Annotated in this window: 63 protein-coding genes (2 of these 63 running past the window's edge); 37 read left to right on the top strand and 26 right to left on the bottom strand. The window is 28.3% G+C overall.

The window, feature by feature from the left end; genetic code table 11:
* The 11 genes from atpB to ACJJVY_RS14295 form a co-directional block, all read left to right on the top strand.
* Positions 1–1,122: the 3' portion of a F0F1 ATP synthase subunit A gene (gene atpB, locus ACJJVY_RS14345; RefSeq protein ID WP_405610201.1), read on the top strand. It extends 12 nt beyond the left edge of the window; the window shows 1,122 of its 1,134 coding nt (coding positions 13–1,134); its start codon lies beyond the left edge, outside the window; the stop codon is at positions 1,120–1,122.
* Between the two features lie 79 nt (positions 1,123–1,201).
* Positions 1,202–1,390, top strand: a complete 189-nt coding sequence (gene atpE, locus ACJJVY_RS14340; protein ID WP_004569351.1) for an ATP synthase F0 subunit C — start codon at positions 1,202–1,204, stop codon at positions 1,388–1,390.
* A gap of 93 nt (positions 1,391–1,483) precedes the next feature.
* Positions 1,484–1,984 (top strand): F0F1 ATP synthase subunit B, encoded by a 501-nt coding sequence (locus tag ACJJVY_RS14335; protein WP_405610197.1) that lies wholly within the window; start codon positions 1,484–1,486, stop codon positions 1,982–1,984.
* A 7-nt stretch (positions 1,985–1,991) separates the two neighbouring features.
* Positions 1,992–2,549, top strand: a complete 558-nt coding sequence (gene atpH, locus ACJJVY_RS14330; protein ID WP_405610194.1) for an ATP synthase F1 subunit delta — start codon at positions 1,992–1,994, stop codon at positions 2,547–2,549.
* 21 nt (positions 2,550–2,570) lie between these two features.
* Positions 2,571–4,148 (top strand): F0F1 ATP synthase subunit alpha, encoded by a 1,578-nt coding sequence (gene atpA, locus ACJJVY_RS14325; RefSeq protein WP_405610191.1) that lies wholly within the window; start codon positions 2,571–2,573, stop codon positions 4,146–4,148.
* Positions 4,149–4,197: 49 nt separating this feature from the next.
* A complete protein-coding gene (gene atpG, locus ACJJVY_RS14320) occupies positions 4,198–5,064 on the top strand; it encodes an ATP synthase F1 subunit gamma (protein ID WP_405610188.1) in 867 nt (288 codons plus the stop codon).
* Positions 5,065–5,189: 125 nt separating this feature from the next.
* On the top strand, positions 5,190–5,624 hold the full coding sequence (locus tag ACJJVY_RS14315) for a hypothetical protein (RefSeq protein ID WP_405610185.1): 435 nt from the start codon (positions 5,190–5,192) through the stop codon (positions 5,622–5,624).
* A 91-nt stretch (positions 5,625–5,715) separates the two neighbouring features.
* The gene (locus tag ACJJVY_RS14310) at positions 5,716–6,648 is read left to right on the top strand and encodes a hypothetical protein (protein ID WP_405610182.1); all 933 of its coding nucleotides are present in this window, start codon (positions 5,716–5,718) and stop codon (positions 6,646–6,648) included.
* A 538-nt stretch (positions 6,649–7,186) separates the two neighbouring features.
* Positions 7,187–7,939, top strand: a complete 753-nt coding sequence (locus tag ACJJVY_RS14305) for an SDR family NAD(P)-dependent oxidoreductase (RefSeq protein ID WP_405610179.1) — start codon at positions 7,187–7,189, stop codon at positions 7,937–7,939.
* Position 7,940: 1 nt separating this feature from the next.
* Positions 7,941–8,804 carry an aldo/keto reductase family oxidoreductase gene (locus ACJJVY_RS14300; RefSeq protein ID WP_405610176.1) on the top strand — a complete coding sequence of 288 codons (864 nt, stop codon included), beginning with the start codon at positions 7,941–7,943 and terminating at the stop codon, positions 8,802–8,804.
* 3 nt (positions 8,805–8,807) lie between these two features.
* Positions 8,808–9,947: an ATP-binding protein gene (locus tag ACJJVY_RS14295; RefSeq protein ID WP_405610173.1), complete on the top strand. Its 1,140-nt coding sequence runs from the start codon at positions 8,808–8,810 to the stop codon at positions 9,945–9,947.
* Between the two features lie 145 nt (positions 9,948–10,092).
* Here the strand turns inward: ACJJVY_RS14295 and ACJJVY_RS14290 are convergent, their stop codons facing one another.
* From ACJJVY_RS14290 to ACJJVY_RS14275, 4 genes are all read right to left on the bottom strand, one after another.
* Positions 10,093–11,307, bottom strand: coding sequence for a hypothetical protein (locus tag ACJJVY_RS14290; RefSeq protein WP_405610170.1), 1,215 nt, complete (start codon positions 11,305–11,307; stop codon positions 10,093–10,095).
* Positions 11,308–11,410: 103 nt separating this feature from the next.
* Entirely contained in the window at positions 11,411–12,250 is an 840-nt protein-coding gene (locus ACJJVY_RS14285; RefSeq protein WP_405610167.1) for a LytR/AlgR family response regulator transcription factor, read from the bottom strand.
* A gap of 108 nt (positions 12,251–12,358) precedes the next feature.
* Positions 12,359–13,549, bottom strand: coding sequence for a DUF1501 domain-containing protein (locus ACJJVY_RS14280; protein ID WP_405610164.1), 1,191 nt, complete (start codon positions 13,547–13,549; stop codon positions 12,359–12,361).
* Positions 13,550–13,560: 11 nt separating this feature from the next.
* The gene (locus ACJJVY_RS14275) at positions 13,561–14,934 is read right to left on the bottom strand and encodes a DUF1800 family protein (RefSeq protein WP_405610162.1); all 1,374 of its coding nucleotides are present in this window, start codon (positions 14,932–14,934) and stop codon (positions 13,561–13,563) included.
* 111 nt (positions 14,935–15,045) lie between these two features.
* On the opposite strand from ACJJVY_RS14275, the gene ACJJVY_RS14270 reads away from it, so the two are divergent.
* The 4 genes from ACJJVY_RS14270 to ACJJVY_RS14255 all read left to right on the top strand — a co-directional run bounded on the left by ACJJVY_RS14270 (position 15,046) and on the right by ACJJVY_RS14255 (position 18,358).
* On the top strand, positions 15,046–15,564 hold the full coding sequence (locus tag ACJJVY_RS14270; protein ID WP_405610160.1) for an RNA polymerase sigma factor: 519 nt from the start codon (positions 15,046–15,048) through the stop codon (positions 15,562–15,564).
* 4 nt (positions 15,565–15,568) lie between these two features.
* Entirely contained in the window at positions 15,569–16,093 is a 525-nt protein-coding gene (locus tag ACJJVY_RS14265; protein WP_405610158.1) for a hypothetical protein, read from the top strand.
* Positions 16,074–17,204: a hypothetical protein gene (locus ACJJVY_RS14260; RefSeq protein WP_405610156.1), complete on the top strand. Its 1,131-nt coding sequence runs from the start codon at positions 16,074–16,076 to the stop codon at positions 17,202–17,204. The genes ACJJVY_RS14265 and ACJJVY_RS14260 overlap by 20 nt, the downstream gene beginning before the upstream one ends.
* A gap of 95 nt (positions 17,205–17,299) precedes the next feature.
* Positions 17,300–18,358 (top strand): isoaspartyl peptidase/L-asparaginase family protein, encoded by a 1,059-nt coding sequence (locus ACJJVY_RS14255; protein WP_405610153.1) that lies wholly within the window; start codon positions 17,300–17,302, stop codon positions 18,356–18,358.
* Positions 18,359–18,451: 93 nt separating this feature from the next.
* On the opposite strand, the gene ACJJVY_RS14250 is transcribed toward ACJJVY_RS14255, so the two are convergent.
* Positions 18,452–19,426, bottom strand: a complete 975-nt coding sequence (locus ACJJVY_RS14250) for a YitT family protein (protein WP_405610150.1) — start codon at positions 19,424–19,426, stop codon at positions 18,452–18,454.
* A 563-nt stretch (positions 19,427–19,989) separates the two neighbouring features.
* On the opposite strand from ACJJVY_RS14250, the gene ACJJVY_RS14245 reads away from it, so the two are divergent.
* Entirely contained in the window at positions 19,990–20,136 is a 147-nt protein-coding gene (locus ACJJVY_RS14245) for a hypothetical protein (RefSeq protein WP_405610147.1), read from the top strand.
* A 51-nt stretch (positions 20,137–20,187) separates the two neighbouring features.
* Here ACJJVY_RS14245 and ACJJVY_RS14240 read toward each other — a convergent pair whose 3' ends face one another.
* The 6 genes from ACJJVY_RS14240 to ACJJVY_RS14215 form a co-directional block, all read right to left on the bottom strand.
* Positions 20,188–20,541: a hypothetical protein gene (locus ACJJVY_RS14240; protein ID WP_405610144.1), complete on the bottom strand. Its 354-nt coding sequence runs from the start codon at positions 20,539–20,541 to the stop codon at positions 20,188–20,190.
* Between the two features lie 112 nt (positions 20,542–20,653).
* On the bottom strand, positions 20,654–21,991 hold the full coding sequence (locus tag ACJJVY_RS14235; RefSeq protein ID WP_405610141.1) for a hypothetical protein: 1,338 nt from the start codon (positions 21,989–21,991) through the stop codon (positions 20,654–20,656).
* A gap of 3 nt (positions 21,992–21,994) precedes the next feature.
* Positions 21,995–22,537, bottom strand: coding sequence for an RNA polymerase sigma factor (locus ACJJVY_RS14230; RefSeq protein WP_405611668.1), 543 nt, complete (start codon positions 22,535–22,537; stop codon positions 21,995–21,997).
* A 4-nt stretch (positions 22,538–22,541) separates the two neighbouring features.
* The gene (locus ACJJVY_RS14225; protein WP_405610138.1) at positions 22,542–22,946 is read right to left on the bottom strand and encodes a hypothetical protein; all 405 of its coding nucleotides are present in this window, start codon (positions 22,944–22,946) and stop codon (positions 22,542–22,544) included.
* Positions 22,947–22,965: 19 nt separating this feature from the next.
* Positions 22,966–23,658, bottom strand: a complete 693-nt coding sequence (locus ACJJVY_RS14220; RefSeq protein ID WP_405610135.1) for a hypothetical protein — start codon at positions 23,656–23,658, stop codon at positions 22,966–22,968.
* Positions 23,659–23,799: 141 nt separating this feature from the next.
* A complete protein-coding gene (locus ACJJVY_RS14215) occupies positions 23,800–24,099 on the bottom strand; it encodes a hypothetical protein (RefSeq protein ID WP_405610132.1) in 300 nt (99 codons plus the stop codon).
* Between the two features lie 77 nt (positions 24,100–24,176).
* Here ACJJVY_RS14215 and ACJJVY_RS14210 point away from each other — a divergent pair, with 77 nt between their 5' ends.
* Together ACJJVY_RS14210 and ACJJVY_RS14205 are read left to right on the top strand one after the other, a co-directional pair.
* Positions 24,177–25,151 carry an acyl transferase gene (locus tag ACJJVY_RS14210; protein WP_405610129.1) on the top strand — a complete coding sequence of 325 codons (975 nt, stop codon included), beginning with the start codon at positions 24,177–24,179 and terminating at the stop codon, positions 25,149–25,151.
* 42 nt (positions 25,152–25,193) lie between these two features.
* Positions 25,194–25,640, top strand: coding sequence for a YHS domain-containing (seleno)protein (locus tag ACJJVY_RS14205; RefSeq protein WP_405610126.1), 447 nt, complete (start codon positions 25,194–25,196; stop codon positions 25,638–25,640).
* Positions 25,641–25,736: 96 nt separating this feature from the next.
* On the opposite strand, the gene tyrS is transcribed toward ACJJVY_RS14205, so the two are convergent.
* Positions 25,737–27,029 carry a tyrosine--tRNA ligase gene (gene tyrS / locus ACJJVY_RS14200; RefSeq protein ID WP_405610123.1) on the bottom strand — a complete coding sequence of 431 codons (1,293 nt, stop codon included), beginning with the start codon at positions 27,027–27,029 and terminating at the stop codon, positions 25,737–25,739.
* Positions 27,030–27,196: 167 nt separating this feature from the next.
* On the opposite strand from tyrS, the gene ACJJVY_RS14195 reads away from it, so the two are divergent.
* Complete coding sequence (locus tag ACJJVY_RS14195; protein WP_405610120.1) at positions 27,197–28,198, top strand: NAD-dependent epimerase/dehydratase family protein; 1,002 nt, start codon at positions 27,197–27,199, stop codon at positions 28,196–28,198.
* Here ACJJVY_RS14195 and ACJJVY_RS14190 read toward each other — a convergent pair.
* Genes ACJJVY_RS14190 through ACJJVY_RS14175 form a run of 4 tightly spaced genes read right to left on the bottom strand, consistent with a single transcriptional unit; the run spans position 28,185 to position 31,150 of the window.
* On the bottom strand, positions 28,185–28,613 hold the full coding sequence (locus ACJJVY_RS14190; protein WP_405610117.1) for a DUF4296 domain-containing protein: 429 nt from the start codon (positions 28,611–28,613) through the stop codon (positions 28,185–28,187). The two genes, ACJJVY_RS14195 and ACJJVY_RS14190, sit on opposite strands and share 14 nt — an antisense overlap.
* A 2-nt stretch (positions 28,614–28,615) precedes the next feature.
* Complete coding sequence (locus ACJJVY_RS14185; RefSeq protein ID WP_405610114.1) at positions 28,616–29,956, bottom strand: dihydroorotase; 1,341 nt, start codon at positions 29,954–29,956, stop codon at positions 28,616–28,618.
* 7 nt (positions 29,957–29,963) lie between these two features.
* Positions 29,964–30,425 carry a GNAT family N-acetyltransferase gene (locus ACJJVY_RS14180; protein WP_405610111.1) on the bottom strand — a complete coding sequence of 154 codons (462 nt, stop codon included), beginning with the start codon at positions 30,423–30,425 and terminating at the stop codon, positions 29,964–29,966.
* A 5-nt stretch (positions 30,426–30,430) separates the two neighbouring features.
* Complete coding sequence (locus ACJJVY_RS14175) at positions 30,431–31,150, bottom strand: polyprenol monophosphomannose synthase (protein ID WP_405610108.1); 720 nt, start codon at positions 31,148–31,150, stop codon at positions 30,431–30,433.
* An 81-nt stretch (positions 31,151–31,231) separates the two neighbouring features.
* On the opposite strand from ACJJVY_RS14175, the gene ACJJVY_RS14170 reads away from it, so the two are divergent.
* From ACJJVY_RS14170 to ACJJVY_RS14160, 3 genes are all read left to right on the top strand, one after another.
* Positions 31,232–31,873, top strand: coding sequence for a DUF4271 domain-containing protein (locus ACJJVY_RS14170; protein WP_405610105.1), 642 nt, complete (start codon positions 31,232–31,234; stop codon positions 31,871–31,873).
* Between the two features lie 16 nt (positions 31,874–31,889).
* Positions 31,890–32,636 carry a uroporphyrinogen-III synthase gene (locus ACJJVY_RS14165; RefSeq protein WP_405610102.1) on the top strand — a complete coding sequence of 249 codons (747 nt, stop codon included), beginning with the start codon at positions 31,890–31,892 and terminating at the stop codon, positions 32,634–32,636.
* Positions 32,637–32,819: 183 nt separating this feature from the next.
* Positions 32,820–33,824 (top strand): sugar kinase, encoded by a 1,005-nt coding sequence (locus ACJJVY_RS14160; protein WP_405610099.1) that lies wholly within the window; start codon positions 32,820–32,822, stop codon positions 33,822–33,824.
* A 166-nt stretch (positions 33,825–33,990) separates the two neighbouring features.
* Here ACJJVY_RS14160 and radA read toward each other — a convergent pair whose 3' ends face one another.
* A complete protein-coding gene (radA, locus tag ACJJVY_RS14155; RefSeq protein ID WP_405610096.1) occupies positions 33,991–35,352 on the bottom strand; it encodes a DNA repair protein RadA in 1,362 nt (453 codons plus the stop codon).
* A gap of 54 nt (positions 35,353–35,406) precedes the next feature.
* A complete protein-coding gene (locus tag ACJJVY_RS14150; protein WP_405610093.1) occupies positions 35,407–36,672 on the bottom strand; it encodes a TlpA family protein disulfide reductase in 1,266 nt (421 codons plus the stop codon).
* A 303-nt stretch (positions 36,673–36,975) separates the two neighbouring features.
* Between ACJJVY_RS14150 and ACJJVY_RS14145 the strand changes: the two genes are divergently transcribed.
* Entirely contained in the window at positions 36,976–37,887 is a 912-nt protein-coding gene (locus tag ACJJVY_RS14145; RefSeq protein WP_405610090.1) for an NAD(P)-dependent oxidoreductase, read from the top strand.
* Between the two features lie 29 nt (positions 37,888–37,916).
* Here ACJJVY_RS14145 and ACJJVY_RS14140 read toward each other — a convergent pair whose 3' ends face one another.
* From ACJJVY_RS14140 to panC, 3 genes are read right to left on the bottom strand one after another with little or no spacing between them, the layout of a single operon-like run.
* Positions 37,917–38,861: a YbhN family protein gene (locus ACJJVY_RS14140; protein ID WP_405610087.1), complete on the bottom strand. Its 945-nt coding sequence runs from the start codon at positions 38,859–38,861 to the stop codon at positions 37,917–37,919.
* A gap of 2 nt (positions 38,862–38,863) precedes the next feature.
* Positions 38,864–39,214, bottom strand: coding sequence for an aspartate 1-decarboxylase (panD, locus tag ACJJVY_RS14135; protein WP_405610084.1), 351 nt, complete (start codon positions 39,212–39,214; stop codon positions 38,864–38,866).
* Between the two features lie 27 nt (positions 39,215–39,241).
* Positions 39,242–40,090, bottom strand: coding sequence for a pantoate--beta-alanine ligase (gene panC, locus ACJJVY_RS14130; protein ID WP_405610081.1), 849 nt, complete (start codon positions 40,088–40,090; stop codon positions 39,242–39,244).
* 97 nt (positions 40,091–40,187) lie between these two features.
* Between panC and ACJJVY_RS14125 the strand changes: the two genes are divergently transcribed.
* Both ACJJVY_RS14125 and glmS read left to right on the top strand, forming a co-directional pair.
* Positions 40,188–40,997: a glycogen/starch synthase gene (locus ACJJVY_RS14125; protein ID WP_405610078.1), complete on the top strand. Its 810-nt coding sequence runs from the start codon at positions 40,188–40,190 to the stop codon at positions 40,995–40,997.
* Positions 40,998–41,238: 241 nt separating this feature from the next.
* The gene (glmS, locus tag ACJJVY_RS14120; RefSeq protein ID WP_405610075.1) at positions 41,239–43,095 is read left to right on the top strand and encodes a glutamine--fructose-6-phosphate transaminase (isomerizing); all 1,857 of its coding nucleotides are present in this window, start codon (positions 41,239–41,241) and stop codon (positions 43,093–43,095) included.
* 53 nt (positions 43,096–43,148) lie between these two features.
* Here the strand turns inward: glmS and ACJJVY_RS14115 are convergent, their stop codons facing one another.
* From ACJJVY_RS14115 to ACJJVY_RS14105, 3 genes are all read right to left on the bottom strand, one after another.
* Positions 43,149–43,883: an energy transducer TonB gene (locus ACJJVY_RS14115; RefSeq protein WP_405610072.1), complete on the bottom strand. Its 735-nt coding sequence runs from the start codon at positions 43,881–43,883 to the stop codon at positions 43,149–43,151.
* Between the two features lie 133 nt (positions 43,884–44,016).
* Complete coding sequence (locus ACJJVY_RS14110; RefSeq protein ID WP_405610069.1) at positions 44,017–44,622, bottom strand: FAD-dependent oxidoreductase; 606 nt, start codon at positions 44,620–44,622, stop codon at positions 44,017–44,019.
* A gap of 1 nt (position 44,623) precedes the next feature.
* Positions 44,624–45,211, bottom strand: a complete 588-nt coding sequence (locus ACJJVY_RS14105) for a MarC family protein (RefSeq protein WP_405610066.1) — start codon at positions 45,209–45,211, stop codon at positions 44,624–44,626.
* A gap of 87 nt (positions 45,212–45,298) precedes the next feature.
* Between ACJJVY_RS14105 and ACJJVY_RS14100 the strand changes: the two genes are divergently transcribed.
* On the top strand, positions 45,299–45,868 hold the full coding sequence (locus ACJJVY_RS14100) for a DUF3109 family protein (protein ID WP_405610063.1): 570 nt from the start codon (positions 45,299–45,301) through the stop codon (positions 45,866–45,868).
* On the opposite strand, the gene ACJJVY_RS14095 is transcribed toward ACJJVY_RS14100, so the two are convergent.
* Positions 45,860–47,764, bottom strand: a complete 1,905-nt coding sequence (locus tag ACJJVY_RS14095; protein WP_405610060.1) for a tetratricopeptide repeat protein — start codon at positions 47,762–47,764, stop codon at positions 45,860–45,862. The genes ACJJVY_RS14100 and ACJJVY_RS14095 overlap by 9 nt on opposite strands.
* Positions 47,765–47,767: 3 nt before the next feature.
* Positions 47,768–48,502 carry a LytR/AlgR family response regulator transcription factor gene (locus tag ACJJVY_RS14090; protein WP_405610057.1) on the bottom strand — a complete coding sequence of 245 codons (735 nt, stop codon included), beginning with the start codon at positions 48,500–48,502 and terminating at the stop codon, positions 47,768–47,770.
* A gap of 292 nt (positions 48,503–48,794) precedes the next feature.
* Here ACJJVY_RS14090 and deoC point away from each other — a divergent pair, with 292 nt between their 5' ends.
* The 11 genes from deoC to ACJJVY_RS14035 form a co-directional block, all read left to right on the top strand.
* On the top strand, positions 48,795–49,541 hold the full coding sequence (gene deoC, locus ACJJVY_RS14085; RefSeq protein WP_405610054.1) for a deoxyribose-phosphate aldolase: 747 nt from the start codon (positions 48,795–48,797) through the stop codon (positions 49,539–49,541).
* Positions 49,542–49,546: 5 nt separating this feature from the next.
* Positions 49,547–50,116, top strand: coding sequence for an acyltransferase (locus ACJJVY_RS14080; RefSeq protein WP_405610051.1), 570 nt, complete (start codon positions 49,547–49,549; stop codon positions 50,114–50,116).
* A 1-nt stretch (position 50,117) separates the two neighbouring features.
* The gene (locus tag ACJJVY_RS14075) at positions 50,118–52,196 is read left to right on the top strand and encodes a gliding motility protein RemB (RefSeq protein WP_405610048.1); all 2,079 of its coding nucleotides are present in this window, start codon (positions 50,118–50,120) and stop codon (positions 52,194–52,196) included.
* A 199-nt stretch (positions 52,197–52,395) separates the two neighbouring features.
* On the top strand, positions 52,396–53,298 hold the full coding sequence (cyoE, locus tag ACJJVY_RS14070) for a heme o synthase (protein WP_405610045.1): 903 nt from the start codon (positions 52,396–52,398) through the stop codon (positions 53,296–53,298).
* Between the two features lie 2 nt (positions 53,299–53,300).
* Positions 53,301–53,888 carry a heme-copper oxidase subunit III gene (locus ACJJVY_RS14065; protein ID WP_405610042.1) on the top strand — a complete coding sequence of 196 codons (588 nt, stop codon included), beginning with the start codon at positions 53,301–53,303 and terminating at the stop codon, positions 53,886–53,888.
* A gap of 56 nt (positions 53,889–53,944) precedes the next feature.
* Complete coding sequence (locus tag ACJJVY_RS14060) at positions 53,945–54,928, top strand: cytochrome c oxidase subunit 3 (protein ID WP_405610039.1); 984 nt, start codon at positions 53,945–53,947, stop codon at positions 54,926–54,928.
* A gap of 21 nt (positions 54,929–54,949) precedes the next feature.
* On the top strand, positions 54,950–55,288 hold the full coding sequence (locus ACJJVY_RS14055; RefSeq protein ID WP_405610036.1) for a cytochrome C oxidase subunit IV family protein: 339 nt from the start codon (positions 54,950–54,952) through the stop codon (positions 55,286–55,288).
* 74 nt (positions 55,289–55,362) lie between these two features.
* On the top strand, positions 55,363–56,028 hold the full coding sequence (locus tag ACJJVY_RS14050) for a hypothetical protein (RefSeq protein WP_405610033.1): 666 nt from the start codon (positions 55,363–55,365) through the stop codon (positions 56,026–56,028).
* Positions 56,025–56,726, top strand: a complete 702-nt coding sequence (locus ACJJVY_RS14045) for an SCO family protein (RefSeq protein ID WP_405610030.1) — start codon at positions 56,025–56,027, stop codon at positions 56,724–56,726. The genes ACJJVY_RS14050 and ACJJVY_RS14045 overlap by 4 nt, the downstream gene beginning before the upstream one ends.
* The gene (locus tag ACJJVY_RS14040; RefSeq protein WP_405610027.1) at positions 56,719–57,258 is read left to right on the top strand and encodes a DUF420 domain-containing protein; all 540 of its coding nucleotides are present in this window, start codon (positions 56,719–56,721) and stop codon (positions 57,256–57,258) included. The genes ACJJVY_RS14045 and ACJJVY_RS14040 overlap by 8 nt, the downstream gene beginning before the upstream one ends.
* Positions 57,251–57,311, top strand: partial view of a hypothetical protein gene (locus tag ACJJVY_RS14035; protein WP_405610024.1) — the 5' end (the start) only. 161 nt of this gene lie beyond the right edge of the window; only the first 61 of its 222 coding nucleotides appear in the window; it begins with the start codon at positions 57,251–57,253; the stop codon falls past the right edge of the window. The genes ACJJVY_RS14040 and ACJJVY_RS14035 overlap by 8 nt, the downstream gene beginning before the upstream one ends.

Below are 57,311 nucleotides of genomic sequence, written 5' to 3'. Positions count from 1 at the left end.
CAAAAAACAATCAAATTTCTTACATTAGTAGTAATAGCCTTTATTACCACTACAAGTTTCGCATTTGAGTCAGAAAAAAAACACCATAATCAAGAAGATGGTGGCGAGGTAAATACTCAAGAAGAGGTAACTGCTTACATTCAGCATCACCTTAAAGACTCTCACGATTTTACATTTTTTTCTTACACATCAGAAGAAGGAGAAAGAAAACATTTTGGTTTTTCTTTGCCAGTGATTTTTTGGTCTAGTGAAGGTTTGGTAACTTTTATGTCTTCAGAATTTCATCACAATGATGATGGGCACGTAATTGTAGAGAAAAATGGACTAAAATTCGCTAAGATTCACAGTAAAATCTATGAATTAGATAGCGGTGCAACAACCGTTTCTTTTGATGAAACTCATCATGCAACAAATGCACACAAAGTTTTAGATTTTTCTATTACAAAATCTGTTGTAGGTATTTTGTTAGCAGCTATTCTAATGTTTTTAGGTTTTTCTGCATTAGCAAAACAATATAAAACAAGAGAAATTCCTAAAGGTTTAGGTAGAGCTTTAGAGCCTTTAGTAATTTATGTTAGAGATGAAATAGCTAGACCAAATATTGGAGAGAAGAAGTATAAAAAGTTTATGGGCTTTTTGTTAACAGTGTTTTTCTTTATATGGATTTTAAACTTATTAGGATTAACTCCGTTAGGTTTTAATGTAACAGGGCAAATTGCAGTTACTGTAGCATTAGCTTTATTTACATTAGTAATCTACATTTTTAACGGAAGTAAAGATTTTTGGGCACATACATTATGGATGCCAGGTGTGCCTTATATTTTAAGACCAGTATTAGCAGTTATAGAATTAGCTGGTTTTATTTTAATTAAACCATTTTCATTATTAGTGCGTTTGTTTGCAAACATAACAGCAGGTCACTTTGTGGTAATGAGTTTAATAGCTTTAATGGTAACAATGAAAGAGGCTTTTGGTCCTGTAGCATCTACAGGGATGTCTTTAGTATTAGCGTTGTTTATTATGGTTATTGAAATTTTAGTAGCCTTTTTACAAGCATTTATTTTTACAATGTTATCATCATTGTTTATTGGGATGGCTGTTGAAGAACACGAGCATCACTAGTAAGAAAATCTTGATTTAAAAAATCAAGTACAAAAGAGAATTAGAATTTGTTTAATTAATATATTTAAAATCAATTAGTATGTACAATTTAATTGGAGCAGGATTAATCGTTATCGGAGGTGGTATTGGATTAGGTCAAATCGGTGGAAAAGCAATGGAAGGAATTGCTCGTCAACCTGAAGCAGCTGGTAAAATTCAAACTGCAATGATCATCATTGGTGCCTTATTAGAAGGTTTAGCATTTGGTGCATTAATCTTAGGGAAATAATTTTCTCAAAAAAAACAAGAACACAGTTCTGTAACGGTTGGTTACAGAATGTGTTTTTAAATTAAACAAAAAACAATATAATTAGTTAATAGAATGGAAACTTTATTAAACGATTTTTCACCAGGGTTATTTGTAATGCAAATTGTTATCTTAATAATTTTATTATTATTGATGAAGAAATTTGCTTGGAAACCAATTCTAAACTCTTTAGAAGAAAGAGAAACTGGTATCGAAGACGCATTAGCATCAGCAGAAAATGCTCGTAAAGAAATGCAAAACTTACAAGCAGATAATGAAAGACTTGTAAAAGAAGCAAGAGCAGAAAGAGAAGCAATGATGAAAGAAGCAAGAGATATTAGAGATAATATGCTTGCAGAAGCAAAAGAAGATGCAAAAGAAGTAACAGCTTCTTTAATAGAAAAAGCACAAGCTTCTATTATTCAAGAAAAGCAAGCAGCTTTGGCAGAACTAAAAAAGAATGTTGCAGAATTATCAATAGGTATTGCAGAATCTGTAATTAAAAAAGAATTATCTAATAAAGGAGATCAACTTAAGTTAGTTGAAGGAATCTTAAAAGATGTTACTTTAAACTAACGTAAGTATGAAAGACGCAAGAGCAGCAATACGTTATGCAAAAGCAATCTTAAACCTTGCTAAAGACTCTAATGAAGAGTCTGTAGTAAATGATGATATGTTATTTATTGCGAACACTATTTCTGAAAATGATGAATTCGCAGTAATGTTAACAAGTCCTATTGTTAAAGCTTCGGATAAAATAAAAGTTTTAAACGCTTTATTTCAAGGAAAAGTAAATAACATTACACTTGGCTTATTTCATTTATTACAAGATAATAAAAGAATAGCAATGCTATATTCTATTGCACAGCAATATGCAATTATTTATGATTTTGATAAGCATATGCAAGTTGCTAAAGTTACAACAGCTGTTCCTTTAACTGCTGATATTGAAAAACAAATTTTAGCAAAAATTGTAGCTTTAACAGGAGAAGAAGCAAATTTAGAAAACGTAGTAAATCCAGACATTTTAGGAGGATTTATTTTACGTGTGGGAGATGTGCAATACGATGCAAGTATCTCTAATTATTTAAACGAATTAAAAAAGGAATTTGACAACAGTCATTTTATTCCAAAAATTTAATAATACATCAAATTATATAAGATGGCAAGTATTAAACCAGCTGAAGTATCAGCAATTTTAAAGCAACAGTTAACAAATTTTGAAGCAAAAGCAACTTTAAACGAAGTAGGAACTGTTTTGCAAGTAGGAGATGGAATTGCTCGTGTTTACGGTCTTTCTAATGTTCAATATGGTGAATTAGTAGAATTCGATAACGGATTAGAAGGTATCGTATTAAACTTAGAAGAAGATAATGCAGGTGTTGTATTATTAGGTGCTTCTACTTCTATTAGAGAAGGTTCTACTGTAAAACGTACAGAACGTATTGCTTCTTTAAGAGCAGGTGAAGGCGTTGTAGGACGTGTGTTAGATACTTTAGGAAATCCAATCGATGGTAAAGGTCCTATTGAAGGAACAACCTATGAAATGCCTTTAGAGCGTAGAGCTCCTGGGGTTATTTTTAGAGAGCCTGTAACAGAACCATTACAAACTGGTATTAAATCTATTGATGCAATGATTCCTGTTGGTAGAGGTCAACGTGAGTTAATTATTGGAGATAGACAAACTGGTAAATCTACCGTTGCTTTAGATACCATCTTAAACCAAAAAGAATTTTACGATGCTGGTGAACCAGTATTTTGTATATACGTAGCTATTGGTCAAAAAGCTTCTACTGTTGCAGCAATTGCAAACATGTTAGAAGAAAAAGGAGCAATGGCTTATACTACTATTGTCGCTGCAAATGCATCAGATCCTGCAGCAATGCAAGTTTATGCACCATTTGCTGGAGCTGCAATTGGAGAATACTTTAGAGATTCTGGGAGACCAGCTTTAATTATTTATGATGATTTATCTAAACAAGCTGTTGCTTACCGTGAAATTTCTTTATTATTAAGAAGACCTCCAGGACGTGAGGCATATCCTGGTGATGTATTTTACTTACACTCAAGATTATTAGAACGTGCTGCAAAAGTTATTAATGATGATAAAATTGCAAGTGAAATGAACGATTTACCAGATTCTTTAAAAGGAATCGTAAAAGGTGGAGGTTCTTTAACTGCATTACCAATTATTGAAACTCAAGCAGGAGACGTTTCTGCATATATTCCAACAAACGTAATTTCGATTACAGATGGACAAATTTTCTTAGATGGAGATTTATTTAACTCTGGAGTTCGTCCAGCAATTAACGTAGGTATTTCTGTATCTCGTGTTGGTGGTAATGCTCAGATTAAATCTATGAAAAAAGTATCTGGTACTTTAAAATTAGATCAAGCACAATTTAGAGAGTTAGAAGCTTTTGCTAAGTTTGGTTCAGATTTAGATGCTGCTACTTTAAGTGTAATTTCTAAAGGACAACGTAATGTTGAAATTTTAAAACAAGCACAAAACGATCCTTTTTCTGTAGAAGACCAGGTTGCAATTATTTATGCAGGTTCTAAGAACTTGTTAAAAGATGTACCTGTAAATCAAGTAAAGAAATTTGAGAAGGATTATATCGATTACTTAAATGCAAAACATAGAGATACTTTAGATACTTTAAAGTCTGGCAAATTAACACCAGAAACAATTGCTGTTTTAGAAGCGGCGGCTAAAGAGATTTCTACTCATTTTGAATAAAAAATAGTTGTCATTCCCGCGAAAGCGGGAATTTCAAAATTCCAATAGAATGGCAAACTTAAAAGAAATACGTAATAGAATTACCTCTATTAAATCTACAATGCAGATTACATCTGCCATGAAAATGGTATCTGCTGCAAAGTTGAAAAAAGCACAAGATGCAATTACGGCTATGCGCCCTTATTCATCTAAACTAACAGAACTGTTGCAAAATTTAAGTGCAACTTTAGATAGTGATGCTGGTGGAGCATATTCAACTCAAAGAGAAGTTTCTAAAGTTTTATTAGTTGTAGTAACTTCAAATAGAGGTTTATGTGGTGGTTTTAATTCATCGATTACAAAAGAAGTGGTTAAAACTGTAAAAGAAAAATACAGTAATATTGATGTAGACTTATTTGCTATCGGTAAAAAAGGAGCAGATGTGTTAGTTAAGCAGTTTAATATTATTGAAACTAACAATGAAATTTACGATGATTTAACTTTTGACAATGTTGCAATAATTGCAGAAAAGTTAATGAGTTTATATGTTGATGGAACTTACGATAAAATTGAAATTTTATATAATCAATTTAAAAATGCAGCAACTCAAATTCCTCAAGTAGAGCAATTTTTACCAATTAAACCTATTGAAGGAGTAAATACTGCAGAAGTAAATTCTGATTATATTTTTGAACCATCTAAAGAAGAAATTATTGAGGCTTTAATACCTAAATCTTTAAAAACTCAATTATACAAAGCTATTAGAGATAGTTTTGCTTCTGAACATGGTGCTCGTATGACTGCAATGCATAAAGCAACAGATAACGCAACAGAATTAAGAGACGAATTATTGTTAACTTATAATAAAGCACGTCAAGCAGCAATTACTAATGAAATTTTAGAAATTGTAGGTGGAGCAGAAGCTTTAAATAATTAGATTGGCATTAGCAAAGTATAATTATTAAGTAACAATATTTTTATAAAGTATAAAGCGAACCAATTTGGTTCGCTTTTTTTATGTATTGGCACAAAATTTGAAAATTTTATTTTAAATTTATGAAAATGAAAATAATTATACTATTTTTTGCTCTTTTTTTATTAAAATGTGCTAGTGTTAAAACAGAAAAGGAAGCTCCTTTTATTGTTGAATCTACGACTTATTATAAAGGTGAAGTTAAAGAGGAAAGTAGTATTCATATTAGATTTACTCCTTTAGAAGAAATAAAATTTGATAGTCTGTATCTTAGAAATAAAAAGGCTAAAATTAAGATTAAAAGAAAAGGAGGTTTAGAATATATTTTTGCTGAATTTGATAAAAAGCCAATTAAACAAGATCTTGTTTTAGATGTTAATCCTAAAAAAGAACTTAAAAACAAAATTCCTAAATCACAAAATATTCTTTTTAAACTAAAAGAAAATGAAGCTGTCATTAGTTACTTTATTAATGAGGAAATAGCATATTTTAAAATCAAAGAAATAAACATTTATCAAGACTAAATCAAAAAATAAAAACCACTACTACTTAAGTGGTTTTTATTTTTGGCACACATTTTGAAATTATATAAGCGTAACACTAAAATTAAAGCTTATGAAATCAGTAAAACTACTTATAACACTTATTATTACAGGAGCATTATTTAGTTCTTGTAACAACGTTTATTATGATTCTTATGAAGAATACCAACAAACCTTAGAAGAGGTTGTGTCCGAATACGATTTATGGTACGTAGATTATCATAGAACTTCTGGTAACGGAGATATACCTTATGTTTCTAGAGCGTTTACATTATCTTTTGTAAACGGAATATTATATGCAAACAACAATATTGTAGATATTGGTAGAACCGGCAACGGTTTTGGTATTGATGTGGGTACTTACAATACATATAATGGTTTGTTAGAAACATATCACGACATAGATGGAGCAAATGATTTTGAAGTGACTATAATTTCTAATAACGAAATTAGATTATACAATTACCTAGAAAACGTAAGTTATTATTTAATCGGTTACCAAGTAAATACTTTTGATTATGATAAATTATTTTATGAAAACATAGAATATTTTTTACAAGAATATATTGCATGGGAGAAGGTTAGCACAACTGGTGGTGAACCTAATACATTTGATTATGAAAATTATTTAGCTTTTACTCCGGAAAATATAACAACTTTTTATAGTTCACAAGATAATTTTGGCACAGATATTGAATCTATTAATTGGAACTACGTTGGTGATTACGAAGTTTATGATGTAGCAGGATATGAAGATTTAAAGATTTTAACACTAAATTATGATGGTGGAGATATAGAAGAGTTTGAGTTAAGCGTTGTTAATGATGGAAGGATAAGTTTATATCATACAAGTTCGCAAACTACTTACGATTTTAAAGGAAGAGGTTTTGTACAATATTTAAAAACTGAGAGTACAAAAAAAGAAGCAAAAGAAACTGTAAGGAATAGCAATAGAAAACGTACTAAAGTAGAAAGAAAAGTAAAGAATAGAAGAAATTTAAAATAAAGTTTGGTTAGTTGATTTTTGATTGATTATTTTTAATAGTCAATTAAAAAAAAACCGCTCTGCAAAGGGCGGTTTTTTGTTTGTTAATAATTTTAAAGAAAATTTTAATAATATTAAATAAACAAGACAACTTGTTTTAATACATTTATGATGAATTTACCAACATTTTCAAATAGAAATTAATTAATAGAATTCGAAAAAAAAGTTTAAAACTAAAATAGGATTTTGCCATATTTTAACTGATAAAATTATTATTTCTAGTTTATGGGATTTTTAGAAGTTTAAATAACTCAGGAACTTCTATCATCGAAAAAAATAAAACTAAAAGAATAAAGTTTAGAAAAGCAATAGTTGGTATAACACGTTCTCGGTTTAAGGTTTATTTTGAAGATGAAAAAGGTAGTATAAGAAAAAGATTAATTATGCTTCCGGGTACTTTAAAAGAAGGACAAAAAGAAACTGAAAAGCAAAGACAATAATGCAGGAAGAATTTATTATTGAATAAAAAATTTACCCGATTATTATAAATATAAAAAAAATGATAAAAACAGCATTTATTACAGGCGCAACATCAGGAATAGGAAAAGCAACAGCAGAAATTTTTGCAAAAAATAATATCAGATTAATTCTTTGTGGAAGAAGAGCAGAAAGGTTAGCTGAAATTAAAGTAGAATTAAGTAAACTTACAGAAGTAACTACTTTACAATTTGATGTTTCTAAAAAAGAAGAAGTTGCAAATGCAATTAATTCTTTACCAGAAAATTTTAAAGAAATAGATGTTTTAATAAATAATGCTGGTAACGCGCATGGTTTATCTGCCATACAAGATGGTAATTTAGAAGATTGGGATGCAATGCTAGATATTAATGTAAAAGGTTTGTTGTATGTTTCTAAAGCAATCATTCCAAAAATGACAGAAAGAAATAGCGGTTTTATTGTAAATATAGGCTCTATTGCAGGTAAAGATGTTTATCCTAATGGAAATGTGTATTGCGCAACTAAACACGCTGTAAACGCTTTAAATAAAGCAATGAGGATAGATTTAAATAAATATAATATTCGTGTTTCTGCAATTCATCCAGGAGCCGTAGAAACAGAATTTTCAAATGTTCGTTTTAAAGGAGATACAGCAAAAGCAAAATCTGTTTATGCAGGTTATAAAGCCTTACAAGCAAAAGATATTGCAGATATTATTCATTTTGTAATTACAAGACCTTACCACGTAAATATAGAAGATTTGGTAGTTTACCCAACTGCACAAGCAACCCCAACTATTTTAAATAAAGAATAATATGCCAAAATCAAAAATAATAATTGGTTGTATGTCTTGGGGAAAGTGGGGTAAACAGTTTTCTATTAAAGAACAGATTGATATGATTCAGTTTTGTATAGAAAACGGTAATACAACTTTTGATCATGCAGATATTTACGGAGATTATTCTACTGAAGCAGAATTTGGAAATTCGTTTATAAGAAGTGGAATTTCTCGTGATAAGATTCAGTTAATTTCTAAATGCGGTATCCAACTTGTTGGTGACAAAAGAATCAATAAAGTAAAGCACTATAATTACTCTAAAGAATACATTATTTCTAGTGTAGAAGCTTCTTTAAAAAACTTAAAAACAGATTATTTAGATACTTTTTTATTACACAGACCAAGTCCGTTAATGCAACCCAATGAAATTGCAGAAGCAATATCAGTATTAAAAGAAAGTGGTAAAATTAATAATTTTGGAGTTTCAAATTTCACACCATTTCAAGTAGATTTAATTACTGATAAAATTTCTGTTGATGTAAACCAAATAGAGTTTTCTTTAACACAACATTTGGCAATGCAAGATGGAACATTAGATCAAATGTTGCAGAAAGAAATACAACCAATGTGTTGGAGTCCCCTAGGAGCTGTTTTTAGAGAAGACACTAAGCAAACGATAGCTATAAAAAACGTTCTTTATAGTTTAGCAGAAAAATATGCGGTTACACAAGACGTTATTTTATTGAGTTGGATTTTAAAACATCCTGCAAAAATAGCTCCAGTAATAGGAACTACAAATAAAGAAAGAATTTTAAACGCTAATAAAGCATTAACAATAGAGCTAGATTTAGAAGATTGGTTTGAACTGTTAGAGGTAAGCAAAGGAAAAGAAATGCCATAAAAAATGATTAACAAAAGGCTTCTTATTAAAAACCTACTTTCTCATAACGATGAGAATAGTTTTTATGATAAAAAGCAAAAGTTGTCCTTAAATTCTAAAGATGGAAAAGCAAAATTTCTAAAACATATTTGTGCGCTTTCAAACACAAATCCAGAAAACAATTCTTACATAGTTATTGGTGTAGAAGATGAAGAAAATAAAATTATTGGTGTCGATTTTTTTGATGATAGTAAGATTCAGAATTTGGTAAATGCATACTTAAATAATCCTCCAAAAATTGAATATGTAAATGTTCCTTTTCCTAGTTTACAAAGGCATAAAGTAATTGGTTTGGTTACAATTTATCCAAATAATAAAATTACATCACTTATTAAAAATGTTTGGAAATATGATAAAGGAACTATTTTTTACAGAAGGGGAAGCAATTCTATACCTGTAAATGTAAAATTTGAATTAAGGAATACAAACAAAGTTATTGTTGAAGCAATAGAAAAAAATGCTAGCAATAATATTGAAATGACTTTAGATGGTGTTTTCGATTTTATAAACAATCATAAACAAGAATATAACCCAAAATATAAAGTTTTTAACGAACAGTTTGTGTTGTGTTGGGCAGGAGAAAAGAAGGTTTTAAATAATGAAGAGTTTTTTTCTAGAGTAGATATAGAGTTGATTAACGAGCAAGTAAAAATATTTTTTTCTGCCTTAGATGATGTTCAGATTAGTTATAATAAGAATTCTTTTATAGTAACAGAATACATTTTTTTAGGTTTAGAAAAACAGGAGGAATTATATCCTTTAGAAAAAACGATTATCAATTTTAAAGAAAATGGTAAGCATGATATTGTAAAAGAGTTTTTATTTATTCCGCCAAAATTTGACATAAATATTATAACAATTATTTATAATACATGTAATGATATAGTAACAAAAATTGAAAATAAAGAACCCCTTTCTGATGTAGAATTAGAGGATGTTTTACGTTTACCAACCAATTATTTAATTTGTTATTTGCATGGTTTTGTAGAAGTTTCTAAACAACTTAGAAAAGTTAAAAATTACATTAGAAATTTAGAAGATAAAACTACTTACATTAAATATAAAGAAGCAATGCGTGTGATTAGAAAGGTGAAGTATCATTAGAAGGATTTTTTAACTATTTTTGATATGTTATTGGTAAGTGTTTAATTACTAAATTTAGTAATTAAACACTTACCTAGAAAACCTGATAGAGTTTTCTTAAGTAGGCTGGGGTTGAACAATAAAACACACAAGTTGTAAGTTCTCGCTAATTTTCATCAGGCTTAATCCAATCTGCATTTCTAACAAACAAAATATATTGTGCATATTCTGTTGTATATGTGCCATCAATAATATCGTAAGCATCCCAAATAGTTATAAGTTTTTTAACTTTAGTACCTCTAGACGAGTTTAGATAAGGAGAATCTGTCGCATCTAATTTAAGTAAGCTAATCGAGTTTGGTTCTGTAACTTTTTTATAATCCGCTATACCTTCAATATACATAAATAACCTATTATCTTGAGAATACTTAAATCGAGTAAATGCTTTGCCTTTATCTTGCATAAACTTTGGTAACGCTTTACTATCAACAGTTAATCTAGAATCTACATACAACGTATTTAAGCTAACCATTTTATTAGAATAAGGTAATTGCATATCTTTTTTAATTCGACCAGCAAAAGTATATCTATAAGCTTGTAATGTGTGTGAAAAACCCAATCCACTATAAAGATTTTTGTTTTCCCAGTTCTTTTGTGTGTATAACCTTTTAAAGTTATGAAACATGAATTTGTCTCTACTTCTTGTAACCTTATAATTATTTAAATTGTACGCTATATTTTTTAATAAATTGATCGTATTCATACTCAAATAAGGTTTTTCTTTTTCTATAATCATATCTAGTTTATTCTTAGACCAAGAAATTAAATACTCATTTTTACTATCAATATCTTTATGATATGCTACAGGTAGTTTTTCTTTTAATAGTTTTCTAATCAAATCGAAATCTGCAATTCTATCAATTCCAACGAGATTAAACTTTTTGTCTTGAGAAAGTTGAGCATAATAGGCTCTCATTTTTACCCATTTATTTCTATGTTGTTCAGATATTCTACCTATGTAAACGGGCCATTTTTTTAATATCTCTTTCAATGTAATTTCATTTGATCCTTTTATATATTCTTGAAGATAATAACCTTGAGCAATATCCATTTCGGCTAAATAAGTATCAATATGTATTTTCTGGTTAAGTTGTGTAAACATTGCGAAATCTATTCTTGGGGATGTTTCAACTTCATGAACTTCGCCTACTAAAAATAGTTTGTTATTATAGAAGCTATCATCAAGTGAATTAAATTGAAGAGAATCTGTCATTTTAACAACTTCTGTATGATCATCTAAATAGTTAACATATTTACTAGAAGAACAACTTGTTAGAAGTAGTAATAAACTTACTGTGATAAAAAAATTAAGAGTTTTCATTTGTTAGTTTTTTAAGTTCACAGCAAATAGAACACATTAAAACAAATGAAAAAAAAGAGTGTGATTAACCTGAGGTTTTTGGGTTAAAATTGAAATACACGGGCTATTTTTGAAGCTCTTGGGACGAATTTGAAAGTCTTTTATTAAGCGCCTTATAGTAAACCTGAGAAATTGGTATAGCCTCTTCGGTTGTTGTAATTCTTATAAAACGTTTTCTAGCATTGCCTTCTACAGTTTTAAGATAATCTAAATTTACCAAGTAAGATCGATGCACTTGCCAAGCTTTAGGTAGTTGTTTTATAATATTAGATAGCGTGCTTCTTAAAGTTTTTTGTTGCATGCCTTTATTTGTATTAAAATAAATATCTACATAATTCTGTTGCGCTTTTGCAAAAATAAAATCCGATTCAAAAATGGTTAAGGTTTCAGATTTATTGGTACCATTAATAGTAATTTTTTTAACCTTTTTATTGCTCGATTTATCATAATCAGGAACTTCTATTTGACCATATTTTGAACGCAAATAAAGCCACAAAGGAACTACAATAGGTGTAAAAGGTACTCCAAAAGATTTTATAAAATCCCATATTAATTCATAGGTAAAAGAAGTTAAACCACTAATTACAAGGAAGTGATAAAAGAAAGAAAAAATAAATATAACAAAGAGTGTGCTAATAATATAAATGCACTCGTTTATTATAAACCATCGTTTTGTTTGAATTTTGTAAACGTAATTTTCTATAGGGTGAAATATTAAAATCGGTATTATTATACAAACGGCATAACCAGAAAGAATTAAATATTTATAAGAAAAACTATTACTATTATCAAAAGGCTCTAAGGTAATTAACAAAACCGGAATTACTGTACCTAACAATAATGCAATCAAAAAAGTAGGTTTCCAATTTTGGGTGTATGCTATCGTCTTATTAAGTGAGATCATTGTTCTTTACAATAATATTTATGCCTTAAAAATATATTTTATAGTAACTTGTTAATTATACAATTACAAGACGAACGAATTTAGCAGATTATTTTTAGAATATCAAGTTTAAATAAAGCCTAATTTAGAAAACGATTTGTTTAAAATAGCAGTATCATCAACTTCTAACCATTTGTCTAAAATAGTAGCATAAATTTCTCTAAAATCTACTTCATATTTTAGATTCCCGTTTTTATCTAAGTTTGCTAAATTTGGTAAGCTATTATACAAACCTTGTTTTTTTAAATTTTTTCCCATCACAAAAACGTTATTTGCAGTTCCATGATCTGTTCCTTTAGATTCATTTTGTTTTACACGTCTTCCAAATTCTGAAAACGTAAGAATTAACACATCATCAAACGTGTTGTTTTTTTGTAAATCATCGATAAAAACTTCCATACTTTCTGCATATAACTTTAATAATCTTGCTTGTGTATTTGTTTGGTTAGCATGCGTATCAAAACCACTTAAACCTGCATAATAAACTTGAGTTTCTAATCCTGAATTTATAAACTGAGATATGGTTTTTAGTTGTTTCCCAAACAAATTTTTGGGATATTCAGCAGAAGAACTTTTTGTTTTCGTTTTTTCGTAAATATGTTTTGCAGACGATTTTGCATCTATCATAGTGTTATACAAATAGCCCAAATTATGTTCACTTAAATGAGCATCATTATAATTAGAAACAACGTTATTAAAAAACGGTGCTTTCATAGAATTGTAAAACATCTTAGAGTCTGTAATTGCCAATCCATTTTGTGTTTTCCCTTTCATCATTAAAGACAAACTTTCATCTACTTCTATTGCAGAAAATGGGGTTCCTTTAGTGTAATCTAAATAACGACCAACCCAACCATTTTGCAAATATTCGTTACTATCGCTAGCCGTTTGCCAAATATCTGTAGATCTAAAATGTGATAAATTTGGATTAGGATATCCAACATTATTTATGATACTTAGAAAACCTTCATCATATAATTTTTGTAATGGTTCTAAGCTTTTATGAAGCCCAACCTCATCAGAAATCTTAAATAAATCGTTTTGTTTTAAAGCGATATTATTTCTTTGTTGATAGTAAATATCGTTGTTAAAAGGTACAACTGTGTTTAAACCATCATTACCTCCTTTTAACTGAATAATTACTACTTTTTTATTGCTAAATATTGATCTAGGGTTGTTCTCAAAAGCCTTTAAAAACTGAGGCACAAAAAACATTCCAGAAGCAAAAGTTGATTGTTTTAAAAAATCTCTACGTTTCATATGTTTTTAATTTAGCAAAGTTGATATTCTGGTAAACTCATTAATTGTACAACAAAATCATGTTTAGAAAGCTTTTCATTTCTCTCTAACATTTCTACTGTTCCTTTATTTACTTTTGATGTAATTATTTGGTGTACCAAATCTTTATTAGAATCCTTTTTAAAATTTTCTTCAAAAGAATTCCAATCTGCATTGACTTTTATAAAAGCTTTTTTTCTTAACTTTCTTGCCTTAAAATTAGTAATCATTGTTTCTTCATCACCTTTTTCGGAATAAGCAATTTCTGCATTGTTTAATAAAACAGAAGGCAAACGTAAACGTGTAACAATGGTATTACTGTCTATCCAATTTCGTCCAGTTTTCCAACCTGCAACATTTGGCGGACTCAATAATATTTGACCTAACAACTTTTGAACCAATAATATTTGGTTCATTTTTTCAATTTTATAAGGTACAATTGTATTCATACCTACTAAAAATTCTATGGGCGATTTTATTTTTATTCCAATATTTTCATCATCATAAAACCACTTAGAAAGCAACACAAAACGCATTAAATTTTCGATGTTATAGTCTTTATAAAATACGGCAACCATCTCATCAATATGTTTTGTTTTGATGTTATCATTAACAAAATAAGTATAGATTTTTTCTGAAATGAATCTGGCGCATTGTTTTTGTTCCAAAATAATATCTATAATATCATCACCATTAAAATTGCCTGTTTTACCAAAAAAGGTTTTTTCTTTTTCATCATGGTGTTTTTCTCTAAAGATAAATTCTCCTTTAAAGTTATGATTATATCCTGTAAAAGAGCGTGCAGATTCTTTAATATCTTGTTCTGTATAATGATCTTGTCCTAAAGTAAAAAGCTCCATTAATTCGCGAGCAAAATTCTCATTCGGACTTTTTTTCTTGTTCTGTTTGTTATTCAAATAACCAAGCATTGCAGCTTCTTTAGAAACCAGTTTTGTAAAATCTCTAAAATTTCCCAAAGCATTTTTACGTAACACATTATTATAACTCTCCACAAATAAGATGTTTTTACTTTCGCAAACAAAATGATTTGCCCAAAACAAGGTCATTTTCTCTCGTAAAATTTCAGTAGGATTATTTAATCTTGTAAACCAAGCAGTAGAAAATTCTTTTACTTTTATTCTACTTATTTTCTGTAGTTCTCTCCTCTTCTCTTTGTCTTTAAAATCTTGATAATTTTTACCATTAAGAAAAGAAACATCAACAGATAATAAAGTTGTTTTTTTTGAATCTTCAAAAAGCTCATTAATCACATTTTTTTTACTTTTTTTTGATAAACGCGCCAATTCTTTTGGTGTAATACCAAAACCAACTCTGTTATATAAATGTTGTATATGTACTGATTTCATGAACTTTAGACTAAAAATATTAAAGATAGTTTAATTTTTAGAAATAAAAATTAAGAAAACTGAAACCTTTAACTATCTTTTTCGTTTTTAATATTAGAACTAATTAACTTAATGTCTAAAGAACTTCATCTTTTAATTTTAAAAAGCAAGAAAGGGAATCAGAAAGCTCAAATAAAGCTTTATGACTTGTTTTGTGAAGCGATGTTTTTTATTTCTTGTAGATATCTTAAAAATGAAGAAGAAGCAAAAGACGCTATGCAAGATGCTTTTTTAAATTTAGAATCTTATAAAATAGAAACAAGTTTTGGTGCTTGGTTAAAGAAAATAGTTATTAATACTTGTATAGATACATTAAAAAAGAAAAAGATAGAAACCGTTTCTTTAGATAATTATCCTTTTGAAGTTTTAGATTATGATAATGATTGGAATTTTGATGTAAAAATTGATAAAAAAGAAATTGTTGATGCCATTGAAAATCTAAAAATTAAATATCAATTGGTTGTTAAATTGTATTTATTGGAAGGTTACGATCATTCAGAAATATCAGATATTTTAAAAATTCCGATTAAAACATCAAGAACACAATTAAGAAGAGGAAAATTGGAACTCAGAAACCTTCTAAAAACTTAAAATTATGGAACATGATATTAGAGATTTATTCAGTAAAAGTGAATCTCCAAAAAAGGAGTTACCAAAATTTCATCGCAAAGATTTTATAACAAAATTAGATGGAATGAAAAACAGTAAGGATAAGAAGAAGACTTATTATTTCTTAAAAATTGCAGCATCAATTTTAGTATTACTTTTTTGTGGATATTTTTATCAGAATACAAATTCTACACCCACAAAAACGGCATTTGAAATTCAATTTGAAGGAATAGAAAAAGAGTATTTAATCAATATTGATAAAGAATGGAATGCTTTTATAGAAGTAGCAAATGATACTATTTTAATCAGAAAATATAAAGAGAAATTAAAGGAGTCTGATATGGAGTATAAAAAAATAACGACCCAATTAAAAGAGCTTCCAAATAACATAAATGTTTTAGAATCTTTAATAGATAATTTGCAAAGACGTTTGCAAGTTATCAAAGATATTAAAGAGCATATTAAAGAGTTAAATCAAAAAAATACAAGTAATGAAACCATATATTTATAATATTATATTTTTATTAAGTATCCATTTTTCTTTTGCACAAACAAAGGAATTGGTCTTAAGAGAAAGTTACGAAATTGATGAAAACACCATCTTAGAAATTGATATTGATAATGCATCAATTGTGTTTGAAGAGTCTAATGATCATAAAGTTCATCTTGATTATTCAATTCTTTTTAATAAAGATTCAGAAGAAATTCAATATAAAGTTTTTAAAGGGATTAATGCTAAATCTTCTAAAAGGAATAACAAAATAAAGTTGGATGTAAAAAACTCAATGTACCTTGGAGAGTTATATTCTATAGATGTTGATATAGAGATTTACAAAGAACATATTCGAGATTTTTTTAAACAAATCAAGAAAAATAAATTTTTCTACAAATCAAAAGATTCAATAGTAAAAGAAATCGACTTTAGTTTAGGTGGAGATTCTAATGATTATTTTAAGAAACTTAAGTTAGAGAACCCAAGTAAAAACTATGGAAAATCACCACGAAAATTTAAACAAGATTTTATAATTAAAGTTCCAAAAAATGTAAAAATTAAAATTAAAGCGCTTCACTCTAGAATAGATTTTACTTATGATGTTAATACGCACCTTGATGTAAGTTCTTTTAAAACATATTATAAATTTAAAAGTATCAACAATAAAAAAAATACATTTAAATTGATGAGTGGTATTTTTCAAGCAAGAGAAATCATAGGAGGAAATTATGATATAAAAGATATTTACAAAGTAAGAATAGGATCAATTACTGATGCTATATTTAAAACTGAAACTTCTACAATTCAAATAGGAGAAATAGGAGAAAATGTTTCATTTAAAGATTTTACTAGCAAAGTACATTTATTCAATTTTATTGAAAGTTTTTCTGATTTTAATTTTGAAGGAAAATATTCTGAGTTAAGTTTATATAACGTAAAAGAAAGTAATTATACAATGAGTGTTTTTGGTTTCAATACAGTTTTAAATATGGATGATAATAAAATTAGTTTTGGAGACTCTAAAGAAGAAAAACTTACAAAAATTCTTGCAAAGAAACCAAAAGATACTATTATTCCTAATGGAAATATTGCAATTGAATTAAAAAATGGAATTCTAAATATTAAATAAAATTTCTTTTATTCTAAAGTCTGTCATTTTGTTGTTCCGTTTTTGTTGTTTACATTCGAATGATAATTTTAATCAACTATATATTAAACAGAAACATGAAAAAAGCTTTTTTTATTACCTTGTTATTACTGATTTCTTTAGGATGCAAAAAAGAAATAGAATCATCAGTTAAAGAAGAAGTATCTTCTACAAAAAAGAATGAATTTGCAATTATTATTCATGGTGGAGCAGGTACAATTTTAAAGAAAAATATGTCTGATGAAAAAGAAACTGAATATAAAACCAAATTAGAAGAAGCTGTAAAAGTTGGTTATACTATTTTAAAAAATGGAGGAACAAGCCAAGAAGCAGTCATGAAAACGATTCAAGTAATGGAAGAATCACCATTATTCAATTCAGGAAAAGGTGCTGTTTTTACACATGACGAAACCAATGAATTAGATGCTTCTTTTATGGATGGGAAAACATTAAATGCTGGTGCAGTTGCAGGCGTTACAAATGTAAAAAGTCCGATAGAATTAGCGATAAAAGTAATGACAGATTCTGATCATGTAATGCTTTCAGGAAAAGGTGCTTCAGAATTTGCCAAAGAAAAAGGATTAGAAATTGTAGACCCAAGTTATTTTTATACAGAAAGACGTTTTAAATCTTTACAAAGAATTAAAGAGAAAGAGAAAACAGCATTAGACCATGATGATAAAATGGCAGTTTTTTATGATTCTGATATTAAAAATGCAAAATTTGGAACTGTAGGTTGCGTTGCTTTAGATAAAGATGGAAATATTTCTGCAGGAACTTCTACAGGAGGAATGACCAATAAACGTTATGGTAGAATAGGAGATTCGCCAATTATTGGTTCTGGTACGTACGCAAATAATAATACTTGTGGAGTTTCTTCTACGGGTTGGGGAGAATATTTTATTAGAAACCAAGTAGCTTATGATATTTCTGCTCAAATGGAATATAAAAATAGTTCGTTAAAAGAAGCAACAAAAGATGTTATTCAAAATAAATTAACAAAACTTGGTGGTACAGGTGGTGTTGTCGCTTTAGATAAAAATGGTAATATGTCTTTTGAGTTTAATACTGCAGGAATGTACAGAGCCTCTATGGATGACAAAGGAGAATTAGTTGTTAAAATTTATAAAGAATAAAACTATTTTAAAAATTGACAGTATTTCACAAAGTGTGTACGTTTTCAAATCTCAGGTTAAAAATTAATCTGAGATTTTTTGTTTGTAGGCAAGTTAATGTAGAGGTCTTTTTTTAATCATACCACCTTTTATATCTTTTATGCTATTCATTATAATAAAAGCATTAGATTCAATTTTTTCAATTTCAGAATTTAATTTATTTACTTCTAAACGAGTAATTACAGTGTAAATAATTTCTTTTTCATTAGAAACGCCTTCTTTTTCAAAACCACCTTTACCTTTGTAAATAGTTACAGCTCTACCTAATTTATTGGTAATCATATCTTTTATACGAGAACTCTGAGGAGAAATAATAGTTACTCCAATATACTCTTCTATACCTTCTATAATAAAATCTAATGTTTTAGAAGCAGACATGTAAGTTATCATAGAATAAAGTGCAACTTCAATAGAAAGTAAATAAGCTGCAATAGAAAAAATAAATACGTTAATTAAGATAATAATATCGCCAATAGTTGTACCAAATTTTCTACTTAGATATATTGCAAGTACTTCTGTTCCGTCAATGACAGCTCCACCTCTAATAGAAAGTCCAATACCTGCACCGAGAAAAAAACCACCAAAAATTGCCACTAATAAATCATCATTTGTAACATTAGGGAAAGGTACAATAGCAACACAAAGAGCCAAACCCGTAATTGCTAGAGCTGTTTTTACAGCAAACTGTTTCCCCATTATTTTATACCCCATAATTACAAACGGAAAATTGATGCAAATAATAAGAATATAAAGAGGTACACCAGTAATTGCAGCTATCAGTAAAGAAATACCTGTAGCACCACCATCTATAAAATCGTTTGTTAATAAAAACCCTTTAAAACCAAAAGAAGCAGAAAATATACCAACGATTATTAATAATAGGTTTTTAAAATTACGTTTAAAAGTAATTATAATCTCTTTATATCTTTTGGCAAGTTTATATTCAGAAGGTTTTCCTTTAGGATACTTTTTTTTATCCTTAAACTTAAGGGTTGTTTTAATTATAATGTTTGCTAAATAAGATTTCATAATGGTTAAGAGGGATTTATTAATTGGAAAGGAAATTGATAATAAAGTCAGTCTTAATTCAATTATTAAGATTAATGACGAAATTAAAGGTTTTTTTAAGAACAAGTATTAAATAAGACATAAAACGGAAAATATTTCACTAGATTTTAATTATTTTTTTAACCTCCATATTATTTACTCTTTATTTTGAAACCGTTTCTTTAGAAGCTTATCCATTATAGTTTTTAGAAATAATTCTGATGAGTTAGTCTATAAAGTTTATAAAGATAAAAATGAGGGAACTTTAGATGTAAAAAGCTCTATACTTCTTGGTGAGCTTTATACATTAATTGTAGATATTAAAGTTTTTAAGAACTATATAAAAGAATATTATCCTAAAAGAAGAAAAAATCAATTTATACACAAGTCTAAAGATTCTATATTAAAAGAAATAAAGGTTAGTTTAGGAGCTGATGTTTATGATTATTTTGAAAGATTAAAAGAAAAAAATACCACTAAAGACTTCGGAGAAGGAAGTCGTAAATTTCATCAGAAATTTATAATGTAAAAAATAATTTAATTTATTGAGTGGTATTTTACAAGCGGAGAAAATAACAGGGTGTAATTATAACTTAAAGGATATTAATAAAGTTGTAATAGGTGTTATTTCTGATGTAAAATTAGATACTGAAACCTCTAAAATAGAAATAAATGAAATATTAAATAAATAAAAAACCAACTCATTAGAGTTGGTTTTTTATTTTAGAAAAAGAGATATTTTGTTAAAAATTTTGCATGTAATAAGATAACCATTTCTCTGGAATAGGATCTAAAGAAAGTTCTATATCTTCTGAAGATATTTTCTTTTTAAATCCTAAACGAGATACTTTAGGAATAGATAGGTTAGTACTATTTGTTTTATTAATAAGATCTAAAACTTCACGAATGGATTTTCCTGAACATAAAACCAAGTTATTCATTATTAGGTTAGATTCAGTTTTTAAGTCATAAAAATCTACATAATAAGTCGGTTTATCGTTTTGATAAATAACCCATTGAGAGCTTTTCTTTTTAGGAATTTCTACTACTTCTTTTGTTCCGCTTAAGGTTCTATATGTGTTTTTTTTAAATTTCATTAATTATATTTTACATAGAATTAGACCCTTAATTTTTATAAAAGTCACATTACAGCTTATTTATATTAATAATTTTGTAATTTTTTCTAACATTAAACTTACTGGTATAATGTTAAAAGTTATATTTTATTCCAGAAAATAATCCTAAGTTATAGGGTGCAAAGCCATTAGAGTTTTCGCTAAAAGTGTTTAATTGAGCCTTAATCATTGGGTTTAAATTTAAAGACCAATTTTTGTTTAAAAAGTAATTAAAATCAAAACCAAAATTTCCACTAAAGTTTATATTATTTAAATTGGTGGCTTCTCCAGACTTTAGTAGTAGTTGTGTATTAAAGTTTATTTTATTTTTTTGTAAAAATAAAGAGCTAAAACCAGCAACTAATTCAGTATTAAACCTGTTGGTTGTTACAAGATTGTATTTAACTTCAACAGGAATTTCTATGTAACCATAATTCTGATTTAAGTCACCGTTTAAGTTAGATGTGCTAGTCAATACAGAGTTAATCTCATCAGAATTTGCATAATCTAAAATATCGTTAGCATTTGAAGTAAAATTAAAAGAGCTACCAGTATTAAATGCGACAGAAGCTGTTGAGTTTTTTGCAATAGAAGGAGATACGGTAATCTGTTCATTAGAATAATTAGTTTCTTGCAAAAATATTCCGGATTGAATGCTCCACTTTTTATTTATTTGATATCCTACTTGTAAACCAAAAGAAATAGAACTTTTTCCTTTTGTAGAGTTTGATAAATTTTGATCTATTGGTGATGAATTAGAAAAAGAGTTTGCATTTAAAACAGCAAAAACAGGGGCAACAGACCAATTCTTTTTAGAAGATTTTGTAATATAAATACTGTCTTTATTTTTTAGAAAATTATTAAAATCAATCTTTTTGATTAAAGTGTCTTTATTCATTTTAATAGAATCTTTTTGTTGTTCTTTATTCTTAATTGAGCTTTTTTGAGTTTCTTTTTTTACTGATTTTTTAATTTTTTCATCAGAATTATTAGCTAATAAAATCTTTTTCATAGCATTTTTTGAGCTAACAACCTTCTTCTCAATAATTGAGTTTTTTGTAGTAGAATTCTTTTCTTTATTCGGTTTTTGGTTGATATTGTTTTCAACTAAATGTATATTTTCTTCTATTTTTTCTGTAAGAATTAAAGAATCTATAGTTTCTGTTTTCTTAAGATTAGTATTATTATTTGTAATTATAGTATTAGAATCATTTTTAATAAAATTATTATTATTTGTAGAAAAAGGATACAAAAAGAATCCTAAAATTAGTAATGCAGCAATCCCACTAGTTGTAAACCACCAAAAAGGAATTATTTTACGTTTTTTCTTTTTAAGTTTTGATTCTACGTTATTCCATACTTTTTTATTCGGAGTTACCTCCAAATCTTCAAGTTGGTCTTTAAACAATTTATCTATATTCTTTTTACTCATTTACTAAGCTTTTTGTGCCTTTTTTTGATAAACCTCTAGTTTATCTTTAAGAATTTTTCTTGCTCTAGATAAGTTTGATTTAGAGGTTCCTTCAGAAATTTCTAACATTTTAGAAATCTCTTTATGAGAAAAATTATCTAAAACATATAAATTGAAAACTAACCTATATCTGTCTGGTAATTCTTGAATAAATTTTAATAAAACATCTACACTTATAGTTGTATTTTCTAAATCAATATCTGGTTCTTCTTGTTCGTCTTCATACTCTTTTACAACCTGTAAAGGAGATTTTTCTCTATACTTTTGTAACGCTGTGTTTATAGTAATTCTCTTTAACCATCCTTCAAAAGAACCTTTACTTTTATACTGATCAATTTTATTAAATATTGTAATAAAACTGTCTTGCAAGTTATCTTCTGCATCTTGATAATTACGAGAGTATTTTAAACATACAGCAAAAAGTTTATCAGAAAAAATCTGATAAACTTCTGCTTGCGCTGTAATTTTTTGTTTGCAGCATTCTTGTATGAGTTTTTCTAGTTTGATGAGGCTAATTTACGGGAACTATTATTTCATCAAAAATATTTTCTCCATCACTATCTACTCCTTTAAAAAATTTAAAGACATAATCTTCTTCTTGTGTTGCTAAAATTGGTATTTTATATTCTTCTTGTACAATTGCTTCAGCACAATCAGCTTCTAAATCAACAAAAGCAGTAACTGCTACAATTCTGGTAGTATCTTGTGTTTCATAATAAATTCTATCAAAAGAATAACAGTAACTCGGTAGCGAATATTTAATATGTATAGTATCAACTTCTCCAAAGGTAAAACTGTCAGGAGTTATTGCCTCGTCTATTGGTAAATACTCATAAGTGTAATTAAGAGTATCAGAATCTTTTAGACATGAACTAAAAACAATTAATCCAAATAAAAGTAATGTAAGTTTTTTCATTTTAGTGTGTAATTATAAATTAATATTTAAGTATTGGATATCCGTTTTGGCACTCTATAGAAACAGGAATCGGTGCTAAAGAACAATCAGAAATAATTCCATATTTATAGTTATACTCTTTTTCTGCTTGTGTGTATGTTGCTGTTTTTTCTAAAAAACCATCAACATCTATTTGATTAGAATAAGCAATATATCCTTTAGGACCTCCACAAGATTTTGCTCCATAAGCAGTAAAAGACCAGTTATTTATATTTGTACAAGAAACGCTGTAGGATAAATCTTGTATTTCTGTAAATAACTCCATTAAATTTTTATGATCTAGTTCTTGCTCTGTAAATTCTTTTTTAAGAACTAATTCTGTTTCTGTTAATGAAACTATTCTCCAAGCAAAATTTGTTGGAAAACTTTGTTTAGAAATATTGATAATTTCATTTTCTAACTGAAAAGTACCTTCTGTATTAAAATAAGAAAGTGGAGGTGTACCACACCAACCAGATGTACGTTCTGTATAAATATTTTGTTGGTTAAAAGAAATTCCATAACCTTCATTTGGTAATGATTCACCTCTTTTAAAGGTTGTCACTTCTTCGTTGTAAACAGGTTTTACCCAATTGCCTAATAATAAGTTGTCCTTATCTATGGTTATTTGGTTTTCTTCACAAGAAAAAAACATCGTGGTAAAAAGTATAAGAAGTATATTTTTAAAGTTCATCCTTTTATTTTTTGTGATAATTTATTGATATTGTATTGCAGAGCTCCAACCTTCTAAGTTTAGTTGTATATTATTATAATTTTCTTTCAATTTTTTGATGTTGAAAATAAATTCTTTTTCAACCATTGCAAGGCAGCTTTCTTAGTTATTTAAAAGAATTTTTATATTTCTTTGTATTGGATTAGATTCTAAAATGGCACTTGAATCTATTAAAGTTGTTTCCCAAGTTTCACCATCACAACCACTAGATTCTATTATTACAGTTAAGATATCTTCACTCATGCTAATATCTTTAATAGTATAATTATTTGTAGTTGTTTCTTGGTAGATTTCTGCATTAATAATTACAGATTCAGATTTTGTAACAATAACGTTATTATCATCACAAGAAAAAATCAAAATCAGATTTAATAAAACAAAAAAAGGAACTCTAATATTCATATTTATACCTTATATACTTAAAAGATGTAAAAAGAATTAAAAGGTTGCGTGTATTAATACTATTTTTGTAAAACTATATGCAAGAAGATATTTTTAACATACAATCTCAAGAAGATTTTAAGCAAGTTGCTTTGGCTACTTTTAAGCATCAGTTTAATAATAATAGAGTATATCGATCTTTTTGCGATTTATTATACATTCACCCTTCTGATGTTTCTAAGGTTGATGAAATCCCGTTTTTACCTATACAGTTTTTTAAAAGTAGAAAAGTTATTGCTTCTTTAGATGAAGTTGAAGAAACATTTACCAGTTCTGGCACAACAGGTAGTATTACAAGCAAACATTTTGTAACAGATATCAACCTATATAAAGAAAGTTATTTAAAAGGATTTGCTCATTTTTATGGTAATATAGAAGATTATGTTGTGTTGGCTTTATTGCCTAATTATTTAGAACGTAAAGGTTCTTCTTTGGTTTTTATGGTTGATGATTTAATCAGAAAATCTAATAATTCTGAAAGCGGTTTTTATTTAAATAACATAAAAGAATTGGCCGAAAAGTTATCAGAATTAGATAAAAAAGGACAAAAGGTTTTATTAATCGGAGTTTCTTTTGCTTTGTTAGATTTGATCGAAAGTCAACAATTCAGTTTAAATAATACCATCATTATGGAAACTGGAGGAATGAAAGGAAGAAGAAAAGAGTTGATTCGCGAAGAATTGCATCAACTTTTAGAACATGGTTTTGGAGTTGATAAAATTCACTCAGAATTCGGAATGACAGAATTGTTAAGTCAAGGATATTCTAAAGGAAATGGAGTTTTTAAAACGCCACCTTGGATGAAAATCTTAACAAGAGATACAGAAGATGCATTAACTATTCAACCAAACGGAAAAACAGGCGGAATTAATGTTATAGATTTAGCAAACTACAATTCTTGTTCTTTTATTGCCACACAAGATTTAGGTAAAGTTCATCAAGATAATACTTTTGAAATTATTGGACGTTTTGATAATTCAGACATTAGAGGATGTAATCTAATGGTTTTGTAATTAAAAGATGATTTTTACGACTACTCGTAAAATTATAAAATTATGAAATTCTATTTATCGATTCTATTCTTAGTAGTATCTACAGCCTTATTTTCTCAAAAAGATAATTATAATATTCAAAAAGGTTATGTAGCAGAAGGCTATGATGTTGTAACCTATTTTAATAACAAAGCTGTAAAAGGTGATAAGAAATTTAAAACAGAATATGATGGTGTAAAGTATAAGTTTTCGTCAAAAGAAAATTTAGAAACTTTTAAAAAATCTCCACAAAAATATGTTCCGGCTTACGGAGGTTATTGTGCTTATGCAATAGGAGAAAAAGGTGATAAAGTGTCTATAGATCCTAAAACATTTGAAATAAGAGATGGAAAATTGTATTTGTTTTACAATTCTTGGGGAATAAATACGTTAGAACTTTGGGAGAAAGAAGGAGCGGAACGATTAAAAAATAAAGCTGATAAAAATTGGCAAGAAATTATTAAGGAATAATGATTGAAAGCAATCTTGGGGGAGTTTGTGAATGTATGTGAAAAGAAAAAAGAGCTGAAGTAATTCAGCTCTTTTTTTAATTTTATAAAGTGGTTATTATTCAACACTTAGTAAATAATACGTTTTTTTACCCCTTTGTAAAAGCACGTATTTATTAGCAATTAAATCTTCTTTAGTAATAGAATAATCTTCTTTTACTTTTTCTTTATTTACAGAAATTGCATTTTCCTTTAAAGCTCTTCTTGCTTCTCCGTTAGATTTTAAGAAGTTTGTTTTGGCAGCTAAAGCACCAATCATGTCTAAACCATCTTCTACATCTTCTTTAGAAACAGTGGCTTGAGGTACACCATCAAACACATCTAAAAAAGTTTGTTCGTCTAAAGATTTTAATTCAGAACCTGTAGATTTTCCAAATAAGATAGAAGAGGCTTTTAATGCATTTTCATAAGCTTCTTTTCCGTGCGTTAAAATAGTAACTTCTTCACCTAATTTCTTTTGTAATAAACGTAAATGGGGAGTTTCTTTATGTTCTGCAATTAAGCTTTCTATAGTTTCTTTATCTAAAAATGTAAATTTTTTGATAAAATTTTCAGCATCTTCATCAGAAGAATTTAACCAATATTGGTAAAATTTATAAGGGGATGTTCTATCAGCATTTAACCAAACATTTCCACCTTCTGTTTTACCAAATTTTGTTCCGTCTGCTTTTGTAACTAAAGGAACTGTAATTGCGTAGGCTTTTCCTTGTGCTTTTCTTCTAATTAATTCAGTTCCGGTTGTAATATTTCCCCATTGATCAGAACCACCCATTTGTAACATACAATTTTTCTCTTTATATAAATGATAAAAATCGTATCCTTGAAATAATTGGTAAGTAAACTCTGTAAAACTCATACCAACAGAAGATTCAGAACCTAAACGCTTCTTTACAGAATCTTTTGCCATCATGTAATTTACAGTAATGTGTTTACCTGTATCTCTAACAAAATCGATTAGAGAAATATCTTTCATCCAATCGTAATTGTTTACCAATTCTGCTTTATTATCTGCAGTTGCATCAAAATCTAAAAAACGTTCTAAATTTTCTCTAACACCAGCAATATTTTTTTCTAAAGTAGCTTCATCTAACAAATTTCTTTCGGCAGATTTACCAGAAGGATCACCAACCATACCAGTTGCACCACCAATTAAAGCAATAGGATTATGACCTGCATTTTGGAAGTGTTTTAAAATAAAAATTTGAACCAAACTACCAATATGTAGAGAATCTGCAGTAGGATCAAAGCCAATATAACCAGCCGTTTTATTTTTTAATAAATATTCTTCTGTATCTGGCATAATATCGTGTAATAGTCCACGCCAACGTAATTCTTCAACAAAGTTTGTCATTATAAATTTTAATTAATTCAATTTTAAAATAGGTGTGTTAAATTAAAATTTTCGAAGTTTTAACTATTGTTCGATATGCTTAATTTAACACTGTATAGCAATTAATCATATGCTATTTTCGTAAGGCAAAGATAAACTTATCAATGAAAAAATCATAAATTAGCCGTATGATTTTAGTTACTGGAGGAACAGGTTTAGTTGGTGCACATTTGTTATATCATTTAGTTAAAAATGAAGAAAAAATACGTGCTATTTATCGTTCTGAAGAAAAAATAGAAAAAGTAAAAGAAGTTTTTTCTTTTTACAGAGATAATGATTCTCTTATTTCTAAAATAGAGTGGTTTAAAGCTGATGTTACAGAAGTTCCTTCTATGATACCTGCTTTTGTTGGTGTTAAAAAAGTATATCATTGTGCTGCGTTTATTTCTTTTAATCCGAAAGATTATAGAGAAATGAGAAAAATAAATATACATGGTACAGCAATTGTTGTAAATCTTGCTATTGATACCAAAGTTGATAAAATTTGTTTTGTAGGTTCTATAGCTTCTGTAGGAGATTCTTTAAATAGTGGTTTAATTACCGAAGAAAATGAATGGAATAAAGAAGCAGACAATAGTGGGTATTCTATAACTAAATTTGGTGGAGAAATGGAAGTTTGGAGAGCAAGCCAAGAAGGAGTTGATGTTGTAATTGTAAACCCAGGTGTTATTTTAGGAAGTGGTTTTTTTAATGCAGGTTCTGGTAAATTGTTTTCTCAGGTTTCTAACGGATTTAAATATTATACAGAAGGTATTACTGGTTTTGTTGGTGTAAAAGATGTTGTAGAAGTAATGATTAAATTGATGAATTCTAGTATAAAAAACGAACGTTTTATATTAGTTTCAGAAAATAAGTCTTTTAAAGAAATTTTCTTTTCTATGGCAGATGCTTTTGGTAAGAAAAAACCATCAATTAAAATAAAACCTTGGCAAACAACTATATTTTGGCGCATTGCTTGGTTAATATCTTTGTTAACAAGAAAAGAACCTTTTTTAAGTAAATATTCTGCAAGAAGTGCTCATTCAATTTCTAAATATTCTTCAGAAAAAGTTAAAAAAAGTTTGTCTTTTCAATTTGAAACGATTGATGAAGTAATAAAAAGAGTTTGTAAAAACTTTATTTCTTCTTAATTTTTTTAATACTATCTAAATTTAATAATACTTTACTACTTTTCTTAAGAGAATCCTTTTTAAGAGAATCGTTGTGTTTACTTAACTTGGTATAAAAGTTTTTTCTTACTTCTAAATTACTTTTAACATCTTCAATCATTTCTTCGTATAGATCTATTTTAGAAGTATAGTAAAAATTGCTTTTTTTAAAACGTAAACTATCAATTTTATATTTATCATATACAAAAGACATATAATTAACCTTAGAGTGTCCGTTTTTATTTTTTACAAACTTAGAAGAAGAAGCTATCATCATATCCTCTATTAATAGTTTCATTGTATCTTTAGGAATTAGATCTTCTGGCTCTTTAAAAATGGTGTTACTTGTACAAGAAACTAGAAAAATAAAGATGAGTAAATAACTTGTTTTTTTCATAATTATCTATTAAAAGTAAGACGTTTTCCTTTTATTTCATCATTAAAAAGACCATTGTTGTAAATTAAATTTCCATTTACAAATGTATGTGTTATTGTAGAAGAAAAAGTAGTACCTTCAAAAGGAGACCAACCACACTTGTATAAAATATTATCTTTAGAAACTGTTTGTGGTTTGTTTGTATCTATTAAAACCAAATCAGCATAAAAACCTTCTTTTACAAAACCTCTTTTTTCTATTTGAAATAATTTTGCCGGATTATGGCTCATTTTTTCAACCGCTTTCTCAATAGAAATTACACCTTCTTTTACCTTTTCTAAAATTGCTGTAACTGCATGTTGTACTAAAGGTCCGCCACTTGGTGCTTTTGTGTACACATTTGTTTTTTCTTCTAAAGTATGTGGTGCGTGATCTGTTGCTAAAACATCAATTCTGTCATCTAACAAAGCTTTCCATAAACCTTGTCTGTCATTTTCTGTTTTTACAGCCGGATTCCATTTTATATGTGTTCCTTTTTCTGCATAATCTTTATCAGAAAACCATAAATGATGAATACAAACTTCTGCAGTAATTTGCTTTTCTTCTAAAGGAATATCGTTTCTAAACAATTCTGTTTCTTTAGCAGTTGATAGATGAAAAATATGCAAACGTGCACCAGTTTTTTTAGCTAATTCTATTGCTTTAGAAGAGGATAAATAACAAGCTTCTTCACTTCTAATTATTGGATGGTATTTTACAGGAATGTCATCACCATATTTATCAACAAATTCTTTTGTATTTTTTCTGATGGTTGCTTCATCTTCACAATGTACAGAAATAATCATTTTTGTTGATGAGAAAATCTTTTCTAAAACAGCTTCGTTATCTACTAACATATTTCCTGTAGATGAGCCTAAGAAAAGCTTTATACCTGCAACCTGTTTTGGATCAGTCTTTAATAGTTCTTCTAAATTATCATTGGTTCCACCAAACATAAAAGAGTAGTTTGCGTAAGAATCATTTGCAGCAATTTTAAACTTATCTTCTAATAAATCTTGTGTTGTAGCTTGCGGCACTGTATTTGGCATTTCTATAAAAGTAGTTATACCACCGGCAACAGCAGCTCTACTTTCTGTAGCAATATTTGCTTTATGTGTTAAACCAGGTTCTCTAAAGTGTACTTGATCATCAATAAAACCAGGAATTAAATATTTTCCATTAGCATCAATCACTTCAATATTTTTTGTAGCTTTTATTTCAGTTGAAATTTTTTTTATAATTTCATTTTCAATGAGAACATCACCTTTAAAAGTGTTATTTTCATTTACAATTGTTGCGTTTTTAATTAAAGTTGATTTTGCCATTTTCTTCTTAAATTTCTGTTCTCATATTGACTAAACTTTTGGTAAAACCAAAACGTTCGTAAGCTTTTATTGCTCCTGTATTATTACTATACACATCTAATCTTAGTTCTTTAAGACTATTTTCTTTTGCCCAATTTTTTAAAGAATCTAAAATTAAATTACTAATTCTTTGACCTCTAAAGTTTTCTTTTACAAACATAAAACCAATATAGCCATGTTTTACATTTTTATGATAAATTTTAGAATTTTCTACTCTCACATAACCAGAAGCAACAACTTCATTATTAACTATTGCTACTAATAAATGCGTGTTTTTATTAGAAATCATTTCCGGAATATTGTAATAATTCAATTCTCCTTTTCCTAAAAAAGGGTCTAAAGGCCTTTCGGCTTTTATTACTCCTTGCTCAAGTTCTAATAAAGTTTCTAAATCGCTTAAAACAGCTTTTCTAATAGAAATAGAACTCATTTTTTCTATTTTAAACCTTTTAATCTCATTTTTATAACTCCAAATAAAGCTTCATAAACAATATTCCCACTCATTTTAGAAGTTCCTAAAGTTCTGTCTGTAAAAATAACGGAAACTTCTTTTACATTAAAGTTATGTTTCCAGGCTTTAAATTTCATCTCTATTTGAAAGGCATAACCGACAAATTTTATTTTATCTAAATTAATGGTTTCCAAAACTTCTCTTTTCCAACATACAAAACCAGCAGTGGTATCAAAAAGTGGAATGTTAGTTATAAAACGTACATATTTTGATGCAAAATAAGAAAGTAATAACCTTTTCATATCCCAATTAACAACATTTACTTGATTATTAACATACCTAGAACCTACAGAAACATCTCCATTTTCTTTCTTACAAGCATTGTATAATCGAATTAAATCATCTGGATTATGAGAAAAATCTGCATCCATTTCTATAATATAATCATATTTTTTTGCAATTGCCCACTTAAAACCATGAATATATGCAGTTCCTAATCCGTTTTTTCCCTTTCTATTTTCAATAAAAAGACGATTAGGGAATTCTAAAATTAAGTTTTCTACTATTTTTGAAGTTCCATCAGGAGAATTATCATCAACAACTAAAATATCAAATTCTTTTTTTTGATTAAAAGTAGCTTTAATAATGGCTTCTATGTTTTCTTTTTCGTTATAGGTAGGAATAATGACTAACGCATCTGACATAAATAAAATTTCATGTGGTAAGTAGGCAAATATACATGATTTAATTACTAATTTTGTGTTAATATTAGCAAAACCAAAAAGGTGGAAGTATTAGAAAGAATAAAGTTAGATTCCGATTGGATTACCATATTATTGGTAACCCTTATTGCTATTGTTTTCTTTTTAAAATTGTTAAATGGAAAAAAGCTAAATTCGTATGCTTTATCTATGTTTAAGAGAAGTTTTGTGCTTAAAGAAATTGAAGAAGGTACTAGTTATTTTAGCTCTTTTAAGGTTATAACCTCTTTATTTACAACACTTGTTTTTTCTTTGTTTTTATATTATCTAAAAGTATCTTTTTCATCAAGTTCTGTCTCTGGTTTTACAGATTTTAGCTTTATTTTTTTTGGTGTTTTTGCTTATTTTTTAATAAAGTGGCTTTTAGAGTTTTTACTGTCTTTATTATTTGAAATTAAGCGTACAATTCGTTTTTTTTTACTGTCTAAACTTAGTTACTTATTTTCGGTATCGTTCTTCTTACTTTTAGCTCTTGTTTTAGTAGAATATTCTCAAGTAAATATTTATTTTTTACTCTGTTTTTCAGGGTCTTTATTTTTTCTTCGTGCGGTCTTAATTTTCTTAAATAATAAAAAGCTGATTTTTAGTAAGTTGTTTTATTTTATTTTGTACATTTGCGGCTTCGAAATAGCACCTCTATTTATACTTTTTAAATTGATGTTTTAAATACAAAACGAAGCGTATGAAAGTGAAAACAATTTTAGTGTCACAACCAGAACCGAAGACAGAAACTTCTCCTTACTTTGATTTATCTGATAAACAAAAAGTAAAGATTGACTTTAGACCTTTTATTCATGTAGAAGGTATACCTGTAAAAGAAGTAAGAGGCGAAAAGGTTGATCTTAAAAATTTTACTGCAATTATTTTAACAAGTAGAAATGCAGTAGATCATTTCTTTAGAATTGCAGAAGAAATGCGTTTTAAAGTGCCAGATGATATGAAATATTTCTGTCAGTCTGAAGCTGTTGCTTATTATTTACAAAAATATGTGGTTTATAGAAAACGTAAAATTTATGTTGGCCCTAGATCATTTACAGAGTTATTAAAATTAATTAAGAAACATAAGACAGAAAAGTTTTTATTACCAAGTTCAGATAAATTAAAACCTTTAATCCCTGTAGAATTAGATAAGTTAGGTATAAATTGGACTCGATTAGATTTATACAGAACTGTAGTAAGTGATTTATCTGATTTAGAAAATGTTTTTTATGATGTTTTAGTATTCTTTAGCCCATCCGGTATAGAATCTTTATTAAAAAACTTTCCAGATTTTAAACAAAATCAAACAAGAATTGCCGCTTTTGGTAATTCTACTGTAAAAGCTGTTACAGAAGCTGGTTTTAAGTGCGATATTATGGCGCCATCACCAGAAACACCTTCTATGACAATGGCTTTAGATAAATATATAAAGCAGGTAAATAAAAAATAATTAATATCAAGTAGATATTTATTAAGAAAAACCGAACAGAAATGTTCGGTTTTTTTTGTTTTTATAATATTTAGTTGTAAAAAATAAGATATTCTTAAATTTTAGATTTCAATTTTATTGTATGTTTCGTATTTTTTCAATATTTTCAACAAGAAATAATTAACTAAGTTAAAATTGAATACCGTGCCTAAAAAACTAATCACATTCGGAGAAGTAATGATGCGTTTATCACCTCCAGGATATACAAAATTTTCTCAAGCAAGCTCTTTTGATATTGTATTTGGTGGCGGAGAAGCAAACGTGGGAATTTCTTGTGGATATTTAGGCATGAAAGCAGCACATGTAACTCGTTTTCCAGACAATGCTCTTGGTAAAGCGGCTACTCAATTTTTGCGAAAACATTGGTTAAGCACCGTAGATGTTGTTTATGGCGATAATATGCTAGGTAAGTATTTTTTAGAAAAAGGAGCAGTACACAGACCAAGTGAAGTTATTTACGAAAGAGAAGGTTCTGCGTTTTCATTAATACAACCACACATGGTCAATTGGGAATCTGTTTTAGAAGGAGCAGATTGGTTTCATTGGACCGGAATTACACCTGCAATTTCTGAAGGTGCAGCAATGTGTTGTTTAGAGGCAATTAAAACGGCTAATAAAATGGGAATAAAAGTTTCTGGTGATATCAATTCTCGTAAAAATATGTGGAAATACGGTAAAACCATGCAAGAAGTGATGCCAGAGTTGGTTAAAAATACAGACATTGTACTTACAAGTAATCGTGGAATTCATGAAATATTTGGTCTTGGTGAGTTAGGTGGAGGTTTTAGTTCTTCTGCAAAATTGTTAATGGAAAAATATCCAAGAATAGAAAAAGTTGTAGGTAAAACAAGAAAATCTATTAGTGCTTCTCATCAACAAATACAAGGTAAAATGTGGGATGGAAAGCAATTTATAAAAGCAGAAAGGTTAGATATTACACATGTTATAGATCGTGTTGGTACTGGCGATGCTTTTGCTTCTGGTATTATTTATGGCTTATTACATTATGATAATGATATGGATGCTTTAAATTTTGCAACAGCGGCTTGTGCGCTTAAACACACTGTTCTTGGAGATGTAAATATGGTTTCTGTAGAAAACGTTACGAGTTTAATGGGTGGCGATACTTCTGGTAAAATAAAAAGATAGTTTTATTTTTTTAGAAGCTATTTCCTGCTTTCACTACTCGCTTTTTTTGTGAAAAACAAAAAAGAGCTCAAACAAACCGTTCAATCAGGGCTAAACTTGTTTGTCTGTTATTTGTTTTTTTAATAAACTAATATTTTTTTGTTAACTTTTTTTAATTAAAAAAAATCTAAGCAAATAAAGTAGCAAAAGCCTCTTCAATTTTGCCAACTAAAACCAATCTAATTCCGTGGTTTTTAGAAGAAATTTTATTGTATTTAGAAGCTACTAAAGTTTTATAACCTAATTTTTCTGCTTCTGTAATTCTTTGATCTATTTTAGAAACGGGTCTTATTTCTCCTGCCAAACCAACTTCTGCAGCAAAACAAACATTTGGGTTGATAGCAACATCTTGGTTAGAAGATAAAATTGCAGCAACAACCGCCAAATCTATTGCAGGGTCATCTACATTAATCCCTCCAGTAATATTTAAAAAGACATCTTTTGCACCTAATTTAAAGCCTGCTCTTTTTTCTAGAACCGCTAAAATCATGTTTAGACGTTTTAAATTATAACCTGTTGTAGAACGCTGAGGTGTTCCGTAAACAGCTGTAGAAACCAATGCTTGTACTTCTATCATTAAAGGTCTTATTCCTTCTAAAGTACTCGCAATTGCGGTTCCGCTTAAATCTGCATCTTTTTTAGAAATTAAAATTTCAGACGGATTTGAGATTTCTCTTAATCCGTTAGAAAGCATTTCGTAAATCCCTAATTCTGATGTAGAACCAAATCTGTTTTTTTGGCTTCGTAAAATTCTATAGGTATGATTTCTGTCGCCTTCAAATTGTAAAACAACATCTACCATGTGTTCTAAAATTTTTGGTCCGGCAATGTTTCCATCTTTATTAATATGACCAATTAACAAAACCGGAGTTGCAGTTTCTTTAGCGTATTTTATGAGTTCCGCAGCAGTTTCTCTAATTTGAGAAATAGTTCCTGGAGAAGCTTCTATAGAATTTGTGTGCAATGTTTGTATAGAATCTATGACCAAAACATCTGGTACTGTTTCTTCTATATTTTTAAAAATTTGTTGTGTGCTTGTTTCTGTTAAAATTAAACAATTAGAATTGTTAGCTTTTAACCTTTCTGCTCTCATTTTTATTTGAGATTGACTTTCTTCACCAGAAACATACAATACTTTTTGGCTAATATTTAAAGCAACTTGTAATAATAAAGTCGATTTTCCAATTCCTGGCTCTCCTCCTAAAAGTGTTACAGAACCTTTTACTAAACCACCACCTAAAACAGTATCTAATTCGTTATTATTAGTAACTACTCTTTCTTCTGGGTTTAGCTGAATATCTGCAATTTTTAACGGTTTATTTATGGTTTGTTTTGCAGTTGTAGATTGTTTCCAAACTCGTTTTTCTTCTTTTTGTATTACTTCTTCTACAATGGTATTCCATTCTTTACAAGCGCCACATTGTCCAACCCATTTTGCATGTTGTGTACCACAGTTCTGACAGAAAAAAGTTGTTTTGGTTTTGGCCATTTTATTTAGTTACAGTGTTTGAAAGTAGTAAAGTTACAAAGTAATTTTTGATAATTACTCTTTGTAGTTTTTTATATAATGGTTTAAAGAATCTAACAATTTTTCACCTTTTAAGTTTTTAGCCACAATCTTTCCTTTGGGGTCAATTAAAAACGTAGTTGGAAAACCAATTATATTATATTTCTGTTTTAAATTCTTTGAATCTGTTTCTAAAAATTGAGGATAATTAATTCCGTAATTTACTATCCCTTTTTTTAGTTTTTCTTTTTTATCATAAACTGAAATGCCTAAAAATTCTATATCATTTCTAGAAGTTTTTTCATAAGCATCTATGTTTGTAGGAAGTTCCATAAGACAAGGAGAGCACCAAGTTCCCCAAAAATCTATAAAAACAAATTTCCCTTTGAAACTTGAGAGTGAAACAGAGTCTTTTGAGTTTAGGTTTTTAATATTAAAAGGAATTGCTTGGTAACCAATATTTGTAGAAAATGTGGTTTTGTCTTTAGGTAATTTTTGTAACAAAAGGCTGTTTTTATTTAAATCAACTCCTAAGTTTTTATAAGTGTTATTGTTAATAGTTACTATTTCATTTAATTCAATTGTTTGTGTGTTCTTTATAATTTTAATAGATGATCTTTCATCGAATGAAGTGTTGCAAAAACCATTGCTAACATATATTTTTTTGTTTAAAAAGACTGTTTCGTAATAATGAGGAAAACTATATAAAATATTGTTATTCTCGTTTAATAAAATTAGTGTCTTAACTTCTTTTTCTAAAATATTATTAGTAGTACTCAGTTGATAATTTACAAAAGAGGTGTTTTTTAAAGCTGTAGAATAACTAAAATTATTGTAGACTTTTAGAGGGGTTTCTATTTTTTCATCAGAAAAATCTTTGTTATTATTAGTGTCAAGAATGTATTCGATAATTCCTTTTTCATTTTCTCTAAAAACAATATTTACAAAACTGTTTATTTGGGTTTTAGAAAGTTTTCTCTCATTTGGGTTTCTTGTCCAATTTTTATAATCACTTTCAAATTTAGATTCACTAAAACCTTCTTTTATATAATTTTGAAATGCTGTTTGAAAAGCATCAAATGAAATTTGTTGGACATAATATTCATTCCAACTTTCAGGAATTCCTTCTGTTTCTTGTTCTGCTTTTTCTGAGGAAGTCCAAAGAAGCATTGATAAACTTTCTTTAAATGGACCAAATCCATTAACTTCTTTTAATGGTAGATAAATAATGTCAGTCTTTTTTTTACCTGAAGAGCAACTATATAAAATAACAATAGCTGTAATGGTTAAAATCTTTTTCATTTGATATAAATAGCAATTACTCAAATATAAGATTTTAAATAATGATTTATGTTATTGGTTTTGCAAAAAGCAGGCAAACATTTGCGTTAGCGATTGAATGGCATGTTTGAGCTCTTTTTTGTTTTTTCAAAAAAAGCGAGTAATGAAAGCGCGACTTTATTCCTGATTTTTTTCAGGATAAAGGAACGCCCAAAAATCATTTATTTCTTAATAAAAGTGTAAAGTAAGGTGAAAAATTAGTTCATATAAATGATATTTCATATGTTGCTATCTTAGCATTTACAGCAATAAATAAAGTACATTATGTTTAAAAAAATTGTAGGAATAGAACCTTTGGGATTAATTGATTCAGCTAATTTAAAATTAGAATCTTTTACAGAAAATTTGGTGTTACATACAGAAATGCCAACGACTGCAGAAGAAATTGTAAAACGTATTGGTGATGCAGATGGCGTTTTATTAAGTTACACCACAACATTAACAAAGGAAATTTTAGAACGTTGCCCAAATATAAAATATATAGGTATGTGTTGTTCTTTATATACACCCGAAAGTGCCAATGTAGATATTAATTATGCAAATTCACAAGGAATTACTGTTACAGGTGTACGAGATTATGGAGATGAAGGTGTTGTAGAATATGTGATTAGCGAATTGGTAAGATGTTTGCATGGTTTTGGGTTTACTTCGGATGGTAAACCAAGAAAAGCTTGGAGTGGCATTCCGAGAGAAATTACTGGTTTAAAAGTTGGAGCTATTGGTTTAGGAAAATTAGGAGGTATGATTGCTGATGGACTTCATTTTTTTGGTGCAGATATTACTTATTTTGCCAGAAGTGAAAAGCAAGATGCTAAAGAAAAAGGATATGACTTTTTACCATTGGATGAATTAATGGAAAGAAATGAAGTTGTAATTGCTTCTTTGAATAAAAATACTGTTTTATTACATGAAAATGAGTTTTCTAAATTCGGGAATCATAAAATATTATTCAACACAGGATTATCACCTGCTTGGGATGAAAAACCTTTTAATACATGGTTAAAAGCTGGTGAAAATATTGTGTATTGTGATTCTTTGGGAGCTTTGGGAGATAGAGAACTGTTAAACTTACCAAACGTAAATTGTTTTGAAGTTTCTAGTGGTAGAACGCAACAAGCATTTGTAAGATTAAGTGAAAAAGTATTAGAAAATATAACCAATTACTTTAAAGGTTAAGTAAACCTTTAAAGTAATTTTCTTAAAGATTATTTATTCTTATTGTAAATCGGTAAGAAAAGAAATGCCAATCCTCCAAAAACGATAATCATTGCCGTTTGAGCAGTCCACATAATCCAACCAAAAGCGGTTGCAGGTTCTGTAGGAATATCAAACAAAGCCAATGCACCAGCAACAGCAATTGGGTACAAACCAATTCCGCCATTTGTTGCTGCAATAGAAAATCCACCAGCAATAAAGCCGATTAAAATTCCACCAAAAGGTACATCTAAGCCTTCAATTGCAGGAATTGTTGCCCAAAACATAGCAACATACATTACCCAAATAAATACAGTATGAAAAATAAATGCCCATTTATTTTTCATCTTAAAAATACTGGTAACTCCTTCTATTAATCCAGAAACAAAGGTTTTTATTTTTAGTAAAAAACCAGATTCTGCCTTTTTTACAAAGGATGAAAAAATGAAGAAACCAATAACTAAAACAGCTAAACCAATAATAATTTTTGTTGGATTAAAGTTTTTGGTAAGCAACTCGTAAATAAAATCGAACTGAACAAAAAGTGTGATTGCAACGATAGAAAGCATCATTATTAAATCGGCAATACGTTCTGCTACAATAGTTCCAAATCCTTTTTCAAACGGAATTTTCTCGTAATTTGCCATTACAGTTGCTCTAGAAATTTCTCCAGCTCTTGGTAAAGCCAAGTTTACCAAATAACCAACTAAAACAGCCAAAACACTGTTGGTGTATTTTGGTTTAAAACCTAAAGGTTCTAACATAAATTTCCATCTGTAAGCTCTAGAAAGATGACTTAAAATTCCGAAGAATAAACCAAGGAAAATCCATCCATATTTGGCTTCTTCAAAATATTTTCCTAAAATTTCTAAAGAAATATCAGAAATAGAATACCAAACCAAAAAACCTCCCAAAACGAGAGGTAATATAATTTTTAAAATCTTCTTTATATTCAAATCTATGTAAGAGTATTGTCTGCTTCGTTAGGGAAAACCAAGCATGGTTTAAAAGTTTTTGCTTCTTCAAAATCCATAAAAGCGTAAACAATTAAAATTAAAACATCGTTAACAGCAACTCTTCTTGCTGCTGCACCGTTTAATGTAATTTCTCCGCTTCCACGTGGTCCAGGAATGGCGTAAGTTTCTAAACGTTCTCCGTTATTGTTGTTCACAATTTGAACGCGTTCTCCTTCAATAATGTTGGCAGCGTCCATTAAATCTTCATCAATGGTAATGCTTCCTATATAATTTAAATCTGCACCTGTAACTTTTACACGGTGGATTTTAGATTTTACTACTTGTACTAACATGCGGCAAAAATACTCTTTTTTTGGTTATTATTTTTTTAATTGAATGTTATCAATCAATCTTATTTCTCCTGCAAATACTGCTATAAAAGCACGGTATTTTTTATTAGATTCTTTGTCTTTTATGGTTTCTAATGATTTTTCATCAGCAATAGTAAAATATTCTAAATCTAATAAAGGGTGTTTTTTAAATTGATTTGTTACCCATTCTGTTACCTTAATAGCACTTTCTGTGCCAAATTTCTTGCGCGCTTTTTTTAGTGTTTTGTAAATAAAAGGTGCAGCTTCTCTATGTTCTTTGTTTAACCTTGTGTTTCTAGAGCTCATTGCTAAACCATCATCTTCTCTAAAAATTGGACAACCTTTAATTTTTACAGGAAGCTGGTTTTTTTCTACCATTTTTTTGATGATTTGTAACTGCTGAAAATCTTTTTCACCAAAATAGGCTTTGTTGGGTTCAATAATTTCAAAAAGTGTTTTTACAATTGTACCAACACCGTCAAAATGCCCGTCTCTAAATTTACCTTCCATTTGATGTTCTAAACCATCAAAATCAAATTCTTCTGAAGAGATATTCTCTGCATAAATTTCTTTTACAGAAGGGAAAAATAAAACATCACAAGCAACACTTTTTAATAATTTAGTGTCGTTTTCTATTGTTTTTGGATATTTTACAAGATCTTCTTTGTTGTCAAATTGTGTAGGATTTACAAAAATACTGACTACAACGATATCGTTTTTATTCTTAGCTTTCTCTATTAAAGATAAGTGACCTTTGTGTAATGCTCCCATTGTAGGAACAAAACCAATTGTCTTATTTTCCTTTTTTTTAGTATTTAAAAAGGTTTTTAATTCTTGTTTAATAGTAAAAATTTTCATCTTCCAAAATTGAGTAAAGAGTGCAAACTTACCATTTTAACACGATATTTGCATAAAAATTCGTAATTTTGCCTTTCTTATAAAAGAGTTTGATTTAATGAAGGACAAAAGAATATTATTTGTTTCGTCTGAGGTAGTGCCTTACTTACCAGAAACAGAATTATCGTCAACAGCTTTTAATGTTGCAAAGAACGCACATTCTAAAGGAGTACAAACAAGAATTTTTATGCCAAGATATGGTGTAATTAACGAGAGAAGACACCAGCTACACGAGGTAATTCGTTTATCAGGAATGAATCTAGTTGTTAATGATATGGATATGCCTTTAATTATAAAAGTAGCATCTATACCTAAAGAAAGAATGCAAGTTTACTTTATTGATAATGAAGAATACTTTAAAAGAAAAGCAGTTTTTTCTGATGAAGATGATAATTTGTTTTCTGATAATGATGAGCGTGCAATTTTCTTTGCGAAAGGAGTTGTAGAAACTGTTAAAAAATTAAATTGGGCGCCAGATATTATACATGTTCATGGTTGGTTAGCATCTTTATTACCACTTTATTTAAAAGAATTTTACAAAGAAGAACCGTTATTCACAGAAAGTAAAATTATTACTTCTTTGTATGATAATAGTTTTGAAGGTAATTTAAATGAAAATTTAGCAGAAAAAGTTAAGTTTGATAATATTGGGGATGACAAGGTTTCTACTTTAAAGACTCCAAGTTACACAAATATTTTAAAAAGTGCTATAGAAAATTCTGATGCAATTATTCATGGTAGCGAAACTATTTCGGAAGAATTAAATTCTTACATAGTTGAAAAAGAGCTTCCTGTTTTAGAATATCAAACAGAAAATTTAAAAGAAACGTATTTAGAATTCTATGCTAATTTAATTTCGGAAGATTAATATTATTTAGAACAACTATTTTATTGATAATCTCCCCAATTATCATAATTTAAAATTGATACAAATATTTTAAATGCATATATTAGGGGCAAAAAAACACTAACAAGTAAAGCGTCAAGTAAATTTTTATAAAACTTGATTAAATTCTGTTAAGTGTTTTTTTTATTTAAATCATTTTTTAAATGAATGAGAAAAAAAATTATTAAAAATATCATATTAATAAATTTAATATCAAATTGTTATGTGCGGAATTACAGGTTATATTGGCTTTAGAGATGCTTACCCTATAGTAATTAATGGTCTTAAAAGATTAGAGTATCGAGGTTACGATAGTGCTGGAATTATGATGTATGATGATAAAAAGATACATCTATCTAAGACAAAAGGAAAAGTTTCTGATTTAGAAGAAATAATTAAAGAAAACCCAGAAAGAAAAGAAGGTAGTATTGGCATTGGCCATACACGTTGGGCAACACATGGTGTGCCTAATGATGTAAATTCTCATCCACATCTTTCTCAATCCGGAGATTTAGTTATAGTACATAATGGAATTATAGAAAATTATGATACACTTAGAAAAGAATTAATATCAAGAGGATATTCTTTTAAAAGTGATACAGATACAGAGGTTCTTGTAAATTTAATAGAAGAGGTTAAAAAAGAAAGAAACTGTAAGCTTGGTAAAGCTGTGCAACTAGCGTTAAATTATGTTATAGGAGCTTATGCTATTGCCGTTTTTGATAAAACTAGACCAAATGAAATTATTGTTGCCCGTTTAGGTAGCCCTATTGCAATAGGAGTAGGTGAAGAGAATTCTGAGTTTTTTATAGCATCTGATGCTTCTCCGTTTATAGAGTATACAAAAGATGCCATTTATTTAGAAGATGAAGAAATGGCAATAATAAAGTTAGAAAAAGAAATTAAAGTTCGTAAAATTAAAGATGATACTTTAGTTGATGCTAATATTCAAGAATTAGAAATAAGTTTAGAGCAAATAGAAAAAGGTGGTTATGATCATTTTATGCTTAAAGAAATTTATGAGCAACCTAAAGCTATTTTAGATACTTTTAGAGGTAGAATGCTACCGGATAGTGGTATTATAAAAATGGCTGGTATAGATAATCATCTTAATAAGTTTTTAAATGCAGAAAGAATAATAATTGTAGCTTGTGGTACTTCTTGGCATGCTGGTTTGGTTGGTGAATATCTTTTAGAAGACATGGCTCGTATTCCTGTTGAGGTAGAATACGCATCAGAATTTAGATATAGAAACCCAATTATTACTCCAAAAGATGTTGTAATTGCTATTTCGCAATCAGGAGAAACTGCTGATACCTTAGCGGCAATAAAACTAGCAAAGTCTAAAGGAGCTTTTGTTTTTGGTATTTGTAATGTTGTGGGTTCTTCTATTGCTAGAGAAACACATGCAGGTGCTTATACACATGCAGGACCAGAAATAGGTGTCGCATCTACAAAAGCATTTACAACACAAATTACTGTTTTAACATTAATATCGTTAAAGTTAGCAAAATCTAAGGGTAATTTATCAGATTCTGCTTTTAGAATGTATTTACAGAAGTTACAATTGATCCCTAAAAAAGTGGAAGCTTTATTAGAAATTGATGAAAAAGTAAAAGAAATAGCAGCTGTTTATAAAGACGCCCCTAATTGTTTGTATTTGGGTAGAGGATTTAACTTTCCTGTAGCTTTAGAAGGAGCATTAAAACTTAAAGAAATATCTTACATTCATGCAGAAGGATATCCTGCGGCAGAAATGAAACATGGGCCAATTGCTTTAATTGATGAAAATATGCCAATTTTTGTTATTGCAATAAATAAAGGTCATTATGAGAAAGTTGTAAGTAACATTCAGGAAATAAAATCTAGAGCAGGAAAAATTATAGCTATTATTACTAAAGGTGATGTTACCGTAAGAGAAATTGCAGACCATGTAATTGAAATACCAGAAACAGAAGAAGCGTTGTCTCCTTTATTAACTACGGTTCCGTTTCAATTATTGTCTTATCATATTGCTGTTATGTTAAATAAAAATGTAGATCAGCCAAGAAATTTAGCAAAATCAGTTACAGTTGAGTAATTAAGATTTATTATAATTCAAAAAAAAAGACCAGCTTAAGCTGGTCTTTTTTTTTATAATCTAACTTCAAATGTAATTGGTATTCCGTAACTAACACTAACAGGAAGTCCTCTTTGTTTACCTGGTGTCATTTTTGGTAGTGATCCAATTATTTCTACCACTTCTTTTTCTAATCTAGGGTGTGGTCCTCTTGCGTTAACATTTGTTATTTTTCCAGTTTTATCAATTCTAAAAATCACAAATAATTTTTTCTTTCCTTCACTTAAACCTAACTCGGTTGCTAAACTTGTATCGAATCTTTTACCAAAATATTCTGTTACTTTTTTTGTAAAACATGCTTTAAGTTTAGTGTTATCTCCTTTACATCCAGGGAAAACAGGTACATTTTCAATTAATATAAAAGGAATGTCTTCTACAACCTCTTCTACTTCTTCTATTTCTATGATATCATCTGTGTCTACAATAACACTTTCAGATTCATCTGTTTCTGTAGACTCAATAACAGTTTCTTCTACTTTTAAATCATCTTCTACCACTTTAATTTGTTCTACTACTGGTGGTGGTGTTTTTGGTGCAGGAGGCTTTATTTCTTGAATTGCAACGATTGGTATATCTTCCTGCATTTCATCTGTCATATTTGATTGCCCTAAGCTTTGTACATCATTTTTTTCATATGTCTTATGTTCTACTAATGTATAAATAATAAATAAGGATAAAACTAGCCCTATTTGCATAAAAATTTTACTAAAATTTTCTAATTGTTGTTTTGGATTTTTTTTAACTTCCATTTTGTAACCCTTTTAAAGTTTATAATATCAATAATTTTACCTAAAATAGTTTGTTAGAAATTGTCAAATTCTTAAATATTTGATTTCCTACTGTAAAATTATAAATTATAAGGGTTTTAAAATATGATTTCCATCATACTTTGTCGTGTATTTTGATGGGAGTATTATTGTTCCAAATAGTTAGTATATCAGTAGCTACACTTGCACCGCTTCCTGCAGCAATAGCAAATTGACTTCGCCAACCAGCAATGGTTCCGCAGCAATACAATCCTTTTTTTATGAGGTGATTTTTATTTTTAAGTTGAATTCTATCTTTTTTAGGATTGGCTCTTTGGTGAGGTTCTGTAAAAGATTCTAAGCCATCAATTGTAAAAGGTTTAGAATAGTTTAGAGCAATAACAACTATTTTACTTGTATATATATTTTTATTAGTAGTTACTGTGTAATTAGATCTATTACTTATAACAGATATTACTTTTTCATTTTCAATTTGAGAAATATGGGAGTACAAAGTAGATAAATGTTTTTTTCCTTCGGTTAAAATATCTTCGCCTAACGTCTTTGGTTTTAATCCTAGAACATTGTTTAGTAGGGCATTCTGTAAATGAGAATTTCTTTGATGCGAAATAATTCCAATTTTTTTGTCTTTAGCAAATTCTTTATTCTTTGCTGAGCCAACAACTAAAGCACATTGTAGACCAGAAGCACCTGCACCAATAATTAGAAGATCAAAAGTCATACTAAATGAAAAGCATTTTAATGTTGGTTGCAAATAATTTTACAGAAATTGCCAATAGGATAACTCCAAATATTTTTCTAATTATTTGAATTCCATTTGGGCCAATAATACGTTCTATTCTAGATGATGTTTTTAAAACAATATAAATTAAAATAACATTTAGTAAAACTGAAATTATAATGTTTTCTATATGAAACTCTGCTCTAAGAGAAAGTAAAGTTGTTAAACTACCTGGACCAGCAATTAGAGGAAAAGCAATAGGAAATATAGAGGCAGACATTGCATTTACATCTCCATCATTATCTTGATACAAGGTAATACCTAAAATCATTTCTAAAGCAATAAAGAACAAGATAAAAGCACCTGCAACAGCAAAAGAGTTTACATCTATTCCTATTAGTTGCAATAAACTTTGTCCTAGAAATAAAAAAAGAATCATAATAAAACCAGCAATTATTGCAGCTTTTTCAGATTGAATATGACCAGATTTTTTTCTTAAATCTATAATGATAGGAATGTTACCAATAACGTCAATTACAGCAAATAAGACCATAAAAGCTGTAATAATTTCTTTAAAATTAAAATTCATAATGGTATTATATTTTTTGCAAAATTAGAGAACTTTATTTTAGGAATAATATAAAATTCTTGAAAAAAATAATACTATTTTTGCGATATGTTTCAATTAGGTAAAACCATCGTTTCAGAAGATATTATAGAAAAAGATTTTGTCTGTAATTTGTCTGCTTGTAAAGGAGCTTGTTGTATTGATGGAGATGCAGGTGCACCTCTAAATAAAGAAGAGACTAAGATTTTAGAAGACATATACCCAAAAGTAAAACCTTTTTTACGTAAAGAAGGTATTGACGTTATTGAAAAAGAAGGTACTTGGGTTACTAGCGAGTGGGGAGAGCTAGAAACTCCTTTAATTAATGGAGCAGATTGTGCTTATGTTATTTTTGATGAGAAAAATACCGCTTTATGTGCAATTGAAGAGGCTTACAATCAAGGAGATATTGATTGGAAAAAACCAATTTCTTGTCATTTGTACCCTATTAGAATAAAAGATTACAGTGAGTTTTCTGCTGTTAACTATGATAAATGGGAAATATGTGATGATGCTTGTTCTTTAGGTAAAGAATTACAAGTGCCAGTTTATAAGTTTGTTAAACAAGCTTTAATTAGAAAATTTGGTGAAGATTGGTATGCTGAATTAGAAAAAGTAGCTGAAAAACATTTAAAATAAAGGAATAGAAATTACAACTTTAGTACCTATAGAATTTAAATTTTTATCTAATAAATCTTCATACCTAATAGTATAATCTTTTTTGTAATTTTTATAAAAATGATAAAATCTTTCTTTTGTAATATTAATACCCATAGATTTTTTTGACAATGATTTTTTAGAAACTATTTCAGCAGAAGCTTTTCTTCCAATTCCGTTGTCTTGAATTATAATTTCTACTAATCCTTTTTGACTGTTAACTACAGAAAGCATAATTTTTTTATTGTCTTTTTTTGTAGATAAACCATGCCAGAGGGCATTTTCTAAAAAAGGCTGTAAAACAAATGGAGGTATTTTTACATTTTGTAAATTAATATCCTCGTCCACATTTACAATGTATTTTATTTTATTAGTAAAACGAATGTTTTCTATAGTTATATAGAGTTCCATCGTTTCTAACTCTTCTTCTAAGCAAATTACTCTGGTATTAGAGCCTTCTAATATTTTTCTAATTAATTTAGAGAATTTATTTAAATAACGACTAGCCAATTTTGCATCATTATTTATAATATAAAGTTTAATGGAATTTAGTGCATTAAAAATAAAATGAGGGTTCATTTGGCTTCTTAAAGCATCTCGCTTTAAAGAAAGTATGTCTTTTTCGTTTTTTAACCCTTTTTGCTTAATAGCAAAAGTTAGTAAGGCAATAATTAAGGTAAAAATACAAATCGCTATTACCCATAAGTTTCTATTTCTAGTAATTTGTAACTCAGCTATTTCATTTTTATTTGCCAAGTATTCTATTTCATTATTACTTCTTTCTTTATCATAATGAGTTATTAGTTGACTAACGTAAAACAAATTTTTTTCATTAATAATTTTTTCTTCTTCTTCTTTTGATATTTTGTAATAAGTGTATGCTTTCTTGTAGTCTTTTAAGTTTTGGTATAATAAAGCAAAATTTTCATTAGCCTTAACAAGTATGGTCTGCATATTATAATTAGTAGCAAGATCTAATGCATGATTTAAGTTGTTTTTTGCCTCAGTAAATTTACCCGCATAAATTTGTGCTAAACCTAATGTGTTATAGGTTTTAGAAAGGTAGTATTTGTCATTTTCTTTTATTGCTTTTTGCAAAATAGTGTCTACCGTAACTAGGGCTTTTTTATATTCTTTTTTTTGAATTAGAACATCTGCAATACTATATCCACATATTATTCTACCAATATCAGATTTTAATAGATTGTTATAGTATAATGATTTATGGTAGCTTTTTAGAGCTTTGTCTAATTCTTGCAACTTTTCATATGCTTGCCCCATATTTTGATGGTTAATAGCAAGACCAAGTTTAAGATTAAGGTCTTCTTGTGGTATAATAGATTTTCTAAATTCTTTTAAAGCTAAATTATACTGTTTTAAAGAAATGTAAATATTACCCATGCTATTTTGGCAATTACTTATACTTTTTCTTATTTCAACAGAAGGATTTTTAATACAAAGAGCTTTATTTAAAGCTTCTTGATGGTAGTTTAAAGCATTTCTAATATCATCCTGCCTTCTATAAACAGAACCAATTGAATTTAGGTTTTGAATTTCTGAAAGACTATTATTTGTTTCAGTACTAAGCTTAAGCGCTTTTTTATATTCAATAATAGCCTTATTAAATAAAGAAAGATTTCTATAATACCTACCTAAAGCATTAAAACCATATAATTGACCTTCTATATAGTGTGCACCTTTGCTTTTCTGTATAAATAATTCTAGTTTTTTAAAATTTTTTAAATCATCAAAAAGAACTGAGTCTATTATCTTAAAAGAAGACACCTTATTATTTATAAGGTAATCTATATCATCATTTTGAGAAAATGTATAGGTACTTAAAAAAAAGAGATAAAAGATTAATAAATTTACTTTCATTGATTAAAACTTGTCTAAAAAGTCTGCTTTTTTTTGACGAGAAACAGGTATTTTATGGTTTTTATCTAAAACGATATATCCATCATTTTTTAAAAATTCTTTTACTTTTTTTAAGTTAATGATAAAAGAATTATGAACTCTGTAAAAAAGATCAATAGGCAGTAGTTGGTTGATTTCTTTTAGTTTTTTTGTAACAACAATTTTTTTATTTTCAATTGTGTTAATTGTACTGTAATTACCGTCAGATTCAATAAAAAGTATTTCTTTCGGTTCTAAAAAAATGAGTTTTCCATCTGTGTTTAATATAATTTTTTTTTGAGTTAATTTTTTATTGAAATTCAATAATACAGTTTCAACTGTGGCTGAGTTTAAAGTGTTAAAACTATATTTTTTTATTTTTTTTATAGTCTCTTTTAGGTCATCAGAGTCTATTGGCTTTAATAAATAGTCTATAGCTTCGTTTTTAATAGCTTTTATTGCATATTCGTTATAAGCAGTAGTAATAATTACAGCAAAATCTCTAGATTTTAGTTTCTTTAAAAACTGAAATCCATCCATTGTAGGCATGTCAATGTCTAAAAAAAGACAGTCTATATTATTTTTTTCTAAATAACTTAATCCTTCTTTGGGGTCGTTAAATGTGGCGATAATTTTTAATTGGTCATTAAAATTAGATAATTCCCAAGATAAACCTTCTATAGCTTTAGGTTCATCATCTATAATAACAGCAGTTAGCATAAGCAATTTTTAATCAAAAATACTATATATTTTCGGATGTTACCTAAATAGGAAAGAGGTTTCAAGAATTTTTATTTTTATTACCATTTATACAAAATTAATAACCGGATATACAAAAAAAGAATCTTAAAATTAGAATAATTGGTAAATTCGCTGTGCATTTTGAGGGAAGTGCATATAAAAATAATTTTAGAAGCATCACATTTCATGTGGTGCTTTTTTTATGTTTACTCTTTAATATATGTGTTTTTTCTAAATATTATTATAAGGTAGGTTTTGTTATTTTTGTAAGATGGAAATTAATAAATATTTAGATGCTACTTATTTAAAGACAGCAAAACAAGCTAACTTATCAGAAGAAGCCAACCAGCAAAAAGTTATAGACCTAATAAAAGAGGCTATTTTATTTGATTATAAATTAGTTATGATTAGGTCAAATTATATTTCCTTGGCAAAAAATATACTTAAGAATTCTGGTAAAAAGGTTCTTATTGGTACTGTTATTGGTTTTCATGAAGGAACATATTCTATTGAAGAAAAATTGATTGAAGCAGAGAAAGCAATAAACCTAGGTGTAGATGAGTTAGATTTTGTTGTAAATTATGAAGCTTTTAAAAAAGGAGAGATTGATACAGTTAAAGAAGAAGTAAGAAGAGGAACAGAAATTTGTTTGACAAATAATAAAGCTGTAAAATGGATAATAGAAGTGGCTGCTCTAACAAACAAAGAAATAGTTGTAATTTCGCAATTAGTAAAAGAGATTGTTTTTAGTGTTTTTGGGACAGATAAAGCATCAAAGGTTTTTGTAAAATCGTCAACAGGGTTCTTTAAAACACAAAATAATTTGCCAAATGGAGCTACATTTGAGACAATGCAGTTAATTATAGAGAATGCTAAACCTTTAAAAATAAAAGCGGCGGGTGGTGTTAGAGATTATGAAACTGCAATTAAAATGGTTAATTTAGGAGTCGATAGAATTGGAACTTCTTCTTCTAAAGCAATTGTAAATAAGGAAAAAAACAATAATTCAGGTTATTAATTTTGATGGAATACTTTGCGCATAAAACTGCAGTAATAGATAAAGATTGCAGTATAGGAAAAGATACTAAAATATGGCATTTTAGCCATATTATGTCTAATTGTGTTATTGGTGAACAATGTAATATTGGGCAGAACGTAGTAGTTTCACCAAAAGTGATTTTAGGTAAAAATGTAAAAGTTCAAAATAACGTTTCTATTTATACAGGAGTAATTTGTGAAGATGATGTTTTTTTAGGGCCTTCTATGGTTTTTACAAATATTATCAATCCAAGAAGTGCTATTAAAAGACAAAATGAATATCAAACAACATTAGTAAAAAAAGGAGCAAGTATTGGTGCAAATGCAACTATAGTTTGTGGTAATACAATTGGCAAATATGCTCTTGTAGGAGCTGGTAGTGTAGTTACAAAAGAAGTTTTGTCTTATGCATTAGTGGTTGGTAACCCATCAAAACAAATTGGTTGGGTAAGTGAATACGGACATACTTTAGAATTTAATAAAGAAGGGTTTGCTATTTGTAAAGAGAGCAATCAAAAATATAAATTAAAAAATAATACAGTTATAAAATTATAGAATGATAAAAAAATACATATTTCTAATATTGTTGTTTCCGTCGATATTTTTTGCTCAAGAAGAAAAATATCCTGTTTTTGATGCTTGTAAAGATGCGGAAGTAAGTTCTTTAAAAAATTGTTTTTACGCTACAACAGAAAAACTGTTTTTCTCAAAATTTAAAACACCAACTATTGTAATTGAAGAAAGGTTTAAAGGAACAGCAAATACTATTTTTGCAGTAACAACAGAGGGTGAATTTAAGTTGATTTATATAAATACGCCTTATGAAGAAGTTAAAGAAGAGGTAAGAAGAGTTTTTAAAACTTTTCCAAAAATACGTGCAGCTTGGTATAATAATCATGCTATAGAGATGAAGTTTGAATTACCGATAGGATTCCCACTAAATCAGAAAACAAATAATATGACTACCCCAGAGGTTGTTCATCCAATTACAGAAACTCCAAAACAAAGTTTGTTTGATGCTGTAGAAGAAGAGAAAGTTACAAGCACAGATTTTATAGAGCATAAAAGTAAATTGAATATACCTTTTACTCATAGAAGTTATGTGGATTATGAATTTGCTTTGCATAAAGCCAATGGAACTCATACAGCTTCTAAACCTTACACTTACAATGAAATTAGTGAGTATTATGATATCACTAAAGAAAAAGAACAATTTTTAAAAACTGATAAAAAAACTTGGTTAGGTAAAAAAGTATGGAATGAGCATTTGGTAGAAGTAAAAACTGACAATTATTGGTTTACAGTAGATTTCTTATTAGATGTTCAGTTAGGTAAAGATGATTCTGATGTAGACTATACTTATAATAATTCTAGAATTGTTAACATCAATGGAGAAATCGGTAAAAATTTATCATTTTCTACTAGTTATTATGAGAGTCAAGGAAGGTTTGCTGATTATGTAAATAGTTTTATTACAAACCCTGCAACTAATGTTAGACCTAAAAACTCTGAAGGATTAGTTCCTGGGAGAGGAAAAACAAAAGGATTTAAAACAGATTCACACGATTATCCGGTTGCAGAGGCATATATTGCATATACACCAAATAAGTATTTACAGTTTCAGTTTGGTAATGGTAAAAATTTTATAGGTGACGGGTATAGATCATTTATTTTGTCGGATGTTTCTTCTCCTTCAACATATCTAAAGATGAAGTTAGATATTTGGAAAATTCAATATACGAATGTTTGGATGTGGAGTACAGAGCCATCAATAAGTTCTGCTTCTGACTCAAATGAGCATGCAAGAAAATATATTGCAGCGCATTATTTTAGTATAAATGTTAACAATAGGCTAAATTTGGGGTTTTTTGAAACAGCTATCTCTAAAGGAGAGAATGGTATAGATGCCGGTTTTTTAAATCCACTTATATTTTACAGGTCTTTAGAATTTAATAGAGGTGAAGACGCTGGTAATGCTATTCTTGGTTTATCTGCTAAGTATAAGTTAAATGAGAATATCTCTTTATATTCTCAATTTATATTAGATGAATTTTCTGTAGGAAATTTAAGTGATTTAACCGATTGGAAACATAAATATGCATATCAAATAGGGGCAAAATATTTTGATGCTTTTAAAGTGGAAAATCTATTTTTACAGTTAGAATATAACCGTGCTCGTCCTTATACTTTCTCACATAAATCACCAATTTTAAATTATGGTAACTATAGTCAACCTTTAGGTCACCTTTGGGGAGCCAACTTCTGGGAAACAGTTGCCATAGCAAGATATAAGAAAGGAAGATGGAGTGGAAGTGCAAAGTTTATTGTTGGAAAAAAAGGTTTTGACTATCAGGATCAAACAGTAAGTTATGGTGGTGATATCTACCAATCTTATGAAAGCAGACCTGGTGATACAGGTATTGAGCTTGCTCAAGGTAATACAGCTAGCATTTTTATGGCAGATGTACAAGCTAATTATTTAATAAATCCATCAAACAGTACAAATCTTTTTGCAGGATTGTCTTATAGAGATTTTTCTCCAGAGGCGTCATCAAACGGTTACCCTTCTGATTCAACTGTTTGGTTTTCAGTTGGTATTAAAGCAGATTTATTTAATTGGTATTTTGATTTTTAAAATTAAGTTAAAGTTAAAAGAAAAGAGAAATTTTATATATCTTTGTAGTGTGGTTTTATTTTTTAACCACACTTTTTCTTTTTCATAGCAATTTTCCCACTCATTTGTTGAGTGGGTTTTTTATTTTAAATCAAAATGTAGTTAAAAAGCAAGGTAAAGTCATATTTATCAAATATCTTTGCAAACTATTTTAATAAAAATGGAATCAACAGTAATTACAGACAATAAAATATCTATGCAAGCTATTTTTTCAGACTTTAAACAACTTACAAAAGTTGGTTTGTCTTTAAGTGTTGTCTTTTCTTCTGTTGCCGGATATTTGTTAGCCGTAGATGTTATTAATTACTTTACATTAATAATGTTAGCAATAGGTGGTTTTTTTATGGTTGGTGCATCTAATGCATATAATCAAATAATAGAAAAAGATACAGATGCTATAATGAAACGTACACAAAATAGGCCATTACCAACCGGTAGAATGTCTGTTGGTGTTGCGCTTACCACAGCAATTTTGTTTACAATTTTTGGCCTTTCAATTTTATATAGTATAAATCCTAAAACAGCTTTGTTTGGTGCTATTTCTATATTTTTATATACAAGCGTTTACACACCATTAAAACCGGTAACACCTTTATCTGTTTTTGTTGGTGCAATACCGGGTGCGATACCATTTATGTTAGGTTGGGTTGCTGGTACAAACCATTTTGGTTTAGAAGCAGGTTTTTTATTTATGATTCAATTTTTCTGGCAATTTCCACATTTTTGGGCAATTGGTTGGTTACAGTTTGAAGAGTATAAAAAAGCGGGTTTTAATATGCTACCGATGAAAACGAAGGACAAAGGAGCTGTAAAACAAATTATATTTTATACTATAATTATGATTTTGGTGTCTGTAGCACCAGTTTTAAAATTATCAGGATTATTTTATATTTACCCTATTACAGCTGTAATTATTGCTTTGTTAGGTGGCTTAATGTTATTCTATGCTATTAAGTTGCATAAAAGTGAAGACAATGTAGATGCTAGAAAATTGATGTTGTCTAGTGTTTTATACATAACCTTGGTACAAATTGTATATGTAGTAGATAAATTTTTACATTAATAATGACACAAGAACAAATAGTAAAAGAAGAATTATTGGTTGCTAAGAGAAAATCAGCAAAACCTATGTTGTGGGTTTCTATGATTAGTATGACAATGTTTTTTGCAGGATTAACAAGTGCATATGTTATTAGTATGAAAAGAGATGATTGGGTTTCTTTTGATTTGCCTCAAGCATTTTTTATCAGTACTTTTTTAATTGTTGCAAGTAGTATTACGTTATTTTTATCGCAAAAATTTTTAAGAGATAATAAGAGACAATTATCTTTACTACTTACAGTTGTAACTTTTTTATTAGGAATTGGGTTTGTTTGGCAACAATATGTAGGCTTTAATCAATTAAAAAGTATTGGGTTGTTTTTTACAGGCCCAGAAAGTACAGTGTCAACATCTTTTATAATCGGAATCACTTTTATGCATGTTTTACATGTGTTAGCAGGGGTTATCGTGCTTTTAGTTGTTATTTATAATCATTTTAAATACAAGTACAAATCAGACAATATGCTTGGGTTTGAACTCGGTGCAATCTTCTGGCATTTTGTAGATATACTATGGATTTACCTATTTTTCTTTTTCTATTTTATTAGGTGATGAAAAATAGTTATTTTTGGCAAACTAACTAAGAACAAATTAATAGAAATTATTATATGGAAGCAAATATTGCTATACCTTCGGATAGTAAGGGAACTTGGAGTGGTGGTGGTGTAAAACCATTTGGAGCAAGTTATGGTAAAATGATGATGTGGTTTTTTATCGTTTCTGATGCTTTAACTTTTTCAGGATTTTTAGCCGCTTATGGTTTAACACGATTTAAGTTTATCGACTCTTGGCCTATTGCAGATGAGGTGTTTACTCACTTTCCTGGTTTACATGGCGTACATGCGCCAATGTATTATGTAGCTTTAATGACATTTATACTTATTGTATCTTCTGTAACAATGGTATTAGCTGTAGATGCTGGTCATCAAAAGAAACAAAATAAGGTAGCTTGGTATATGTTTGCTACTATTGTTTTCGGAATTATTTTTGTTGGCTCTCAGGCTTGGGAATGGAAAAATTTCATCAACGGATCTTACGGAGCAGTAAAAACTACTGATGGTAAAATTTTACAATTTGTAAAAGATGGTCATCAAATAGCTTTATCAGACTTTGTTGTAGGAGAGAGAACAGATGGAAGAGTTCAGCACGAAAGAGAAAACGGATTGTGGTTCGAAAAAGAAAGTTCAATTTCTAGTTACTCTGTAGCACAAGTACAAGAAGCTTATAAAACAAATCCAGATATTTTAATTCGTTCAGAATTAATAGATCCTGCAACAAAACAGAAAGTAATATTTTCTAGAGAAGAAGGAGCTTTACGTTTAGCTAAAACAAAAATGGTTGTAGAAGGAGCTAACTTACATGTTAATGAGTACGGTAATAGTATTTTTGCAGATTTCTTTTTCTTTATAACAGGTTTTCATGGTTTTCACGTATTATCAGGGATCATAATTAATATCATCATTTTCTTTAATGTAATTTTAGGTACTTACGAGCGTAGAGGACATTATGAAATGGTAGAAAAAGTAGGGTTATATTGGCACTTTGTAGATTTAGTTTGGGTATTTGTATTTACTTTTTTCTACTTAGTTTAATAAAAAAAATAGCATTTTAAGATGGCACACGCACACGAGTCTAACACAAAAAGAATTTGGGTAGTTTTAGGTATTTTAAGTCTTTTAACTACAGTAGAGGTTGTTTTAGGTATTATTAAACCAGCATCTTTACATTTACACGGAATTGGTACTAGTTGGTTAAACTGGATATTTATTATCTTAACACTAGTTAAAGCATATTACATAGCATGGGCATTTATGCACTTAGAGGGAGAAAAAAAATGGTTTAGACGTTCTATTGTTTGGTCTGCTGTTTTTTTAATCTGTTATATATTAGTTCTATTTCTTACAGAAGGAGGCTATTTACACAGTACATTAGGACCACTCGTAAAATGGTAAAATAGAAAAATGAAAAGGTGGTTTTTACCACCTTTTTTTATACATAATTATTTAGATATTTTTAATAAGAATAAATGATAAAACTAACTAAAAAAAGAATTGTATTATTTTTACTATTCATTTTTCCTTTAATCTGTTTTTTAATATTATCAACAGGTACAAATAACTTTACAAAACTACCAGTTGTAACCCAAAGTGTTGAGGATATTTCTATCATTGACGGAACTAAAACATTTAAAGACAATATTTCTATAGTTTGTTTTTTAGGTGAAGATATAGATAGAAATAAAGGTGGTTTTTTCAATTTAAATGAAAAAATTTATAAGAAATTTATTGAGTATAATAATTTTCAAATTATAGCCGTTTATCCTGAAGGAAAAGAGAAAGAAGCTAAAGAGATAGAAGAATCGATTGGTTCTTTTACTGATATGGTAAAATGGAATTTTATTGCAAGTTCTAAGGATAAAATAATAAGATTACATAATAGTTTTAACTCTAAAGAAACACTTTCTGATTTTTATACGTCTAAAGTTTTTTTAATAGATAGAAATGGAGATTTAAGAGGAAGAATAGATGATGAAGAGAGTGTTAGCGGAGAATTATATGGTTATAATATGAATTCTGTTTCTGAGTTAAATGGTAAATTAAAAGATGATGTGTTAGTACTTTATTACGAGTATTACGCAGCGTTTAAAGATAAAAATAGTAACAAAGCAGATAGAAAAGAAGTAGGTTTATGAAAAAAAAATATTCATACGTAGGTGTTTCTTTTATTATTCTCTTATTCGGAATTTATGTTGTTAGAAATTTAGATAGAAGAGTAGATGAAAATAATCTTATACAAGATGATAGACTAAATAAGGTTGATAAAAAAAATGGAAAATCAGAGAGTTTATATAAATTTAATAAAGTACCAGGTTTTGAGTTTATCAACCAAAATGGATTAGTAATTACTAATAATGATTATAAAGGCAAGGTATATGTTGTAGAGTTTTTCTTTACAACTTGCCCTACTATTTGTCCTATAATGAATAGAAAGATGCTAACAATTCAAGATGAATTTAAAGAAAATTCTAATTTTGGAATCGCATCAATTTCTATTACGCCAGATATTGATACACCAGAAGTAATGAAAGAGTATGCAATTAGTCATGAAATTACTCATGAAAATTGGCATTTGTTAACAGGTAAATCTGATGATGTAGTTTATGACTTATCTAATAAAGGTTTTAAATTATTTGTTGGTAAAGGAGAAGAAGAGCATGGAGGTTTTGAACATTCAGGATTATTTGCTTTAGTTGATAAAAATGGATTTATTCGATCTAGAAAAGATCAGTTTGGTAATCCTATAATGTATTATAGAGCAATAAAAGAGCAAAGTTTTCCTGATCAAATTAAAGAATTAAAAGAAGATATTAAAATTTTATTGAATGAGTAATTTATCACAAGAAAAGAAATATAAGAAAATAATTACTGTATTATCGGTTATTATTCCTTTGGCTGTGGCAGCTTTATTTGGTGTTAATTTAAAGAGTCTTGGCTTTAATGTAGAACCTCTAACTTTTTTACCGCCAATATATGCAACATTAAACGGTATAACAGCTATTCTTTTAATTGCTGCTGTTATTGCTATAAAGAAAGGAAATAAAAAATTACATGAACAATTAAATACAGTTGCTATTGCCTGTTCTTTAATTTTTCTTGTACTTTATATTGGTTATCATATGACATCCGATTCTACCAAGTTTGGTGGAGAAGGAGTGATAAAATATGTTTATTATTTTATTTTAATTACACATGTTATCTTATCAATAATTATAATTCCGCTTGTATTGACAACTTATATGAGAGCAAAATTAGGTAATTTTCCTAATCATAAAAAAATTGCTAAAATTACATTTCCTCTATGGTTATATGTTGCAGTAACAGGTGTAATAGTTTATTTAATGATATCTCCTTATTATGTTTAAAAAAGGCTTTTTATTTATCTTTTTATCATCGATGTTAACATCAGAAATGTCAT

Origin of the sequence: Polaribacter sp. Asnod1-A03 (assembly GCF_045063585.1) — a bacterium.
Taxonomy (GTDB): Bacteria; Bacteroidota; Bacteroidia; order Flavobacteriales; family Flavobacteriaceae; genus Polaribacter.
This window is presented reverse-complemented; position numbering and strand designations above follow the sequence as displayed.

Bases quoted from the DNA above. Each gene is read 5' to 3' on its own strand.
- atpE (WP_004569351.1), top strand. From the start codon at position 1,202: ATGTACAATTTAATTGGAGCAGGATTAATCGTTATCGGAGGTGGTATT.
- ACJJVY_RS14335 (WP_405610197.1), top strand. From the start codon at position 1,484: ATGGAAACTTTATTAAACGATTTTTCACCAGGGTTATTTGTAATGCAA.
- atpH (WP_405610194.1), top strand. From the start codon at position 1,992: ATGAAAGACGCAAGAGCAGCAATACGTTATGCAAAAGCAATCTTAAAC.
- atpA (WP_405610191.1), top strand. From the start codon at position 2,571: ATGGCAAGTATTAAACCAGCTGAAGTATCAGCAATTTTAAAGCAACAG.
- atpG (WP_405610188.1), top strand. From the start codon at position 4,198: ATGGCAAACTTAAAAGAAATACGTAATAGAATTACCTCTATTAAATCT.
- ACJJVY_RS14315 (WP_405610185.1), top strand. From the start codon at position 5,190: ATGAAAATAATTATACTATTTTTTGCTCTTTTTTTATTAAAATGTGCT.
- ACJJVY_RS14310 (WP_405610182.1), top strand. From the start codon at position 5,716: ATGAAATCAGTAAAACTACTTATAACACTTATTATTACAGGAGCATTA.
- ACJJVY_RS14305 (WP_405610179.1), top strand. From the start codon at position 7,187: ATGATAAAAACAGCATTTATTACAGGCGCAACATCAGGAATAGGAAAA.
- ACJJVY_RS14300 (WP_405610176.1), top strand. From the start codon at position 7,941: ATGCCAAAATCAAAAATAATAATTGGTTGTATGTCTTGGGGAAAGTGG.
- ACJJVY_RS14295 (WP_405610173.1), top strand. From the start codon at position 8,808: ATGATTAACAAAAGGCTTCTTATTAAAAACCTACTTTCTCATAACGAT.
- ACJJVY_RS14290 (WP_405610170.1), bottom strand. From the start codon at position 11,307: ATGAAAACTCTTAATTTTTTTATCACAGTAAGTTTATTACTACTTCTA.
- ACJJVY_RS14285 (WP_405610167.1), bottom strand. From the start codon at position 12,250: ATGATCTCACTTAATAAGACGATAGCATACACCCAAAATTGGAAACCT.
- ACJJVY_RS14280 (WP_405610164.1), bottom strand. From the start codon at position 13,549: ATGAAACGTAGAGATTTTTTAAAACAATCAACTTTTGCTTCTGGAATG.
- ACJJVY_RS14275 (WP_405610162.1), bottom strand. From the start codon at position 14,934: ATGAAATCAGTACATATACAACATTTATATAACAGAGTTGGTTTTGGT.
- ACJJVY_RS14270 (WP_405610160.1), top strand. From the start codon at position 15,046: ATGTCTAAAGAACTTCATCTTTTAATTTTAAAAAGCAAGAAAGGGAAT.
- ACJJVY_RS14265 (WP_405610158.1), top strand. From the start codon at position 15,569: ATGGAACATGATATTAGAGATTTATTCAGTAAAAGTGAATCTCCAAAA.
- ACJJVY_RS14260 (WP_405610156.1), top strand. From the start codon at position 16,074: ATGAAACCATATATTTATAATATTATATTTTTATTAAGTATCCATTTT.
- ACJJVY_RS14255 (WP_405610153.1), top strand. From the start codon at position 17,300: ATGAAAAAAGCTTTTTTTATTACCTTGTTATTACTGATTTCTTTAGGA.
- ACJJVY_RS14250 (WP_405610150.1), bottom strand. From the start codon at position 19,426: ATGAAATCTTATTTAGCAAACATTATAATTAAAACAACCCTTAAGTTT.
- ACJJVY_RS14240 (WP_405610144.1), bottom strand. From the start codon at position 20,541: ATGAAATTTAAAAAAAACACATATAGAACCTTAAGCGGAACAAAAGAA.
- ACJJVY_RS14235 (WP_405610141.1), bottom strand. From the start codon at position 21,991: ATGAGTAAAAAGAATATAGATAAATTGTTTAAAGACCAACTTGAAGAT.
- ACJJVY_RS14225 (WP_405610138.1), bottom strand. From the start codon at position 22,946: ATGAAAAAACTTACATTACTTTTATTTGGATTAATTGTTTTTAGTTCA.
- ACJJVY_RS14220 (WP_405610135.1), bottom strand. From the start codon at position 23,658: ATGAACTTTAAAAATATACTTCTTATACTTTTTACCACGATGTTTTTT.
- ACJJVY_RS14215 (WP_405610132.1), bottom strand. From the start codon at position 24,099: ATGAATATTAGAGTTCCTTTTTTTGTTTTATTAAATCTGATTTTGATT.
- ACJJVY_RS14210 (WP_405610129.1), top strand. From the start codon at position 24,177: ATGCAAGAAGATATTTTTAACATACAATCTCAAGAAGATTTTAAGCAA.
- ACJJVY_RS14205 (WP_405610126.1), top strand. From the start codon at position 25,194: ATGAAATTCTATTTATCGATTCTATTCTTAGTAGTATCTACAGCCTTA.
- tyrS (WP_405610123.1), bottom strand. From the start codon at position 27,029: ATGACAAACTTTGTTGAAGAATTACGTTGGCGTGGACTATTACACGAT.
- ACJJVY_RS14195 (WP_405610120.1), top strand. From the start codon at position 27,197: ATGATTTTAGTTACTGGAGGAACAGGTTTAGTTGGTGCACATTTGTTA.
- ACJJVY_RS14190 (WP_405610117.1), bottom strand. From the start codon at position 28,613: ATGAAAAAAACAAGTTATTTACTCATCTTTATTTTTCTAGTTTCTTGT.
- ACJJVY_RS14185 (WP_405610114.1), bottom strand. From the start codon at position 29,956: ATGGCAAAATCAACTTTAATTAAAAACGCAACAATTGTAAATGAAAAT.
- ACJJVY_RS14180 (WP_405610111.1), bottom strand. From the start codon at position 30,425: ATGAGTTCTATTTCTATTAGAAAAGCTGTTTTAAGCGATTTAGAAACT.
- ACJJVY_RS14175 (WP_405610108.1), bottom strand. From the start codon at position 31,150: ATGTCAGATGCGTTAGTCATTATTCCTACCTATAACGAAAAAGAAAAC.
- ACJJVY_RS14165 (WP_405610102.1), top strand. From the start codon at position 31,890: ATGAAAGTGAAAACAATTTTAGTGTCACAACCAGAACCGAAGACAGAA.
- radA (WP_405610096.1), bottom strand. From the start codon at position 35,352: ATGGCCAAAACCAAAACAACTTTTTTCTGTCAGAACTGTGGTACACAA.
- ACJJVY_RS14150 (WP_405610093.1), bottom strand. From the start codon at position 36,672: ATGAAAAAGATTTTAACCATTACAGCTATTGTTATTTTATATAGTTGC.
- ACJJVY_RS14145 (WP_405610090.1), top strand. From the start codon at position 36,976: ATGTTTAAAAAAATTGTAGGAATAGAACCTTTGGGATTAATTGATTCA.
- panD (WP_405610084.1), bottom strand. From the start codon at position 39,214: ATGTTAGTACAAGTAGTAAAATCTAAAATCCACCGTGTAAAAGTTACA.
- panC (WP_405610081.1), bottom strand. From the start codon at position 40,090: ATGAAAATTTTTACTATTAAACAAGAATTAAAAACCTTTTTAAATACT.
- ACJJVY_RS14125 (WP_405610078.1), top strand. From the start codon at position 40,188: ATGAAGGACAAAAGAATATTATTTGTTTCGTCTGAGGTAGTGCCTTAC.
- glmS (WP_405610075.1), top strand. From the start codon at position 41,239: ATGTGCGGAATTACAGGTTATATTGGCTTTAGAGATGCTTACCCTATA.
- ACJJVY_RS14115 (WP_405610072.1), bottom strand. From the start codon at position 43,883: ATGGAAGTTAAAAAAAATCCAAAACAACAATTAGAAAATTTTAGTAAA.
- ACJJVY_RS14110 (WP_405610069.1), bottom strand. From the start codon at position 44,622: ATGACTTTTGATCTTCTAATTATTGGTGCAGGTGCTTCTGGTCTACAA.
- ACJJVY_RS14105 (WP_405610066.1), bottom strand. From the start codon at position 45,211: ATGAATTTTAATTTTAAAGAAATTATTACAGCTTTTATGGTCTTATTT.
- ACJJVY_RS14100 (WP_405610063.1), top strand. From the start codon at position 45,299: ATGTTTCAATTAGGTAAAACCATCGTTTCAGAAGATATTATAGAAAAA.
- ACJJVY_RS14095 (WP_405610060.1), bottom strand. From the start codon at position 47,764: ATGAAAGTAAATTTATTAATCTTTTATCTCTTTTTTTTAAGTACCTAT.
- ACJJVY_RS14090 (WP_405610057.1), bottom strand. From the start codon at position 48,502: ATGCTAACTGCTGTTATTATAGATGATGAACCTAAAGCTATAGAAGGT.
- deoC (WP_405610054.1), top strand. From the start codon at position 48,795: ATGGAAATTAATAAATATTTAGATGCTACTTATTTAAAGACAGCAAAA.
- ACJJVY_RS14080 (WP_405610051.1), top strand. From the start codon at position 49,547: ATGGAATACTTTGCGCATAAAACTGCAGTAATAGATAAAGATTGCAGT.
- ACJJVY_RS14075 (WP_405610048.1), top strand. From the start codon at position 50,118: ATGATAAAAAAATACATATTTCTAATATTGTTGTTTCCGTCGATATTT.
- cyoE (WP_405610045.1), top strand. From the start codon at position 52,396: ATGGAATCAACAGTAATTACAGACAATAAAATATCTATGCAAGCTATT.
- ACJJVY_RS14065 (WP_405610042.1), top strand. From the start codon at position 53,301: ATGACACAAGAACAAATAGTAAAAGAAGAATTATTGGTTGCTAAGAGA.
- ACJJVY_RS14060 (WP_405610039.1), top strand. From the start codon at position 53,945: ATGGAAGCAAATATTGCTATACCTTCGGATAGTAAGGGAACTTGGAGT.
- ACJJVY_RS14055 (WP_405610036.1), top strand. From the start codon at position 54,950: ATGGCACACGCACACGAGTCTAACACAAAAAGAATTTGGGTAGTTTTA.
- ACJJVY_RS14050 (WP_405610033.1), top strand. From the start codon at position 55,363: ATGATAAAACTAACTAAAAAAAGAATTGTATTATTTTTACTATTCATT.
- ACJJVY_RS14045 (WP_405610030.1), top strand. From the start codon at position 56,025: ATGAAAAAAAAATATTCATACGTAGGTGTTTCTTTTATTATTCTCTTA.
- ACJJVY_RS14040 (WP_405610027.1), top strand. From the start codon at position 56,719: ATGAGTAATTTATCACAAGAAAAGAAATATAAGAAAATAATTACTGTA.